Genomic DNA, 56172 nt, shown 5'->3' with positions numbered 1-56172 from the left:
GCGCCACGCCCAGCGCGATGGCGCTGATGGCGGTGATGATGGGCACGAAGCGCTTGCCGGCGAAGAAGCCCAGGTATTCGGGCAGCTTGATCCGGTAGAAGCGGTTGAACATATAGGCCGCCAGGCCGCCGGCGAGAATGCCGCCGAACACGCCGGTCTGGATGGACGGCAGGCCCATGATGGTGTCGGGCTTGACCCCCATCAGGCCGGCCATCACCCCCAGGGTGACGGTGGTGACCAGGTGGCCGATCACGGCGGCGATCGCCGCCACGCCGTCGTTTTCGGTAAAGCCCAGCGCCACGCCGACGGCGAAGATCAGCGGCAGATTGCCGAAGATCACGTCGCCGGAGTTCTTCATCAGCGACAGGATGGCCAGCGCGATGGTGTTCTGGGTGTGGAAATCGGTGGCGCCTATGCCCAGCAGCAGGCCGGCCACCGGCAGCACGGCCACCGGCAGCATCAGCGCTTTGCCGATCTTTTGCAGAAATGCGAATGATTGACTAAACATGGTGGTTCATTCCTTGCTCAACAGCGTAGGAAATAGCGGGCGGCGCATTCGCCGCCCTACATCGCTCCGGATGGCCGGAGAGTCTCGTTTATCGGGCTTGCGCGTTCAGGTGTTCGCGGACTTCGCTCGCCGTGGACAGGGCCAGCGCTTGTTGCGCCAGAGCCTCGCACTCCGCCGCGCTCCAGCGCGACAGCGTGGCCTTGACCGCGGCCAGCGCCGGCGTGCTGACCGACAGCTCGCTGACCCCCATGCCCACCAGCAGCGGCGCGGCGCGCTCGTCGGAGGCGAGGCCGCCGCAGATGCCCACCCACTTGCCGTGGGCGCGGGCGCCGTCGCAAGTCATCGCGATCATCGCCAGCACCGCCGGGTGCAGCGCGTCGGCCTGCTTGGCCAACTGCGGGTGGCCGCGGTCCATCGCCAGCACGTACTGGGTCAGGTCGTTGGTGCCGATGGAGAAGAAGTCCACTTCCGGGGCGAAGCGCGCGGCCATGACGGCGGCGGACGGCACTTCCACCATGATGCCCACCTTGACGTCATGCTGGCCGCTGGCGGCCTGCTCTTCGGCCAGTACGGCCTTGGCGGCGCGCAGTTCGTCCAGCGAGGCCACCATGGGGAACATGATGTGCAAGCGGGTCAGCGGCGCGGCTTGCAGGATGGCGCGCAACTGGGTGCGCAGCAGGTCCGGGCGCTCCAGGCTGACGCGGATGCCGCGCAGGCCGAGGAAGGGGTTGTCCTCCTTGGGCAGCGGCAGGTAGGACAGCGGCTTGTCGCCGCCCACGTCCAGGGTGCGCACCACCAGCGGGCGCTCCTTGCCCAGCGCGCGGGCCACCGCGCAGTATTCCTCCGCCTGTTCCTGCTCGCTGGGCGGGGTGTCGCGGTTGTCGAACAGAAACTCCGAACGCAGCAGGCCCACGCCCTCGGCTCCCTTGGCCACCGCTTCGCGCGCGTCGGCGGCGTTGCGGATATTGACCACCACTTCGATGCGGACGCCGTCGCTGGTGCGGGCTTCCCGCTGCGACATCGCCGCCTCGGCGGCGCGGCGCTCCGCGATCTGCGCGATCTCCGCCTCGGCGGTGGCCAGCTGTTCGGCGTTCGGCGCGATGCGCAGCGTGCCGCGGCCGCCGTCGATGATGACTTGTTCGCTATCGGGCAGGGCCAGCGCGGCCTGGGAGATGCCGCAGATCGCCGGGATGCCCAGAGAACGCGCCAGGATGGCCACATGGCTGGTGGCGCCGCCGGTGCGGGTACAGAAGCCCAGCACCTTGTTGGGGTCCAGCGCGGCGGTGTCGGACGGGGTCAGGTCTTCCGCGATCAGGATGGAGCCGGCAGGCACGTCCAGGCTGGCCTGCTTGACGCCGGCCAGCAGCGCCAGCACGCGGCGGCCCACGTCGCGGATGTCGTTGGCGCGTTCGCGCAGCAGCGCGTTGTCTTGCGCTTCCAGCCGCGCGGAGTAGGAACTGAAGGCGGCGCGCCAGGACCAGGCGGCGGATTTGCCGTCGGCCAGGCCGGCGTAGGTCTGCGCCAGCAGGTCCGGGTCTTGCAGCAGTTCCTGGTGCATGGACAGGATGGCCTGCTTGGCCTTGTCGGTCAGCTGGCTCTTGACCGCGTCGATCTGCTGAGCGGCTTCTTCGGTGGCGCGGGCGAAGTGTTGCTGTTCCAGGCTGGCGCCCTGGCCGAATTCCGGCACGTCGAATTCCTGCAGCCGGTGATGATAGACGCGGCCGATGGCCAGGCCGGGAGAGGCGCCGACGCCGACCAGCAGCTCGGCGCTTTCCTGTTGTTGGGCGACGGCGGCGATGGGCGCGGGCGCGGCCGGCGCTTCGTCTTCGGCTTCGCCGCAGCGGTCCAGCAGCAGCTGGGTCAGCTCGGCCAGCGCCTGTTCGGCGTCCGCGCCGACGGCTTCGATGCGCACCTTGTCGCCGTTGCGGGTGGACAGGCCCATCACGCCGACCACGGATTTGGCGTTGGCGGACTGCTCGTCCAGCAGCAGGTGGATGTCGGCCTGGAAGCTTTTCGCCTTGCTGGCGAAGACCGCGGCCGGCCGGGCGTGAAGGCCGGCGGGGTTGGTGATTTCTATTTCCGGGGACAGCAGCTTGGCGCCGCCGGCCGCGGGCGCGGCGGCGGCGGCCGCGCCGGCCAGCTCCAACTCCAGCACCGCGGTCTTGCCGGCTTCGGCCAAGCCGCTGGCGCGGTGCATGGCGCTGACGGTTTCGTCGCCGTTGGTGATGATGATCTGGGTCAGCAGGCTCTGCGCGTTGCGCGCCACCATGTCCAGATTGAAGTCGATCAGCGCCTGGCCGGCGCTGACGCGTTGTCCTTGTTCCACCAGCGGCTGGAAGCCCTGGCCTTTGAGCATCACGGTGTCGATGCCGATGTGCACCATCACTTCCACGCCTTCGGGCGAGGTGATGGTGAGCGCGTGGTGCGCGGAATGGAGATTGCTGACGACGCCGGACACCGGCGCGAGCAGACTGCAGGAGGTGGGGTCCAGCGAGATGCCGTCTCCCACCATCTTGCCGGCGAACACCGGATCCGGGACGGTGTCCAGGGCGACCAGCCACCCGGAGAGGGGGGCGAGGATCTTCAGTCTTGGCAAGGGTGTGCTCATATGTAACTCCTCAGATCGGGAATTTATCAGTTGTTTTATTACGAGCGTCGGCCTGCTTCTTCATGAGCGGTTCCGCGTGGCGTGCCGGATAGGGTACACCGTACGGAAAGGCCTGTCTTGATTCGATGGCGCTGCGGCATCCATCGCGCGGCAACAGTACAGACGCTTACTGTCCAGCTGGCGATATGATGCCAATATTGTAGTTTAACTACATCGAAATAACGGTGCAGCTTGATGGCAATCAAGAAATTGCGCAAGTAGGAATTCACGTATTTGCACTAGTTCGCGCGGAGACGATGGCGGAGGGACGAGGCGGGCTGCGACGGGGATGGGTTTGGCGTGGAAATGCGAGCGTCTTGGCGGCGGGGCCCGCGGCCGGGCGGCTGTTGCATTTTTGTTATGCGCGAAATGAAAAACGGCGGCCTCTCGAGAGGGCCGCCGTCTTGGAGGCGGTCAGGCGCCGTTGTTTCAGGCCTGGCGCTTGTTGTCGCCGAGGAAGAACAGGGCCAGCGATCCGGCGATCAGGAAGGCCGGGTATTCCCAGCCGCCGCCTTCGTTGGCGAACATCCAGCCGTGGGCGCCGTGCACCAGCACGATGGTGCCGAGCAGCAGCGGGGTCAGCGCCAGCGCCACCCAGCGGGCGAAGAAGCCGGACAGCAGCAGCAGGCCGCCGCCGACTTCGGCCAGGATGGCCAGGTAGCCGACGAAGCCGGGCAGGCCCAGGCTGGCGAAGTAGCCGGCGGTGCCGGCCGGTGTGAACACCAGCAGCTTGAGCAGGCCGTGGGACAGATACATCAGGCCCAGCGACAGGCGCAGGATCAGGGTGCCGAGGGCGGGGTTCTGGAAGCGGTTCATGGTGGGTTCCAATCAAGTTTGCGATGGAGTGCATTTGACCATGTAGAGAAAACTCAATAAATCCGCTATTAATAAAAATATTGTTTACCAATAGGAAATGATCATGGACCGCTTTTCGGAAATCCGCGCCTTCGTCTGCGTGGCGGAGCTGGGCAGTTTCGCCGCCGCCGCCGAGCGGCTGGAGCTGTCGCGGGCGATGGTGACCAAGCTGGTGTCCAGTCTGGAAGGGCGTCTGGGCGTGCGGCTCATGCATCGCACCACGCGGCGTTTGTCGCTGACCGAGGCGGGCGAGACCTATCTGGGGCAGGCCGGCGGCCTGCTGGCCGAGCTTGACGATCTGGACGCGCGTTTATCGCACGGCGCCAGCAGTCCGGTGGGGCGTTTGCGAGTGTCGGCGCCGGTGTCCTTCGGCATGCGTTATCTGGGGCGCGCGGTGGCGGGCTTTCATCTGCAGTACCCGCAGATCGAAGTGGAGCTGAACTTGAACGATAGGCGGGTGGACTTGGTGGAGGAGGGCTTCGATCTGGGGCTGCGGGTGTCGAATCTGTCCGACTCTTCCCTGGTGGCGCGCCGGTTGGCGCGGATACGGGATCTGGTCGTCGCCGCGCCCAGCTATCTGCAACGCTGCGGCACGCCGGCGACGCCGGCGGATCTGGCCGAGCATCAGTGTCTGCTGTACGCGCTGACCGCGCAGCCCAATCTATGGGATTTCACCGCGCCGGACGGCAGCAGCGGCCGGGTCAAGGTCAAGGGCATGCTGCGCGCCAACAACGGCGACATCCTGACGGACGCCGCCGTCCACGGCATGGGGGTGATCCTGCAGCCGCGTTTTCTGGTGGAACAGGGCCTGGCGGACGGCACGTTGGTGCCGCTGTTCAGCGATTACGACTGGCACTGCCTGGACTTGTCGGCGGTGTACCCGGCGCGGCGGCACGTGCCGGGCAAGGTCCGGGCTTTCGTCGATTACCTACAGCAGTTTTTCCAGTAGCGGCGGCGCGTAGCTGATTGGCCGTGGGCTCAAAGCCGACTCATGTCTACCGCGTAAATTTCGGCGTCCTGTGAATGAACGCCGCAGTTGTGATTGATCCGCATGCTGTCGCCCAGGAACTCAAGGCTCAGGCTGTCGCCGGTCTTCTTGAGCAGCGCCAACGCGTTGCCGACGCTGGCCAGCTCTTGCCCCAGCGGCGTCTTGTTGTAGTCAAAGTGGTGGACATGGTCGCTGTCCGCTAGATCCGGCGTTTCCCCCTTGCCGCTGTAGACCATCATCGCGTGATCGAAGTGATCGCGAAGAAAGGCGGCCAGTTCGCGGTTATTGCCGACCGGACGGTCTGGCGGAGCTTGGTCGCCGCATAGCCGTCTATGGGCGTCCACAATGGAGCGCGCGCCGTCGGTCGCCGTCTCCCATTCTCCGTCGCCGTTTTTCACGGTGCCGGCGTGATAGGCGTAAAGCATTCCTGCTTTCAGCGCGTAGACCATGGTGCAGCCGGAGAGCGCGCCGGAGTTGAACAGGCAGCAATCGCCGTCCCGTAGCGCGCCGGTGTCGAACTTCACCCCCACCGTGCCTTGCAGGCCGTTGCCGATTTCGATCAGTCGCAGCGTGTTGCCGAACTGGAATTTATTGTAATAGTTGCCGATCGGCGTGCCGGGAATCAGCTCCTTGGCTTTGGCCTGGCCGCCGTGAGAGTACTTGATGAAGTCGGAGGAGACGGCGTCGCCGCCTTTTTTATCGCCCTCCCGGTCGTGGCGGACGCAGTCGACGACGCCGGCCGGAGCGGAGGCCTGGGCGCCGCCTTCGACGGAAAGCACGCCCTTGCCGATCAGCGGAGCGACGCTGCCGGACAACACTTGCGATTTATCCCGCTCGAACAAGAGCTTTTCTTGCGGCGAGGAGGTGGTGACGGTTTTGTTTTGTCTGACGTCCTGCCTGAAGTTCGCCGTGGGATCGCCGTATTTGGCGTGGTCGTGCACGACGCGGCTTTGGCTGATCAAGGCCTTTTTGGCGTGGTAAAGATTGGCTTGCGCGTTTGGGTCCTGGCAGAGCTGCCGGACGAAGGCCTTGGCGCGTTTGGTCTGATCCGGGTGCAGCAGGCTGTGCAGCCGGCTGTTGTACACCACCAGGGCGCCGCTTTTGCTCAGGCCGAATCTCAGGTCTTGGGCTTTGCCCTGCTTGGCCGCCGGCTGTTGAAGCAATTGTTCGTAGATTGTTTTGATGGATATCGGACTCGATATTTTCATCTGCTGTTCCAGGCGGAATAGGGGATGGAGAAGGGCTTTCCCTCGCTGTGGCGCTGGGCCGGCGCGAGGGCGCTGCTTTGGTTTCGGGCCAGGGGTCTGGCCGCGCTGACCATTGCAGCGAAAAAGGCGGGGCCTGTCTTTCAAAAAACGACGACGGGGAGGGGGAGCGGAGAGGAGGAAGGCGGCCGCTTAGAGCCTGTTCAAAGTCTCGCGAGCAAGGGCGAGACAAGGCGAAAACGAGCGAAAAAGCGGAATGTGCACGTGGCACATGAGCATTTTGAGCTTGTTTTCAACGCTGTATCGCTGAAGCGCAGCAGACATTGAACAGGGTCTTAGGCCGCTGGCGGGGAAGCGCGCGCTGGGCGCGCGCTTTTTATTCGTGCATCGCCAGGAAGCCCTTGAGGCGGCTTTCGATGATGCGCGGGTTTTCGCCGTTGGCGATGGAGACCAGGCCTTCCACCACCAGCTCTTTCAAGGCGACTTCCGAGGCGATCAGGTGTTTGAGCTTGTTGGCGATGGGCAGGAACAACAGGTTGGCGGAGCCGACGCCGTAGACGGTGGCGACGAAGGCGACGGCGATGCCGGCGCCCAGCTTGGACGGGTCGGACAGGTTTTCCATCACGTGGATCAGGCCCAGCACCGCGCCCAGAATGCCCATGGTCGGCGCGTAGCCGCCGGCGGATTCCCAGATGCGCGCCGCCTGTTTGCGCGCGTGTTCGAACATGGAGATCTCCACGTCCATCACCGAGCGCAAGGTGTCAGGCTCCGCGCCGTCCACCAGCATTTGCAGCGCTTTCTTGATGAAGGGGTCTTTTTGCAGATTGATGTAGCCTTCCAGCGCCAGCAGGCCGCCCTTGCGCGCGGTCTGGCTCCAGTTGATGACTTCGCGGATCATCTTGTCGTGATCCAGCACCGGCGGCTGGAAGATCCATTTGAGCATGCGCACGCCGGCGGCGAATTGCTTGGGCGTGCTTTGCAGCATCACCGCGCTGACGGTGCCGCCGATGACGATCATGAAGGCGGTCAGCTGCATCAGGGAGCCGATGTTGCCGCCCTCCAGCGCCTGCCCCGCGATAATGGCGGTCAGGCCCATCAGAATGGCTACAATGCTTATCTTGTCCACGCGAAGTTCCGGTTTTTAATGTTATGCCGCGTCAGGGCGCGGAGGGTCAGAGCCAGTCCTTGATGCGCGCGCGCAGCCGGGCGATGGCCTGGCTGTGCAGTTGGCTGACTCGCGATTCGGAGACGCCGAGCACCGCGCCGATTTCCTTCAAGTTCAATTCCTGCTCGTAATACAGGGACATCACCAACTGGTCGCGCTCCGGCAGCAGCTTGATGCCGTCTATCAGCGCCTGGCGGAAGCCGCCGTCGGCCAGCGCGGCGAACGGGTCCGGCGAGTCGTCGTCGGCGACATTGGCCACCGCGTCGGGCAGCGCGTCGCCGTCGTCGTTGGAAAAATCTTCGAAATGCAGCAAGGTCATGCCGCGGCAATCGCCCAGCATGTCCTGGTACTGTTCCAGCTCCAGTCCCATTTGCGCGGCGATTTCCGATTCCAGCGGCGAGCGGCCCAGCTGGTGTTCCAGCTGGCGGACCGCGTCTTCGATCTGGCGCGAGTGGCGGCGCGCCTGGCGCGGCATCCAGTCTTCGCGACGCAGTTCGTCCAGCATGGCGCCGCGTACCCGCTGGCTGGCGAAGGTTTCGAACATCACGCCCTGGGCCGGGTCGAATTGGCGCGCGGCTTCGATCAGGCCGATGACGCCGACCTGGATCAGGTCGTCGATGTCGACCGAGGCCGGCAGCCGGGCGATCATCATGCCGGCCAGCTTCTTGACCAGCGGCGCGTAGGCCTCCACGTCGATCTCGGCGGGAGGCGAGGCGGCGGCGTAGCCGGTTCGGCGTAAGGACGGCAAGTTCATAGCGGTTTGACTCCATCCGCCTCGGCCCAGTCGCGTGAGGCGGCAATCAACAAATCCATGAATCCGGTGCCGCTGCGCGGCGTTTCCTGGGTGTCCCACTGCGGCAGCACCGCGGCCAGCTGCGAGAAGGCCATCGCGGCCTCGCTGTCCGGAAACGCCTCCATCAACGGCCGGCGCAGCGTCTGGCTGCGACGTACCGCGTTGTCCATCGGCACAAAGCCCACCCAGCGCAGCGATACCGACAGGAATTCGCCGGTGGCGGCGGACAGCCGGGTGAACAATTCGCGCGCTTCCTCCAGATGGCGCGCGCGGTTGATCAGTACATTGAAGCGCTGGCGGCCGTAGCTGCCGGACAACCTCTTGATATTAGCGTAGGCCGTTGTCAGCGACTCCGCCGCCGGCGTGAGCACTAATACCAAATTGTCGGCCACGCTGGCTGGCACCGGGTCGTGGGCGGGGCTGGGGGCGTCCACCAGCAGCACCGAGGCGTCGCGTTCCAGCGCGGCGAATTCGCTGCCCAGCCTCAGCCATAGCTGGGCGGAGAACAGCGCGCGCTCTTCCGGGCGCGCGTAGAGATTGATCAACTGAATGCCCTGGCGCGAACTCATCATCATCTCGTCCAGGCCGCCCAGGGTCAGCACCTGGCTTTCCAGCGTGGCGGTGGTGGGCACGCCCAGACGGCGCGCCTGCACCTGGCCCAGCGTGCAGTCCACCAGCAAGGGCCGCTGGCCGGCGTAGGCCAGGCCCAGCGCCAGTTCGGTGGCCAGGGTGCTGGCGCCGGCGCTGGCGGAGCCGATGAAGGCGAAACTAGGCGCGCGCGCGGACCGGGCGCTGAGCAGGCGGAGGCTGGCGGCTTGATCCTGCATCGCGCTTACAACCATCCGGCCTGGGCCGCGTTCATGATGGGCAGTTCGTCGGCCTGAAGGGTGAAGGGGGAATGCTGTTGCAGCGAACGCATCGCGCGGTCCACCAGGAAGCCGGCGTGGGCGGCGTGCAGGTCTTCCGGCACGCGCTGGCCGTTGGTGATGTAGAACAGGCGCAGCCGGTTGCGGATGATCACGTCCAGGCTGGGGCCCATCGCCACCGATTCGTCTATCTTGGACAGCACGCAGCCGGTGAGACCATCGCCGCGATAGCGGCGCACCACGTCTTCCAGCGTCTGGCCGTCGGCGTTGGAGGCCAGCAGCAGCAGCCTTTCTATCGGCCGGCCGGCGGTGCGGAACATTTCGATCTGCGCCAGCACGCGGGCGTCGCGCTGGCCCATGCCCACGGTGTCGATGAAGACGATGTGGCGGTTGGACAGATCGGCCAGCGTCAGCTGCAGATCGCCCTCGTTCTGGATGGAGAACACCGGGATGCCGAGAATCTTGCCGTAAATGCGCAACTGGTCCTGGGCGCCGATCCGGTAGCTGTCGGTGGTGATCAGCGCCACGTGCTGGGCGCCGAAGCGCATGGTGGCGCGCGCGGCCAGCTTGGCCACGGTGGTGGTCTTGCCGACGCCGGTGGGGCCCACCAGCGCGTAGATGCCGCCGCGGTCCATGATTTCCTTGTCGGCGTCCGCGCATTTCAGATTGTGCATCAGCGCCGAGCGCGCCCATTTGACCGCGACATCGGCCTCGTACTGGGCCGGCATCTTTTCGATCAGCTGGCGGATCAGGTGGGCGGAAAAGCCCATGGCCAGCAGGTGTTTGAACAGTTCCAGGCGATTGGGCGCCTTGCCCTCCATATCGGACCAGGCGAAGCTGGCCAGCTGGCTTTGCAGCAGGCTGCGCAGCAGCTTGATCTCGTCGCCGATCTGCTTCAGCTCCTGCGCCATCACTTCCGGCTCCTCGCCGTTGTTGGCGACCGGAGGCGCGGCGGGGCGGGGCGGCGGCGCGGTTTGCGCAGGCGGCTGCACGCGCGGGGCGGCGGGCTGGGGCGCGGCTTGCGCGTACTGCGGCGGATAGGACGGCTGGGCCGGCCGCGGCGCGGCCTGGGGCTCCGACGCGAAGGCCGGCTCGATGCGTTGACGCGGCGCTTGCGCTTCGATGCGCGGCGGCGGCGGGCTGTCCAGCGGCTCCACCGGCATGGCGTAAGTGCGGGCGATGGCGCGGTTGACCGCGGCGCCGGCCGGGGTGGGCAGCGGCGACGGCGCGCGGTTGACCACCGGCGGCGCGTTGCGCGGCGGATGCTTGCTGGAGGAAGTGGCCAGATTGGTGGCGAGGTTGGCGACGTCGGCGTCGGCCACCGCCATGATTTCCACTCCGCCGCCCATGGTGGGGCGGTTGGACAGAATCAGGGCGTCCGCGCCCAGTTCTTCTCGAACTTGTCTGAGCGCGTCACGCGTGGTTTTGCCGAAAAACTTTTTCACCACCATGTTCGATTAGCCCTTGCTTCCCCCAATTACAGCAATTATACGAATTGATTTATTGTCCGGTATCTCATTATGAGAAATAACACGCAGCTGCGGCAGCGCGCGGCGCAGGAAGCGCGCCAGCAAAGGCCGCAGTCCCGGCGCGGTCAAGAGTACCGGATTGTACCCTTGAATTTCCACTTGTTCGGTTTCCTGGGCGGCGCTGGCCAGCAGATTTTCCGCCAGGCCCGGTTCCAGGCCGCCGCCGGTCTTGGATTGCACCGCCTGCATCAGCACATTTTCCAATGTCGGCTCCAGGGTCATCAAGGGTAATTCTTGCTCGCCGGGGAATAATTGCTGGACGATGACGCGGGACAGCGCGGTGCGCACGATATTGGTCAGCTCGTCGATGTCCTGAGTGGTGGCCACGTGATCGGCCAGCGTTTCCAGTATGGTGCGGAAATCGCGGATGTGGATGCCTTCGGTCAGCAGCTGTTGCAGCACTTTTTGCAGCGTGCCTATCGGCACCACCTTGGGCACCAGGTCTTCGATCAGCTTGGGCGATTCCTTGGCCTGATGATCGATCAGCGCCTGCACTTCCTCGCGGCCCAGCAATTCCGCCGCGTGGGTCTGCAGCAGATTGGAAATATGGGTGGCCACCACGGTGCTGGCGTCCACCACGGTATAGCCCAGGCTCTGCGCTTCTTCGCGCTTGCCGGCGTCTATCCAGATCGCCGGCAGGCCGAAGGCCGGATCGGTGGTGGGGGTGCCGGCCAGTTCGCCGTTGACCCGGCCCGGATTGATGGCCAGATATTGGCCGATGAAGGCTTCGCCTAGGCCCAGCTCCACGCCCTTGAGCAGGATGCGGTAGGCGTTGGGCTTGATTTCCAGGTTGTCGCGGATATGGACCGGCGGCACCAGAAAGCCCAGCTCCTGGGCGATCTTTTTGCGGATGCCGCGGATGCGGCGCAGCAGTTCGCCGTCCTGGCTGCGGTCCACCAGCGGAATCAGCCGGTAGCCCACTTCCATGCCCAGCTGGTCCACGTGCTGGACATCGTTCCAGCTGACTTCGGTCGTGGTGTGTTCCGGCGGCGGCGCGGCCTGTTGCTGCTGCTCCGCCTGCTGCGCCTCGGCCTTCTGGCGCTTCTCCATCATGCGGCCCAGCAGGCCCAGGCTGCCGGCGATCAGCAGGAAGGAGAAGTGCGGCATATTGGGGATCAGGCCGACCATGCCGATCACCGCGGCGGTGATGTAGAGCACTTGCGGCTTGGTGAACATCTGGCCGAGGAATTGCTCGGACATGTCCTTGTCGGTGCCCACGCGGGACACCACGATGCCGGCGGCGGTGGAGATGATCAGCGCCGGAATCTGCGCCACCAGGCCGTCGCCGATTGTCAGCAGGGTATAGGTCTTGGCGGCGACGCCGGCGTCCAGGTCGTGCTGGACCATGCCCACGATCAAGCCGCCGACGATGTTGATGATGATGATCAGGATGCCGGCCATGGCGTCGCCGCGCACGAACTTGGAGGCGCCGTCCATCGCGCCGAAGAAGTTGGCTTCCTCGGCGATGGTGACGCGGCGCAGCCGGGCCTCGTCCTCGCCGATCAGGCCGGCGTTGAGGTCGGCGTCGATGGCCATCTGCTTGCCGGGCATCGCGTCCAGGGTGAAGCGGGCGCTCACTTCGGCGATGCGGCCGGCGCCCTTGGTGATCACCACGAAGTTGATGATGGTGATGATGACGAAGACCACGATGCCGATGGCGACGTTGTCGCCGATCAGGAAGTGGGCGAAGGATTCGATCACCTTGCCGGCGGCGTCCGGTCCGGAGTGGCCCTCCAGCAGGATGACCCGGCTGGAGGCGACGTTCAGCGACAGCCGCAGCAAGGTGGTGACCAGCAGCACGGTGGGGAAGGCGGAAAAGTCCAACGGCTTGCGCACATTGATCCCCACCAGCAGCACGATCACCGAAACGGCGATGTTGAAGGTGAAGAAGATGTCCAGCAGCACCGGCGGCAGCGGCAGCACCATCATCGCCAGAATCAGGATGATGAGCACGGGGCCGGCCAGCTGGGTGACTTTGAAGCGCTTCAGTATGTCTAGTATGGAGTCCATGCTGGATTTATGGCTCAAGCCGGTCGAATCGGTTCGTCGACCTTATCATTATGGTGGCGTCGCATCTTGCTGGCGTTTGCTTTGCGGGTCAAGCTCGGCGGGCACGTCCAGCTGGTCCGGGAACACCGGCGCCAGGCCGCCGTTGTCCTGATAGCTCTTGAGCTGGAACACATAGGCCAGCACCTGGGCGGCGGCGGAATAGAGCTTGGCCGGAATGTCCTCTCCCATTTCGGCGTGGAAGTACAGCGCGCGGGCGAAGCTGGGCGAGCGCATCACGATGACGTGGTGGTCCTTGCCGGTGTCGATGATTTTTTCCGCCAGCTTCAAAGACCCCTTGGCCACCACTTGCGGCGCGCGCATGCCGTCGTCGTACTTGATCGCCACCGCGTAGTGGGTAGGGTTGGTGACGATGACGTTGGCGCTGGGAATCTCCTGCATCATGCGCTTGCGCGCGGCTTCGCGCTGCATCTGACGGATGCGGCCCTTGACCTCGGGCGAGCCCTCGGCCTCCTTGTATTCCTGCTTGACCTCTTCCTTGGTCATACGCAGCTTCTTGTGATAGCTCCACAGCTGGAAGGGCACGTCGATCGCCACCAGCAGAATCATCGCCGAAGTCACCACGAAGAAGGTGGTGATGATCATATCGGTCATCTTGGCGATGCCGGTGGGCAGCGGCATGGAGATCAGGCCGATGATTTCCGCGCGCTCGCGCCAGACGAACCAGGTGGCGATGCCGCCGATCAGCACGCTCTTGAGAATGGCCTTCAGCGCTTCGGTGGCGGCGTTGACCGAGAACATGCGCTTGATGCCGGGCAAGGGGTTGAGCTTGCTGAACTTGGGCTCGACGGCCTTGAAAGTGAGGTTCCAGCCGCCCACCAGCATGGGCACGAACAGCGCCACCAGCGCCAGGCCGGCCAGGAGCGGCGCCAGGCTCCACAGCGCGTTGAAAATGGTTTCCTTGAAGCGGGTCAGCGCCGGCTCCACATTGTGCACCGTGGTCTGGTCGAAGGTGAGCAGCATGCGCATGGTCTGCGCCAGATTGGTGGCGATGTGGCCGCCCTGGGCCATCAGCAGCGCCACGCCGGCCATGGTGATGGCGAAGGTGGTCAGCTCGCGCGAGCGCGGGATATTGCCGTCTTCTCGGGCGAGGCCCAGCCGTTTCGCGGTCGCGGGTTCGGTGCGTTCTAGATCGGAATCTTCAGCCATGTCCGGTGTTTCATGCTTCTGTCTTGATTTTAAAGAGAATGGTAGCCGAAGCGGCGAGGCCGGGCCAGCTTTTCCGAGCCGGCTTCAAGTCGGGTACAATGGCCGGTATCAAAGATGGAATGAACACAATGCGACAGTATCTCGACCTGATGCGCCATGTGCTGGAACATGGCCACGACAAGTCCGACCGCACCGGCACCGGCACCCGTTCGGTATTCGGCCACCAGATGCGTTTCGACCTGCAACAGGGTTTTCCGCTGATCACCACCAAGAAGTGCCATCTGCGTTCCATCATCCATGAATTGCTGTGGTTCCTGTCCGGCGAGACCAATATCCGCTATCTGAAGGAAAACGGCGTGTCGATCTGGGACGAGTGGGCCGATGAAAACGGCGATCTGGGGCCGGTCTACGGCTACCAGTGGCGCAGCTGGCCGGCGCCGGACGGCCGCCACATCGATCAGATCGCCAATGTGGTGGCGATGATCAAGAACAACCCGGATTCGCGCCGCCTGATCGTGTCGGCCTGGAACCCGGCGCTGGTGGACGAGATGGCGCTGCCGCCCTGCCACAGCCTGTTCCAGTTCTACGTGGCCGACGGCAAGCTATCCTGCCAGCTTTATCAGCGCTCCGCCGACATCTTCCTGGGCGTGCCCTTCAATATCGCCAGCTACGCCTTGCTGACCATGATGGTGGCGCAGGTGTGCGGACTGCAGCCGGGCGATTTCGTCCACACGCTGGGAGACGCGCATCTGTACAGCAACCATCTGGAGCAGACCGAGCTGCAGCTGTCGCGCGAACCGCGCGCTTTGCCGACGATGAAGATCAATCCGCAGGTCAAGGACATCTTCGGCTTCAAGTTCGAGGATTTCGAACTGGAAGGCTACGATCCACATCCGCACATCAAAGCGGCGGTGGCGGTATGACGGCGGCCGGGAAGCCGCGCTTGACCCTGGTGGCGGCGATGGCGGCCAAGCGGGTGATTGGCATAGACAACCGCCTGCCCTGGCATTTGCCGGAGGATCTCAAGCACTTCAAGGCGGTGACGCTGGGCAAGCCGGTGATCATGGGCCGCAAGACCTGGGACTCGATAGGCCGGCCGCTGCCGGGCCGCCGCAACATCGTGGTGACGCGCCAGACGGATTGGCGCGCCGACGGCGCGGAGGCCGCGCATTCGCTGGAGCAGGCTTTGGTCCTGGCCGGCGCGGTGGAGGAGGTGTGCCTGATCGGCGGCGCCGAATTGTACCGCCAGGCGATCGCCGGCGCGGATTGCCTGCGTCTGACCGAGATCGACGGCGATTACCCGGGCGACGCCCATTTCCCCGAGGTGTCAGCCGAACTCTGGCGCGAGGACAGCCGCGAGGCGCATGTCAGCGCCGCCGGGCTGGCTTACGCCTTCGTCGATTATCTGCGGCGCTGATTAAATACCAGCCCCTGATGAAAAGCCCGCGTAGCGCGGGCTTTTTTGGTGCCGTTCGGCGGCGGCAGGAGGGGGCCCGTTTGCGCGCGCAGGCTCCGGAGCGGAGCGATATCATGGGATGAGGTCTCTGCGGTTCTGCGCAATGGTGTGCGGGTTCGCAGGGCCAAAAAAAACGCCAAGACGAGAGTCTTGGCGTTTTGTCCGGCGGAGGTTTTCCGCCATGGCTGCGCAGCGCTTAGCCGAGCACGGCGGCCAGTGCGGCGTTGAAGCTGGCGCTAGGACGCATCACCGCGCCGCACTTGGCGGCATCGGGGTGGTAGTAGCCGCCGATGTCGGCCGCTTTGCCTTGCACCGCCTTCAGTTCGGCCAGGATCTTCTGCTCGCTGTCGGCCAGGCTCTTGGCCAGCGGCGCGAAGCGGGCTTGCAGCTCCTTGTCGTCGGACTGGGCGGCCAGCGCCTGAGCCCAGTACATGGACAGGTAGAACTGGCTGCCGCGGTTGTCCAATTCGCCGGTGCGGCGCGACGGGGACTTGTCCTCGTCCAGCAGCTTGCCGGTGGCGAGGTCCAGCGTCTTGGCCAGGATCTTGGCCTTGTCGTTGCCGGTTTTGATGCCCAGTTCTTCCAGCGATACCGCCAGCGCCAGGAACTCGCCCAGGCTGTCCCAACGCAGATGGTTTTCTTCCAGCAGCTGTTGCACGTGCTTGGGCGCGGAGCCGCCGGCGCCGGTCTCGTACATGCCGCCGCCGGCCATCAGCGGCACGATGGACAGCATCTTGGCCGAGGTGCCCAGTTCCATGATGGGGAACAGATCGGTCAGGTAGTCGCGCAGAATGTTGCCGGTCACCGAGATGGTGTCCAGGCCGCGGGCCACGCGTTCCAGGGTGTAACGCATCGCGCGCACCTGGGACATGATGTGGATTTCCAGGCCGCTGGTGTCGTAATCCTTCAGGTAGGCGTGCACCTTCTTGATCAGCTCGTTCTCATGCGGGCGGTACGGGTCCAGCCAGAACACCGCCGGCATGCCGGAGTTGCGGGCGCGGGTGACGGCCAGCTTGACCCAGTCGCGGATCGGCGCGTCCTTCACCTGGCACATGCGCCAGATGTCGCCTTGCTCGACGTTCTGCGACAGCAGCACCTCGCCGGTGGCGAGGTCGACGATGTTGGCGACGCCGTCTTCCTGGATTTCATAGGTCTTGTCGTGGGAGCCGTATTCCTCGGCCTTCTGCGCCATCAGACCGACGTTGGGCACGGTGCCCATGGTCTTGGGATCGAAGTTGCCGTGCCATTTGCAGAAGTTGATCATCTCCTGGTAAATGCGGGCGAAGGTGGATTCCGGCATCACGGCCTTGGCGTCGTAAGGCTTGCCGTCGGCGCCCCACATCTTGCCGCCGGCGCGGATCATCGCCGGCATGGAGGCGTCCACGATCACGTCGTTGGGCGAGTGGAAGTTGGTGATGCCCTTGGCCGAATCCACCATGGCCAGACGCGGGCGGTGCTCCTGGCAGGCGTGCAGATCGCGGATGATTTCTTCGCGCTTGGAGGCCGGCAGGGTTTCGATCTTCTCGTACAGGGTGGCCATGCCGTTGTTGACGTTGACGCCCAGTTCCTCGAACAGCTTGCCGTGCTTTTCGAAGGCTTCCTTGTAGTAGATCTTGACGCAGTGGCCGAACACGATGGGGTGGGACACCTTCATCATGGTGGCTTTGACGTGCAGGGAGAACAGGATGCCGGATTCGCGGCAGTCTTCCATTTCACGCTCGTAGAAGTCGCACAGCGCCTTCTTGCTCATGAACATGGAGTCGATGATCTCGCCGGCCTGCAGCGCGACCTTGGGCTTGAGCACGATGGTCTGGCCGTTCTTGGTGGTCAGTTCCATCTTCACGTCGCGCGCCTTGTCCAGCGTGATCGACTTTTCGCCGTGGTAGAAGTCGCCATGGTGCATGTGGGAGACGTGGGTCTGCGACCATTGCTTCCATTCGCCCATCGAGTGCGGGTGCTTCTTGGCGTAGTTCTTCACCGCCAGCGGCGCGCGGCGGTCGGAGTTGCCCTCGCGCAGCACTGGGTTCACCGCCGAGCCCAGACACTTGGCGTAGCGGTCCTTGATCGCCTTGTCGGCGTCCGAGGCCGGGTTTTCCGGATAGTCCGGCAGCGGGTAGCCCTTGGCCTGCAGTTCCTTGACGCAGGCGATTAGCTGAGCCACCGAGGCGCTGATATTGGGCAGCTTGATGATGTTGGTGTCGGGCTGCTGGGTCAGCTTGCCCAGCTCGGCCAGGGTGTTCGGCACTTTCTGTTCGTCGGCCAGATAGTCGGGGAATTCGGCCAGGACGCGCGCCGCCAGCGAAATGTCCGCGGTGGCGATTTCAATGCCGGCGGAGCCGGCGAAGGCTTGCACGACCGGCAGGAAGGCGCTGGTCGCCAGCGCCGGCGCTTCGTCGGTCAGGGTGTAGATGATTTTGGGCTGTTCCGATGGCATTACTCTATCTCCTTTATCTTGTGACGACAGAACGATTGCGCAGGGCGCTGCCGGCGCATTGAAAGACCTTGGAAAGGCGGATGCCGGGCCCAGGCGACGCGGCCTGAACGCGGTCCGGAGACTCTCTGGCAATTTTCAAAAGCGAATTATACCTCTGTGCGCGCGCTTGGCTCGCAGCGCATTTGAACTTTTATGCTTGATAACTGCGCGGCGGCGGTTCGAATGCGAATTATAGGCCGCATCCGGCGCGTGCATGCGCCGGCTTCGCCGGCAAACTTGCGGCGCGCGGCGCGCGGCTCTTGTATCATTCGCCTCATTCTTTCTTGCCGCTCTTCACGCCATGTCCCGACTCATTCTGCTCAACAAGCCCTACGGCGTCATCTGTCAGTTTTCCGAGCATCCCAAGCATCCGACGCTCAAATCCTGCGTGCCCTTGCCGGGCGTGTATCCGGCGGGGCGGCTGGACACCGACAGCGAAGGCCTGTTGCTCTTGACCGGCGACGGGGAATTGCAGCACCGCATCGCCAATCCGCGCTGGAAACTGCCCAAGACCTATTGGGTGCAGGTGGAGGGGCTGATTCGCGAGGAGCAGCTGGAGCAGCTGCGCCGCGGCGTCGACCTGGGCGATTTCACCACCCAGCCGGCGCAGGCGCGGCGCATTGAGGCGCCCGCGCTGTGGGAGCGCACGCCGCCGGTGCGTTTTCGCAAGACGGTGCCGGACGGCTGGCTGGAGATCGTCATCAGCGAGGGCAAGAACCGCCAGGTGCGGCGCATGACCGCCAAGGTGGGGCTGCCGACGCTGCGCCTGGTGCGGGCGGCGATCGGGCCGTGGACGCTGGACGGCCTGCAGCCGGGGGACATGCGCGAGCTGGAGGTGGACCTTGCGGATTTGCCGCGGGTGTCGCAAGCTCAGCGCACCGCCAAGCCCGGCGCGCAGCCGCGCGGCGGCGGTTTTCGGCGCGGAGGCCCGCGCAAGCCTTGAACCGCACCCGAAGCGAGGCTTGCCTGGCGCCGACGGCGCAAAGAAAAACGGGGAAGCTTTCGCTTCCCCGTCCTGGGTGTCGCACGCGGCCCTGTTCTTTGGGCCTGCGCTTAGGCGCGGTGGCTGTCCTCGAAGTAGGCGATAGGCCCGGCGCTGGTTAAGCCGATGTGGAAGGTCGAGCTTTCCGGGAAGGTCTCGCCTATGCTTTCCGCGGCGCGCACGATCTCGTACAGCACTTCCACTTCCTTGAATTTTCGGGTGATGTTGTCATTGCCCAGCAACCAGGCCCGGATTTCCTCGGCATGCGGGTGGTTGTTTTCCAAGTCCAGCTGGCAGGCCGGCGTGCTGATCAGGCTGATCGCAGGCGGCATGCTGATGTCCAGTTGTTGCAATTGTTGGTTCGCCAGTTCGGCGAAGCTGGACAATTCGAGGTTGGCCCGCTCGCGGATGGAGGAAAGGGCAATGCTTCCATCGTCCGTGACCTGACTGAACAGCTGGACCAGGCCCGGGGCGGTGGCAGTGTTTTCAAGCGACATTGTTGTTGCTCCTGTCTCGGATGTTACCTTCTAGTAATATAGGAAACGTCCCCGGGTCTGGCCTGGTCATTTGGCCAGTTTCTTTAATTCATAGAGCAGAGCTTGCGCTTCCCGTGGCGAGAGATCGTCTAGATCGACCTCCAGAAGGCGTTCGACCGCGGGATTCGGTTCCGGTTCCACGTTTGCCGTCGTGGGTAAACTGATAAATAGGTCTGGCTGCACGCGGCTGGCGGAGTGGTTCTCCAGTTCGGTCAGATAGCGGCGCGCTTCCCGGATCACTTTGCCGGGCACGCCGGCCAACTGGGCCACCGCCAGGCCGTAGCTCTGGCTGGCCGGACCTTCCTCCACATGGTGGAGGAACACGATGCGGTCCTTGTGCTCCACCGCGGACAGATGGACGTTGGCGACGCTGGGATATTCGCTTTCCAGGCTGGTCAGCTCGAAATAATGGGTGGCGAACAGGGTATAGGCGCGGCTTTTCTCTATCAGCGCCTTGGCGATGGCCCAGGCCAGCGCCAGGCCGTCGAAAGTGGAGGTGCCGCGGCCCACTTCATCCATCAGCACCAGCGAGTGTTCGGTGGCGTTGTTGAGGATGTTGGCGGTTTCCGTCATTTCCACCATGAAGGTGGAGCGGCCGCCGGCCAGGTCGTCCGAGGCGCCGATGCGGGTGAAGATGCGGTCTATCGGCCCGATCACCGCGCGTTGGGCCGGCACGAAGCTGCCGACGTGAGCCATCAGGGTGATCAGCGCGTTCTGGCGCATATAGGTGGATTTACCGCCCATGTTCGGGCCGGTGATCAGCAGCAGTTTGCGGGTGTCGGACAGCCGGGTGTCGTTGGCGATGAAGCGCTCCACCTCCGCCTCCACCACCGGGTGGCGGCCTTCTATGATTTCCAGCCGCGGTTCGGCGACGAATTCCGGCTCCACGTAGTTGTTGACGCTGGCGCGCTCGGCGAAGGCGGACAGCACGTCCAGCCCGGCCACCGCCTGGGCGATCAGCTTCAGGTCGGGGATGTGCGGCGCCAGCTGGTCCAGCAGGTCTTCGTACAACTGCTTTTCCAGCGCCAGCGCGCGGTCCTGCGCCGACAGCGCCTTGTCTTCGAATTCCTTCAGTTCCGGCGTGATGTAGCGTTCGGCGTTCTTCAGCGTCTGGCGGCGGCGGTAATCGTCCGGCACCTTGTCGCCCTGGGCCTTGGTGACTTCGATGTAGAAGCCGTGCACGCGGTTGAATTCCACTTTCAGCGTGGGAATGCCGGTGCGTTCCTTCTCGCGCGCTTCCAGCGCCAGCAAGAAGGCGCCGCAGTCGGTCTGGATCGCGCGCAATTCGTCCAGCGTGGCGTTGAGGCCGTGGTTGATCACGCCGCCGTCGCGCAGGAAGGTGGAGGGCTCGGGCAGGATGGCCTGGCTGAGCATGGTTTCCACCGGGGAGTCGTCCGGCAGCAGACGCGCCAGCTCGCCCAGCAGCTCGGCGTCCAGGCCGGCGGCCAGCCGCTTGACGCCGGTCAGCGCCTTCAGCGAATCGCGCAGCGCGGCCAGATCGCGCGGGCGGGCGCTGCGCAGCGCGATGCGGGCGGTGATGCGTTCGATGTCCGCCACTTCGCGCAGCTGGGCGTGGGCGTCGTCGTAGGCCGGCAGCAGGGCGCGCACCGCTTCCAGCCGGCGCGCCAGCTTGCCGTGGCTACGGATGGGGTGATGCAGCCAATGGCGCAGCAGACGGCTGCCCATGCTGGTGGCGCAGCCGTCCAGCAAGGAGGCCAGGGTCGGCGACGGTTCGCCGCGTATGGTTTCGGTCAGTTCCAGGTTGCGGCGGGTGGCGCCGTCCATGCGGATCAGTTCGCCGGCGTCTTCCACCGCCAGATTGGCGATGTGGGCCGGGTTCACGCTCTGGGTGGTCTTGACGTATTCCAGCAGCGCGCCGGCGGCGCCCACCGCCACCGGCAGGGTGTCGGCGCCGAAGCCGGCCAGGTCGCGGGTGCCGAAGTGCCGGGTCAGCGTCATCTGCGCCGATTCGATGTCGAACTGCCACGGCGGCAGTTTTTTCTTGGGCGCGGCCACGGTTTCGAACACATTGAGGCCGGTGTCGTCCGGGATCACCAGCTCGGCCGGTTTCAAGCGTTCCAGCTCGCTGTGCAGATCGTCCACCCGGGTTTGCAGCACTTTGAATTCGCCGCTGGCGAGGGATAGCCAGGCCAGGCCCAGCACGCCCTTGACCATGTTCACCGCCAGCACCAGGTTGTCGCGCTTGTCGTCCAGCAGCGCGGCGTCGGTCAGCGTGCCGGGGGTGACGATGCGCACCACCTTGCGTTCCACCGGACCCTTGGACAGGGCCGGATCGCCGATCTGTTCGGCGATGGCGACGGATTCGCCCATCTTGACCAGGCGCGCCAGATACCCTTCCGCGGCGTGATAGGGCACGCCGGCCATCTTGATCGGATTGCCGCCGCTGGCGCCGCGTGTGGTCAGGGTGATGTCGAGCAAGCGCGCCGCCTTCTCCGCGTCCTCATAGAACAGTTCGTAGAAGTCCCCCATGCGATAGAACACCAGCTTGTCGGCGTGTTCGCGTTTGATGGCCAGGTATTGCTGCATCATCGGGGTGTGTTGGGGCGTGCTCATCGGCTATGGGCTCTTATGTTTTCAATGGACAACAGGATGCCGCGGCCGCGGCCCGCGGATCAAGGCCGCGCGGGCGCAGGGCATCCCTGATTAAAGATTTCAGCCCCGCGCGGGGCGGGGCTTTGGAGAGTCGGCGCTATTTTAGCGCAGCCCGACAGCGGCGTCAGCCGCGCCGGGCATGGGCGTCGCAATGCGGTTTGCATGAGACGGCGTCTTGTCAAGCGAGCCGCTCAACGATGGTTGTGATTGACTTGGTTTCATTGCGAATTTATGATTTATATCAAAGTTTCAGAAATTCCTGAAAATTGAGAACGTCATGAATCTATCGCCACTCGTCCAGTCTTTCGTGCTGCATTTCGGTGAAATGGGCAGCCGCTGGGGCATCAATCGCACCGTCGGGCAGATCTACGCGCTGCTATATGTATCTGAGAAGCCGCTGAACGCGGATGAAATCGCCGAAAGCCTGAGCTTCTCGCGCTCCAACGTCAGCATGGGACTCAAGGAGCTGGAGTCCTGGCGCCTGGTCCGGCTGCAGCACTTTCCCGGCGACCGCCGCGAATATTTCTCCACGCCCGACGATGTGTGGGCCATCTTCAAGACCCTGGCCGAGGAGCGCAAAAAGCGCGAGGTGGAGCCCACGCTGACCATGTTGCGCGGCGCCATCATGGAGAAGCCGGCCAGCGACGCGGAACGCCACGCGCAGCAGCGGATGAAGGAGATGCACCAGTTGATCGAACTGGTGACCACCTGGTTTTCCGACATCCAGCACATGGACGTGGAGACCTTGCAACGCTTGATGAAACTGGGCTCGCAGGTGCAGAAGATCCTGCAGTTCACCCACTCGCTTTCGAAACTGACCAGTCGCGACGGCGACAGGGAGTAGCTATGGACTTTGACCCGCTGGTATTGGCGCGCATTCAGTTCGGCGCCAATATTTCCTTCCACATCTTGTTTCCCACCATCAATATCGCGATGGGCTGGGTGCTGCTGTTCTTCAAACTGCGCTATCTCAAGACCGGCCAGCAGGGCTGGATGGACGCCTACGGCTTCTGGGTGAAGATTTTCGCGCTGTCCTTCGCGCTGGGCGTGGTCAGCGGCGTGACCATGAGCTTCCAGTTCGGCACCAACTGGCCGGGCTATATGCAGACGGTGGGCAATATCGCCGGTCCCTTGCTGGCCTACGAAATCCTGACCGCCTTCTTCCTGGAGGCCACCTTCCTCGGCGTGATGCTGTTCGGCCGTTCCAGGGTGTCGGAGCGGGTGCATACCTGGGCCACCTTCCTGGTCGCCTTCGGCAACACGGTGTCGGCGTTCTGGATCCTGGCCTTGAATTCCTGGATGCAGACCCCGGCCGGCTTCAAGATGGTGGACGGCAAGGCGGTGGTGACCAGCTGGCTAGAGGTGATCTTCAATCCTTCGCTGCCTTACCGGCTGACCCATATGCTGATCGCTTCCGGCCTGACCACGGCCTTCCTGGTGGCCGGCCTGTCCGCTTATCGCCGGCTGAAGGGCGACCGCAGCGACGGCGCCAAGATGGCCTTGAAAACCGGCGTGATCACCGCGGCCTTGCTGATTCCGCTGCAGATCTTCGTGGGCGACATGCACGGTCTGAACACCTTCAAGCATCAGCCGGCCAAGCTGGCGGCGATTGAAGGCGTCTGGCATACCGAGAAGGGCGCGCCGCTGTTGCTGTTCGCGCTGCCCAATGCGGAAACGCGGCAGAACGATATGGCGGTGGGCATTCCCAAACTGGCCAGCCTGATCATCACCCACGATCCCAACGGCGAGATCCGCGGCCTCAACGAGTTCGCCCAGCATCCGCCGGTGGGCAAGGTGTTCTGGAGCTTCCGGGTGATGGCGGGCGTCGGCGCGCTGATGCTGCTGGTGTCCTGGCTGGCCTGTTGGCAACTGCGCCGTCGCGGCCAGCTGGCGCCGCTGATGCTGCGGGCGCTGGTGGGCATGACCTTCGCCGGTTGGGTGGCGACCCTGGCCGGCTGGTACGTGACCGAGATCGGCCGTCAGCCGTGGCTGGTGGAAGGGGTGCTGACCACCGCGCAGGCGGCGGGCCCGGCGACCGGAGGCATGGTGGCGTCCACCCTGGCGATGTATCTGGGTCTATACCTGGTGTTGCTGACCGCCTATGTGTCGGTCTTGTTCTATATGGCCGGCAAGGCTGCCGGGCAGTCCGGCGGCGAAGCCGCGCATCTCGAGGAGAAACTGGCATGAGTGGCGCTGTGTATTGGTTGCCGGTGGTGTTCGCCGGCCTGATGGCCCTGGCCATGCTGATTTACGTGGTGCTGGACGGTTACGATCTGGGCGTGGGCCTGCTGCTGCCCTTCGCCGAGGACGACGAGAAGGACATGATGATCGCGTCTATCGGCCCGTTCTGGGACGCCAACGAAACCTGGCTGGTACTGGGCGTGGGCTTGTTGCTGGTGGGCTTCCCGCTGGCGCACGGCATCATCCTGGGCGAACTCTATCTGCCGGTGGCGCTGATGCTGGCCGGCTTGATCGTGCGCGGCGTGGCTTTCGATTTCCGCGTCAAGGCGCGCGAACCGCACAAGCCGTGGTGGAACGTCGCCTTCGCCTGCGGTTCCCTGTTGGCGGCGTTGACCCAGGGCGTGATGCTGGGCCGTTATCTGACTGGCTTCGCCGAAGGCTGGCTGGCCTGGGGTTTCGCCTTGCTGGCCGGCATCGGCCTGGCCGCGGCCTACACCTTGCTGGGCGCCGGCTGGCTGATCATGAAAACCAGCGGCGCCTTGCAGGCCAAGGCGGTGGCCTGGGCGCGGCGCAGCCTGGCCGGCGCCGGCCTGTCGGTGCTGCTGGTGTCGGCGGCCACGCCGCTGGCCAGCAGCCATATCGCCGCCAAGTGGTTCGCCTTGCCGGAGTTCCTGCTGTTGCTGCCGCTGCCCTTGGGTTGCATCGTGTTGTTCGCCACCTTGTGGGTGATCCTGCCGCGGCTGGCGGTGCGCCAGGCGGCAGGCAACGACAATTGGTGCTGGGCGCCGTTCGCCTGCACCGTCGGCATCGTGCTGCTGTCGTTCTGGGGCCTGACCTATAGCGTGTTCCCGGAGGTGGTGATCGGCCGGTTGAACATCTGGCAGGCGGCCAGCGACACCGCGGCGCTGTGGGTGATCTTCTGGGGCGCGGCGGTGGTGCTGCCGGTGATTCTGCTGTACACGGCCTTCGTCTATCGGGTGTTCCACGGCAAGGCCAATGCGCTGACTTACCAATAAGCTTGCGATTTCCGTCCTTGACGAAGCCGCCTTTGCCGAGCAGAGGCGGCTTTTGCCATACTGGAAGCGCGTCATCCGCCTGCAATCCGCGTCGGTGACAATGACGCCTTTTGTCCGAGGTCCGCAAGGAAGCGCCCATGTCCCAGTCCACGTCCGGCCGGCAATGGCCTTATCCCCGCTTCATCGCCCATCGCGGTGGCGGCGTCCTGGCGCCGGAGAACACCCTGGCGGGATTTCGCGAAGGCTTGCGCTACGGCTACCGCGGCGCGGAATGCGATGTGAAGCTGTCCGCGGACAATGTCTGCTTTCTGCTGCACGACGACACGGTGGAGCGCACCAGCAACGGCCGCGGCGCGGCGGCGGCGATGTGCATGGCGCAATTGGCGCGGCTGGACGCCGGCGGCTGGAAGGGCGCGGCTTTTGCCGGCGAGCCGATGCCGACGCTGGACAATGTCGCCGCTTATTGCCTTGCGCACGGCATCGCCTTGAACATCGAGATCAAACCCTGCCCGGGACGGGAGGCGGACACCGGCGCGGCGGTGGCGGCGGAAGCCGCGCGGCTGTGGGCCGGTGCCGCGCAGCCGCCCTTGCTGTCGTCTTTTTCCGACGAGGCGCTGCGCGCCGCGCGCGACGCCGCGCCGCGTCTGCCGCGCGCCTGGCTGGTGGAGCAGGCGCCGGCGGACTGGGAGGCGCGTTTGCGCGAGCTGGCTTGTATTGCGCTGCACTGTGATCACCAGAGCTTGAGCGCTGAGCTGAGCGCCGAGATCAAGCGAGCCGGCTTTCAATTGCTGTGCTACACGGTGAACCGGCCGGCCGACGCCGAGCGCTTGCTGGCCTGGGGCGTGGACAGCGTCTGCACGGATCGCTTGGATTTGCTGCGGCCTATTTCAGATTGAAAGCCTTGAAGCTCCCGTCCGCCTTCATCGTCAGGATGGCGTGGTTCAGCCGTTGCATGGCGTCGTCGCTCAACTGAGGATGGCAGGCGAAATAGATGTCCGTCTCATTCACCACCAGGGCGACGCGCGGCGTCGCCATTTTCATTTTGTCGGCCATGCCCTGTATGCCCACATCCAGCGTGGCCAGCAAGTCGATGCGCCCCAACTGCAGTTTGTGCAGGCTGGTTTCCAAGTCCGCGCTTTCGTCCAGCGCCCAGCCCTGTTGTCTTAGCCGGCTGGCCACGGCGGTGCCGCGCACGGCGCCGATGTGGAATTGCCGGGCCTGCTCCGCCTTGCCGAAGCGGCGGGTCTCGTCTTGACGCGCCAGCAGCACCAGCCGCAGGCGGATGATGGGCTCGCTCCAGCGGAACAGCGCCTCGCGTTCGGGAAAGCGGGCGGCGGTCAGGCAGGTGTCCGGGGTGTGCCGGACCAGCAGCACCGCGCGGGCGGTGGGGTAGGACGCGAACTTGAACGGCAGGCCGGCGCGTTGCGACAGCGCGCGCATCAGGTCGATGGCGGCGCCGGAGACGCGTTGCTGATCGGCTGACACTTCGATGATGGGAGGCTGAGGGCTGACCAGTATGGTCAGCCCGGCCGCCGCGGCCGGCGCCGGGGGCAGCGCCGCGATCCCCAGCCACAGCAGGCGGCGCATCGCGGCCTAGACGCTGAAGCGGCCGGCGAGCTGCCCCAGCCGCTGCGACACCGACTGCAGTTCGCCGGCGGTCTGCGCGCTGGCTTCGACGGCGCTGGCGTTGGTTTCCGACATCCGCGCCACGCTCTCCACGTTTTGCGCCAGGGACTGGCTGGCGCTGCTCTGTTCCTTCAGCCCCTGAGTGATTTGATGGATGCTGTCCAGCACCTGGTCCACGCATTGGCGGATGGAGGCGATGCTGGCGCCGGCGTTGCGGGTGTTTTCCTGGCCTTGCATGATGGCGCTCATGCCGGTTTGCATATTGGCGATGGCCTGCTGCGAGGTGCGCTGGATGTCGGAGACGATGGTGCTGATCTCGGTGGTGGATTGCGCGGTGCGTTCCGCCAGCTTGCGCACCTCGTCGGCCACCACGGCGAAGCCGCGGCCTTGTTCGCCGGCGCGGGCGGCTTCAATGGCGGCGTTCAGCGCCAGCAGATTGGTTTGGTCGGCGACATCGCGGATCACATCGACGATGCTGGCGATGGACTCCGATTGCTGGCCCAGCGCGCCTATGGTTTCCGAGGCCGAGGACACGTCGCGCACGATGCTGTCCATGCTGGCGCTGGCGTCGTGGATGATGGCGTTGCCCTCGCTGGATTGGCTGACCGCGGCGCGCGAGAGTTGATTGGCTTGTTCCGATTGCTCGGCGCTGACCATCAGGCTGGTGCTCAACTGTTCGATCGCCGCCGCCATGCTGGCCGCCGCCTGAGTTTGCTTGGTGCTGCTGTGGGACACGTTCTGGGCGCTTTGCGCCATCTGGTCGGCGGCCAAATTGACTTCGCGCGAGGTGTCCAGCAACTGGGTCACGGTGTCGCGCAATTGGTCGCGCATCTGGCCGATGGAGGCGAGCAAGCTGCTACGGTCCTGTTCGCGCAACTGGATGCGGGTGCCCAGCTGGCCGGCGGCCAATTGCTCGACCACGCTTTGAACGTAGAAAGGCTCGCCGCCCAGTTGCAGGGTGATGGACAGATAGAGCTGGTGGAACAGGAAGCTGGCCAGCAGCATGGCGGCCAGGCCGATGCCGATGTAGAAATTGCGCTGGGCCTGCATCCGTTCGATGCGGGCTTGCAGCAGCGTGTCCAGATTGTTCAGCGTCACGTCGCCGAAGCGGGTGCCGATCTCGGCGTTTTTCGCCGCCATGCCGCTCACCGCCAAGGCCGCGCCGGTTTGGCCGGCGATGGCCTTGTCTATGGCCGCGCCCTGGCCTTGATGAAACGCGGCCAAGGCCTGGGATTCGGCGTTCAGCGCGGTCTTCAGCGCCGGATTGTAGGCCAGCGCCTTGGCCAGATCGCCATTCAAGCCGTCCAGCGCGCCGTTGATCAGCGGGCGCAGTTCCACCAGGCGGTCGCGTTCCGCCGGCGTCAGCGCCTGGCCGGCTTCCGGTTTGGCGGCCCAGGCCAGCGCTTCGCCGATGTAGTTGCTCAGCGAGGGCAGCTTGGCGGTGGCGGCGTCCATCAGGTAATAGCTGTCGATGTCCGGGTCCAGCGTCAGATTGGAATTGTCGCTGGCGGCGCCGAGCAGGGCGTTGAGTTTGTCCGCTGTGCTGTCGAAGCTGGCGATCACTTGCGGCGCCGCCGCCGCGCCTATCCGCGACAGCGTGCCTCGCGCGGCGCTGGCGGTTTTCCAGGCCTCGTCGGTTTGCAGGATGGCGCCGTATTGTTCATGGGCGCTTTGCAGCCGGTTCCAGCCTTGCTCCAACTGCGCCTGAGCCGCCGGCAGCGCCGCCTTGGCGGTGGCCTCGCCCTGCGCCGCTCGCACGGCCAGATCCTGGGCTTGTTCCAGCGCGCCCAGCAGGTGATGCAGCGGCTGGATGTAGGACACGCCGACTCTTTCTTTTTGCGAAAAGTCGATATTGTCCTGATTGGTTCGATACAGACCGTACACCATATAGAGTAAGGCGACGGCAAAGACCGCGCCGATCAGCGCAAAGCGGCTGGGGTAGCTCAAGCGCTGCATCAGCCTTACCACGGGCGTTGTCATGATTTCGCTCCTGACTGTGGCGGCGACGCCCGCAATGTGAACGTCTACCGCGCCAGTTCCAGAATAGGCAATTTTCACGGACTGCGATTGCCGCATGAAATGCGATGGCTGGGCTGAAGCGCCGCGTATCAGTTCATTGAGGGCGGGAGCATGAGCTTTGCCTTGTCTGGCGTATGAAGGCAACCGGCCATAATGCTTAAGTCATCAAAAATGACTTTTGATTGTTTTGTGCTTGGATGAATAGGCCGCTCTCTGGACGGGATCAATGACAAAGGCGTGTCCGGGCGCGACGGAAAACTGGCTGGCGCGGCTTTGGCCGATGGCGTCCGGCATTGCCAGCAATCACTCTATTTTGCTAAATTCGCCGGGTTTCGCATCAAAACAGTCTGACGAAGCGGTGTCCCGAAGCTGGCGGCCTGACGGCCGCGGGGAGCTGTCTCGTCAAGACCGCAACCCTCGAGCCCGGCGCCAAGATCGGGACGGGGTCAATCTTCCAGTCTGAAATCCTTCCGGCGCGCGTCGCCCATTTCCAGATTGCCACGCTCAGAGCTTTAAGAGGATCCATGGACTTGCTTCATTCGTTTATCAATGCCGCCAATGATGTGATTTGGGGCAAGATGCTGATCGGCCTGTTGCTGGCCGTCGGCTTGTATTTCTCGTTGCGTTCCGGCCTGTTGCAGCTGAGGCTGTTCGCGCGCGGCTGGCGCGAAATGATGGGCGGACGCGGCGGCCATCGCAGCAAGGACGATATTTCGCCGTTCCAGGCTTTCGCCACCGGCCTCGCCAGCCGGGTGGGCACCGGCAATATCGCCGGCGTGGCCATCGCCATTGCCGCCGGCGGCCCCGGCGCGGTGTTCTGGATGTGGCTGACCGCCATGCTGGGCATGGCCAGCGCTTTCGCCGAATCGACTTTGGCGCAGCTGTTCAAGACCAATCACCATGACGACACCTTCCGCGGCGGCCCGGCCTACTACATCCAGAAAGGCCTGGGGCAACGCTGGCTGGGCGTGATCTTCGCCCTGTGTCTGATCCTGGCCTTCGGCCTGGTGTTCAACGCGGTGCAGGCCAACTCCATCGTGGCGGCCACCGAGGGCGCCTGGGGCTGGAACCGCTATATGGTGGGCATCGCCCTGGTGGTGATGACCGCCCCCATCATTTTTGGCGGCGTGCGCTCGGTGGCGCGGGTGGCCGAGTGGCTGGTGCCGGTGATGGCGGCCATTTATCTGCTGATGACCTTCTATGTCTTGGCGGCGCACGCGGCCGAGCTGCCGGGTTTGATCGTGCTGATCGTCAAGAGCGCCTTCGGTCTGGAGCAGGCGGCGGGCGGCTTCGCCGGCTATGCGGTGAGCCAGGCGATGATGCTGGGCATCAAGCGCGGCCTGTTCTCCAATGAGGCGGGCATGGGCTCCGCCCCCAACGCGGCGGCGACGGCGACTTCGCGTCACCCGGCGAGTCAGGGCGCGATCCAGATGTTCGGCGTCTTCATCGACACCATGGTGATCTGTACCGCCACCGCCGCCATCATTCTGCTGTCCGGCGTGTATGACCAGGGTTTGAGCGGCGTGGCGCTGACGCAGAAGGCGATCGAATCGCAGTTCGGCCCGATAGGCGCATCCTTCCTGGCGGTGGCGATGTTCCTGTTCGCCTTTTCCACCATCATCGGCAATTACGCTTACGCCGAGGGCAATGTCGAATTCATCCGCAGCAATAAGGGGATCTTGCTGGCCTTCCGTCTGATCGTGCTGGCGATGGTGATGTTCGGCGCGGTGGCCAGCCTGCCGCTGGTGTGGGATATGGCCGACTTCGCCATGGGCCTGATGGCGCTGATCAATCTGGTGGCCATCGTGCTGCTGTCGCGTTATTTCTTCATCGTGCTGAAGGATTACGAGCGTCAGCTGAAGCGGGGCGAGTCCACCCCGGTGTTCAAGGTGGCGGATTACCCGGAACTGGCCGCCAAGGTGGAAAAAGACATCTGGTAAGCCTGCGTCCGGCTCCAACGATAAACAGCCCGCGTCCAGACGCGGGCTGTTTTGTTGCTAGCCTCGTTCAAATGGTCTTGGAGTAGCGCGCCTGGGTGCGGCGCTCCCGCAGATGCCGGTCGAAGATCATCGCGATATTGCGGATCAGGAAGCGGCCCTTGGGCTCCACCATGATGAAGTCGCCGTCGAAGGACAGCAGGCCCAGTTGCTGGTATTCGCGGATCTGCGGCAGTTCTTCGGCGAAGTACTCGGCGAAGTTGATGCCGTGGATCTCTTCCAGCGCTTCCACCGACAGCGAGAAGCGACACATCAGGCCCTGGATGATGCTGCGGCGCAGGATGTCGTCATTGTCCAGCGTCAGCCCGCGCAACACCGGCAGATGGCCGCTGTCCAGCGCCGCGTAATAACTGTCCAAGTCCTTGGCGCTCTGGCTGTAACAGGGGCCGACCTTGCCGATGGAGGACACGCCAAGACCGATCATGTCGCAGTCCGCATGGGTGGAGTAGCCCTGGAAATTGCGTTGCAGCCGGCCCTGGCGCAGGGCGGAGGCCAGTTCGTCGTCCGGCTTGGCGAAGTGATCCATGCCGATGAAGACATAGCCGGCGTCGGCCAGGCGCTGCACCGAGTCCTGCAGGATGTCCAGCTTGGTTTCCGGCGAGGGCAGGTCGGCCTCGTTGATGCGCCGCTGCGGCATGAACACGGTGGGCAGGTGGGCGTAGTTGTACAGCGCCAGCCGGTCCGGCCCGATGGCGATCACCTTGTCCAGCGTGCGGCGCACCGATTCCCGGGTCTGCAGCGGCAGGCCGTAGATCAGATCGACGCTGACGGACTTGAAACCGGCGTCGCGCGCGGCCTGGATCACCTCCAGTGTTTCCTCTTCGGACTGCACCCGGTTCACCGCCTGCTGCACCGCCGGTTCAAAGTCCTGAATCCCGACGCTGATGCGGTTGAAGCCGAGTTCGGCCAGTTTGAAGATTGTCGCCGCGCTGACTTTGCGCGGGTCTATTTCTATGGAATACTCCCCCTCCTTCAAGAACTCGAAATGAGTCTTGAGCAAGGTCATCAATCGTTCCAGTTGCGCGTCGGACAAGAAAGTGGGGGTGCCGCCGCCGAAATGCAGCTGTATCACTTGCTCGCGGCGGCCCAGACAGGAGGCGATCATGCGGACCTCCTTCTCCAGGTAGTCCAGGTACAAGTCCGCTTTGCCGCTGTCCTTGGTGATGATCTTGTTGCAACCGCAGTAGTAGCAGATAGTGTTGCAAAAAGGTATATGAGCGTACAATGATAAAGGTTTCCGGTTGGCGCCGATGCTGCGCTGCCGTAGCCAGTGGATGTAGTCTCTTTCGGCAAAACCCGGCGTAAAGCGATCCGCTGTCGGGTATGACGTATATCTAGGACCTGTCCCGTCGAGGCGCTCAATCAGCGCGCGGTCGAATTCAAAATGGGCAGGAGAAAATGGGTGGGTGGTCTTCATGTCGTATTTGGATGGCAAAACCTCTGGTGGACTGGTAAATTTGCGGAAATCCTGCGAATTTCGCTTTGATAAGGGTCAAGCTTCATCGCAAGCTTGTACTAAACATGCCATGTCCGATCAGAACCATATCTCTTTGCATAACCTGAAGGTCTCCTGCTCCAACTGCAGCCTGAAGGAACTTTGTCTACCTGTGGGGCTTAACCGCGAGGAGCTGACCCAGCTCGACGCGGTGATCCGCCAAAGCCGCCGTTTGAAGCGCGGCGAGTACTTGTTCCGCAGCGGCGAAGGCTTCCGTTCGCTGTTCGCGGTGCGCACCGGCTTCTTCAAGACCAGCGTCGCCAGCCAGGACGGCCGCGAGCAGGTCACCGGCTTCCATATGTCCGGCGAACTGATGGGCCTAGACGGCATTTCCGCCAATGTGCACGGCTGCGACGCCATCGCGCTGGAGGACAGCGAGGTGTGCGAGCTGCCGTTCAGCCGCATGGAGAGCCTGGGCCGCGAAATTCCCACCCTGCAGCACCATTTCTACCGTCTGATGAGCCGCGAGATCGTTCGCGATCAGAATGTAATGTTGTTATTGGGCAACATGAAGGCGGAAGAGCGCCTGGCCGCCTTCCTGCTCAATCTGTCGCAGCGTCTGTCCACCCGCGGCTTCGCCGCCAACGACTTCATCCTGCGCATGAGCCGTGAGGAAATCGGCAGCTTCCTCGGCCTGAAGCTGGAAACCGTCAGCCGCACGCTGTCCAAGTTCCAGCAGCAAGGCTGGATCACCGTCGATCACAAGCACATCCAGCTGGTGATGGTGGACGAATTGAAGGCGCTGATTTCCGGCTGCGCTCACGCCAACGGACATTGATTCCGCCGCGCGGGCGGACAGATGGAAAACGCAAGGCAAGCCCTCGGGCTTGCCTTTTTTCATGGGGCCGGCGCGCAGTCCGCGATTTGCAGCAGCAGCCGCGACAGCGGCGCTTCCTGAGGCCAGCCCGGCGGCACGGCGAAGCCGCGGGCCACTTCATGCCAGTCGCCGTCGGGACCGGGCTGCAGTTCGGCCAGCAGCTGCGGCGCCTCGGCCTGTTCCAGGCGTACGCGTAGTTCCGCCGCGTCGGCGGTGTGTTCCCGCGAGCGGCGTGCCGGCGCCAGCCAACTGAGCCTGGGCAGCCAGGCCCAGCGCGAATCCGCGTTCAGCGCCGGCCAGTCGCCGCGCAGCGGCCAGTATTGCCCGTACAGCGGCTGGGCGCCGGGCGGCGCTTCCGGCGCGGTGTCGCGGGCATGGAACAGCCAGCCGCTGAGCCGGGCGCCGACCGCGCAGCCCTCAAAGCCCGCCGGCAGCGTCGCTTGCGCCGCCGGGTGGCGGGACAGGCGCAGCTGGGTTTGCAGTTTATGGGCTTTCAGCGCCCAGGCGTCGCGCAGGCTGGGGCCGGTCAAGGTGTCCGCGCTGCGGCCCAGTTGCAGATAGAACTTGCTGGCGGCTTCCAGATGCAGCGGTTGGCCGTCTAGGCGCAGCAGGAAGTCGAACTCGCCGACGGTGCGGCCGTCCGGCGCGCGCACCGGCAGATTGCTGGCCACCAGTTCGATGTGCGGCGCCAGCCGGAACCAGAAAGACAGCAGCCGTTCCGCGTAATGGCCCAGACGGCGGGTGGGCTGGCGCGCCAGCCAGTGCTGAAGTTCGGCAGGATCGGCGTCCAGCGTTTGCAGCAAGGCCGGGCCGTCGGCCCCCAGCAGCCGCTGCGGCGGGATGTCCGCGCCGCTGCGCCAGGGGGAGGGCGCGGAGAGCAGAAAAGCCAGATCGCGCACCGCCGGGTGCGCGTAGGGCAGGGTGAACGGCGGCTTATTCGCCATCCTGTCCGGGCGCGTCGCGGCGGACTTCGCCGTCGGCGGCGCGCTGCACCTGTTTGAGGAAGCCGCGCAGGATGTCGATTTCCTCGCGCAGCAGGCCGGCGCGGTTGAACAGGGTGCGCATCCGGCGCATCATCCGTTCGCTGTTGCGGCGGCGGAAATAGCCTATCTTGTCCATGGTCTGTTCCAGGTGGCCGCAGAAGCCCTCCACCTCGCCCAGCGCCGCCGCGTCGCTGTCTGCGCGCAGATAGTCGACGTCCACGCCGGTGTGGCTGAACAGTTCGTAAGTCATCACCTGCACCGCCATCGCCAGATTCAGCGAGAAGTAGTCCGGGTTGCCGGGGATGGTGACCAGGCGGTTGCATTGTTCGACTTCTTCAATGGACAGGCCGAAGGTCTCGTTGCCGAACACCAGGGCCACCTGTTCGCCGGCGCGGGCGCGCGCCACCAGTTCCGGCGTGGTCTGGCGCGGGGTGGACAGCGGGGTGGTTAGCTCGCGACGGCGGCTGGTCAGCGCGCAGGCGATGGTGACGTCTTGCAAGGCCTCGGCCAGGCTGGACACCACGGTGGCCTGCTCCAGAAGATCCACCGCGCCGGAGGCCAGCGTATTGGCCTCGTCGCTGGGAAACACTTTGGGTTCAACCAGATACAGCCGGCTCAGGCCCATGGTTTTCATCGCCCGGGCGGCGGAGCCGATATTGCCCGGATGGTTGGGGCGGGCCAACACGATGCGAATGTTTTTCAGAAAATCAGGTACTTGGGGTTTATTCATCAGCAGTTTCACATTAAAATAGCCGGCTTATCGAAAAGCCCGCGCGCCGTTTTGCGCGCAAGGCCAGCGTTTGCCGGATTGGGCAGGCGTGCGGCCTTGCCCGATTGCGCCGGGTTTTTCTTGTTCCTTAACCCAGATTGTTACTAGCAGACGTCGCGTCATGTGGCGGACGTCTGTCATGGTTGAAAGTGTAGAGGCCGTCAATGCATCCGATGCTCAATGTCGCGGTGAAAGCCGCTCGCCGCGCCGGCAGTGTCATCCAGCGCGCGTCGCTGAATCTCGACGCGGTGCGCGTAGAGCGCAAGAAACACAATGACTTCGTGACCGAAGTGGACCGCGCCGCGGAAGAGTCCATCATCGCTTCCATTCTGGAAGCTTATCCCAAGCACGCGATTCTAGCAGAAGAGTCCGGCGCGAAAGGCATCGGTTCGTCGGAATACGAGTGGATCATCGATCCGATCGACGGCACTACCAACTTCCTGCACGGCCACCCGCAGTACGCGATCTCCATCGCGCTGGCGCACAAGGGCCAGGTGCAGCAAGCCGTGGTCTTCGACCCCAACCGCAACGATCTGTTCACCGCCTCGCGCGGCGTCGGCGCCTTCCTCAACGATCGCCGCATCCGCGTGTCCAAACGCTTCATGATGAATGAATGCGTGATCGCCACCGGCTTCCCGGTGTCCGACCAAAGCTATATCGACCAATACCTGGGCATGCTCAAGGATGTGCTGGCCAAGACCGCCGGAGTACGCCGCGAAGGCGCGGCCTCGCTGGACCTGTGCAATGTCGCTTGCGGCCGCGTGGAAGGTTTCTGGGAGCTGAACCTCAAGCCTTGGGACATCGCCGCGGGCAGCCTGATCGTGCAGGAAGCGGGCGGCATCGTCACCGATTTGTCCGGCGAACAAGGCTGGCTGGAGTCCGGCGACATCGTCGCCGCCAACCCGAAAGTGCTGGCGCAGCTGCTGCATACGCTGGCGCCGCATATCGGCAAGTAAGCGCTGCCGGTTTGGGCCCCTTGGGGTTTGAGCGGCTAACGCGTCACGGCGTCCTCGGGGGCGCCGTTTTTGTTTGGAGCGTGATATGAAACAGTTTTTGGGTTCGGTCGCCCTGGTGGTGACGGATTACGATGAAGCCATCGCCTGGTATGTGGACAAGCTGGGCTTTGTCTTGCTGGAGGATGAGCGCCAGGGCGAGGACAAGCGCTGGGTGCGCGTGGCGCCGCCGGGAGCGAGCGAGTGCGCGGTGCTGCTGGCCAAGGCGAGCAATGCGCGGCAGCAGGCGGCGGTGGGCGGCCAGACCGGCGGCCGCGTGGGTTTCTTCCTGCATACCGACGATTTCTGGCGCGATTACCGCCGCATGGCGGCGGCGGGCGTGAGCTTCAGCGAGCAGCCGCGCGAGGAGGAATACGGCACCGTGGTGGTGTTCGAGGACTTGTACGGCAATCGCTGGGATTTGCTGCAGTTGAAGTCCGACGTTTAAACGCCGGCTGGGCCCCGTGAATAACAAAGAGCCGCGCATTGCGCGGCTCTTTGTTATTCACGTCGCCAAAAACCGCCGGCTCGTCGTCGGCAGCGGCTTGCGGCTGCGGCGGATAGGCGTCCGCTTCGTTCCAATCCAGATCCCAATCCAGATCCAGTTCGGCCAGCATGGCCTGGCGTCCGGCCTGGCGCTGTCCGGAGCGGCTTTGTCCGTGGGCGCCGCCTTTTTTCATGATGGGCGCGCAAGCGTGCGGATTGCGCGGTTTGATCGTGTGCATGGAGTGCTCCTGTGCTTGGGGCCCGCTAAGCGGGCGGAAGACGGCGGCGCGGACGCCGCCGGGTAAATCAGTTGTGCACCATCAGGCTGGCCACCTTGGTGGTGATGATGTCCACCGCCGGATCATTGGCGCCGTGCGGCAGGATCACGTCGGCGAAGCGCTTGGTGGGCTCGATGAACTGGTTGTGCATCGGGCGCACCGTGGTCAGGTATTGTTCGATCACGCTGTCGGTGGTGCGGCCGCGCTCGGTGATGTCGCGCTTTAGACGACGGATGAAGCGCACGTCGGAATCGGTGTCGACGAAGATCTTCAAGGACATCATGTCGCGCAGCGCGGCGTCGTACAGCGGGAATAGGCCTTCGATGACGATGACCGGCGCCGGCTGCACGGTGATGGTTTCCTCGGCGCGGGTGTGGTTGGCGAAGTCGTAGACCGGCATTTCGATGGCGCGGCCGTTGCGCAGGTCGTCGATGTGCTCGATCAGCAGCGGCCAGTCGAAGGCTTGCGGGTGGTCGTAGTTGGTGGCCAGCCGCTGTTCGAAGGTCAGATGGCTCTGATCGCGGTAGTAATAGTCTTGAATGATCACTGCCGCCATCTCGGAGCCAATGGTTTCCAGCACTTGATTGGTCACCGTGGTTTTACCGCTGCCGCTGCCGCCTGCAACGCCGATGATGAACGGGGTGGTCATGAAACTATCCTTCTACGCGTAAAAATGATAAAAAAACGCGCCATTCTAATGAGTTATGGCGCGTCCTTCCACTCTAATTGCGACATTATCCGCTATGAAGCGCGCTGACCTTCCGCCTGGGCGGCCTCATACCACTCCCGCATCGCCGGCAAAGCCAGCAGACGATCGATGTAAGCCTGCGATTGCTCCGGCAATTTGACGTTATAAGTGTGGAAGCGGGTGGCGATGGGCGCGAAGAAGGCGTCGGCGATGCTGAAGCCGCCGAAGATGAATTCGCCGTTGGCCTGGTGGCGCGGCAGATGCTCTTCCCACAGCGAGATGATGCGGGCGATGTCGAACTCCACCGCCGGCGTGCTCTGATAATTGATGTGGCGCAGCGTCAGATTCATCGCCAGGTGTTCGCGCAGCGCGGAGAAGCCGGAGTGGATCTCGGCGACGATGGAGCGGGCGACCGCGCGCAGCCCCGCGTCGTCCGGCCACAGCTTGGCGGCGGGAAAGCATTCGGCCAGGTATTCGCAGATGGCCAGCGAATCCCAGATCCGCAGCTTGCGGTCTATCAGCACCGGCACCTTGCCGGCCGGGTTGGCGGCCAGGATGCGGGCCTTGGTGTCGGACAGATAGAGATCGATCTGCTGCTCTTCAAACGGCTCGTCCAGCATTTTCAGCACCAGCCAGGGGCGCAGGGACCAGGAGGAGTAGTTTTTATTGCCGATGATGAGGGTGAACATCAGGGAGCTCCGTTTCGAAAGAGGAGGCTGCCGGCGGGCTGTCGCAGCCTTTGTCCGATGATACCGCCATCGGCCCGTCTTTTCCTATGCGGAGACGGCGGGTTTTGGGCCCAAGACGGCAAAAAGGCCGCATCCTGCGACGCGGCCTTGCTAAAACGGGGGGCGGGGAGGCTTATTCCACCTCGTCGATCCAGGCTTGCTGGATCGCCTCCAGCACGCGTTCGCCGCCGCGGCTGTGGTCGTCGTCAAAATCCGGCAGCTCGACGACCCAGTTGTGCAGATCAACGAAGCGCACGGTCTTGGGGTCGACTTCCGGATGGGTTTCCGCCAGTTCGATGGCGATGTCCAGCACGTCGGTCCATTTCATCTTCTTGTCTCCTGAGCGGGGAACCGCTCATAAAATCCAGCGCAGCGGCTGTAGCAAGGCGCGCCGCCGCAGACAGTACATGAGGTACGGCAAGGCGGCGCAACGCGGCTACAGGGATTTTAGGGCGTGTTCCTAGTGGTGTTCGCGGGCGTGGTTGATGGTGTACCGGGGAATGTCTATCACCAAATCCTCATCGGCGACAATGGCCTGGCAGGACAGCCGGGACTGGGCTTCCAGTCCCCAGGCCTTGTCCAGCAGGTCTTCTTCCAGCTCGTCGGCTTCGTTCAGGGAGTCGCCGCCTTCGCGGACGATGCAATGGCAGGTTGTGCAGGCACAGGACATCTCGCAAGCGTGCTCGATCTCGATATCGTGATCCAGCAGGACCTGGCAGATGTTCTGGCCGGGTTCGGCGTTGTCGATGACCAGGCCTTCCGGGCAGAGGTCGGCGTGGGGCAATACAATGATTCGCGGCATGGCGGATCCTTACAAATCGGAAATGTTGTGGCCTTTGAGCGCGCGTCGGATATTGCGATCCATGCGGCGCGAGGCGAATTCTTCGGTGGCGCGGTTGAGGCGGCCGGAGGCCTCGTTGACCTCGCGCGCGATTTGAGCGGCGGCGATGGCGGCGTCCACGGCGGCCAGCGCCTCTTCCACCGCGGCGCGTTCGTCGGCGTCCAGCAGATCGCCGTCGCTGGCGAGCGCAACGCGACAGGCCTCGCTGAGGCTGGTGGCGTCGACGACGGCTTCGCGCAGCTTACGCGCCTCGATGTCTTCATGCACATGGGTCATGGACTCGGTCAGCATGCGGCTGATTTCCTCGTCGCTCAGGCCGTAAGAGGGCTTGACCTCGATGCGCGCTTCCACGCCGCTGGTCTGTTCGCGGGCGGACACTTCCAGCAGGCCGTCGGCGTCCACCTGGAAGGTGATGCGGATGCGCGCCGCGCCGGCCACCATCGGCGGGATGCCGCTCAAGGTGAACTTGGCCAGCGAACGGCAATCGGCCACCAGCTCGCGCTCGCCTTGCAGCACGTGGATGGACATCGCGGTCTGGCCATCCTTGAAGGTGGTGAAGTCCTGAGCGCGGGCCACAGGGATGGTGCTGTTGCGCGGAATGATCTTCTCGGTCAGGCCGCCCATGGTCTCGATGCCCAGCGACAGCGGGATCACGTCCAGCAGCAGCCACTCGTCGTCGCCCTTGTTGCCGGCCAGCACATTGGCCTGGATCGCCGCGCCCAAGGCGACGACCTTGTCCGGGTCCAGATTGGTCAGCGGCTCCTGGCGGAAGAAATCGCCGACGGCTTTTTGCACCTGGGGCATGCGGGTGGCGCCGCCCACCATCACCACGCCATGGACCTCGTCCGCGGCGACGCCGGCGTCGCGCAGCGCCTTGCGCACCGGCAGCAGAGTCTTGTCCACCAGGTTCTTGGTGATGCCGCGGAAGGTGTCCTGATCCAGCGTCAGGTTCAGGGCCTGGCCGTCGGACAGCAGCGCGGTGATCTGAGTCTCCGCGTGCTCGGTCAGCGCTTCCTTGGCCTCGCGGGCGCGGGTCAGCAGCAAGCGGGTATCCTGGGCGCCTAGCCCGGACAGGCCGGCTTGTTCCAGCATCCAGCAGTAGACGCGATGGTCGAAGTCGTCGCCGCCCAGCGCGGAGTCGCCGCTGGTGGCCAGCACTTCGAACACGCCGCGGCTGAGTTTGAGAATGGAGACGTCGAAGGTGCCGCCGCCCAGATCGTAGACGACGTATATGCCTTCGCTGCCGTTGTCCAGCCCGTAGGCGATGGCGGCGGCGGTGGGTTCGTTCAGCAGGCGCAGCACGTTCAGGCCGGCCAGGCGCGCGGCGTCCTTGGTGGCCTGACGCTGGGCGTCGTCGAAATAGGCCGGCACGGTGATGACCGCGCCGGTCAGATCGCCGCCCAGGCTGGCTTCGGCGCGCTGTTTCAGGGTGCGCAGAATGTCGGCGGAGATTTCCACCGGGCTTTTGATGCCGCCGCGGGTCACCAGTTGCAGCATGCCGGGCGCGTCGACGAAGCGATAGGGCAGGTTGCGGACGTCCGGCAGATCGGCCAGGCCGCGGCCCATGAAGCGCTTCACCGAGACGATGGTGTTGTGCGGGTCCTTGTTCTGCTCTTTCTGGGCGTCGTAGCCCACGCTGACGCCGCCTTCTTCGGCGTAGCGCACCACCGAGGGCAGCAGGCTGCGGCCGTGCTCGTCCTTGAGTACGGCGGCGGATCCGCTGCGCACCGAGGCCACCAGGGAATTGGTGGTGCCCAGATCGATGCCGATCGCCAAGCGGTGTTGGTGAGGGGCGGCGGAGAGGCCGGGTTCGGCGATTTGCAGTAAGGCCATATTCAGTTCAAATCAGTTCGAGGTAAGCCGCCTGCTGCTGCGGAGGCGGATGGAGAGGATGGGCCGGAGCGCGATCCCCACGACGGGGAAGGGCCGGCGGCCGAGGGCTCAGTCAAGCAGCGCCTCGATGGCATCGCCGATTTCCTGGTCCAGTTTTTCCAAAAACCGCAATTTTCTCACTAGAAGCGCGGCGGCGTCCAAGTCGGCGCGCTGGTCCAGCGCCAGCGCCAGCTCGGCCTGATGCGAGCGGCTCTCGTCCCGCAACTGGCGCGACAAGGCTTCCAGGCGTTCGAGTTCGCCGCCGGCGCGGGCGTCTTCGATGTTTTCGCGCCATTCCATCTGCGCCATCAGGAAGGCGGCCGGCATCTGAGTGTTGGTGTCTTCCTGGGTGTCCACACCGGCGAGCGTCAGCAGGTAGCGGGCGCGGTTCAGCGGCGACTTCAGCGTTTGGTAGGCTTCGTTGACCCGGGTGGCCTGCATTAGCGCGCTGCGTTTTTCGGCGTCGGAGCTGCTGGCGTAGCGGTCGGGATGGACCTGGGCCGCGGCGGTGCGCCAGGCGTGCTCCAGTGCTTGGCCGTCGATGGCGAAACGGCGCGGCAGATTGAACAGGGAGAAGAAGTCTTGGCTGAAATCGGTGCTCATAGGGACGGGGCCGGAAAACCTAGCGTACAGTTGGACGACGAGCGGGCCGCGCCGAAGCGCGCCCGCCTGCCGGGGTCAGACGTTGAAGCTTTCGCCGCAGCCGCACTCGTTTTTGACGTTGGGGTTGTTGAACTGAAACCCCTCGTTCAAGCCTTCCTTGGCGTAATCCAGCTCGGTGCCGTCGAGATAGGCCAGGCTCTTGGCATCGGTGAACACGGTGACGCCATGGCTTTCAAAGGTCACGTCTTCGTCGCTGGCCGTGTCGACGAACTCCAGCTTGTAGGCCATGCCGGAGCAGCCGGAGGTCTTGACGCCCAGACGGATGCCCAAGCCCTTGCCGCGTTTGGCGATGAAGGCGCTGACGTGAGCGGCGGCGCGTTCGGAAAGGGTGATAGCCATGATGTGTCCCCGCTGATTATTTGCCGTGCTTTTGCTTGTAGTCGTTGACCGCGGCCTTGATCGCGTCTTCGGCCAGGATGGAGCAGTGAATCTTTACCGGCGGCAAGGCCAGTTCTTCGGCGATGGCGGTGTTCTTGATATCCAGCGCCTCGTCCAGCGATTTGCCCTTGACCCATTCGGTCACCAGCGAGGAGGAGGCGATGGCGGAGCCGCAGCCGTAAGTCTTGAACTTGGCGTCCTGAATCACGCCGTCCTCGCCCACCTTGATTTGCAGCTTCATCACGTCGCCACAGGCCGGCGCGCCCACCATGCCGGTGCCCACGCTGTCGTCGCCTTTTTCGAAAGAGCCCACGTTGCGCGGGTTTTCGTAGTGATCCATTACCTTGTCGCTGTATGCCATGATTGTCTCCTTCAGCGCCGCTCCGGCCTGGCCGGCTCGGCGCTGGATATTGCTGTCGCCCTTAGTGGGCGGCCCATTGAACCGAATTCAGATCCACGCCGTCTTTGAACATTTCCCACAAGGGGGACAGTTCGCGCAGCTTGCCGATCTTTTGGTTTAGCAGATTCACCGCGAAGTCGATTTCCTCCTCGGTGGTGAAGCGGCCCAGCGTGAAGCGGATCGAGCTGTGGGCCATTTCGTCGTTGCGGCCCAGCGCGCGCAGCACGTAGGACGGCTCCAGCGAAGCCGAGGTACAAGCCGAACCGCTGGATACGGCCAGCTCCTTGATCGCCATGATCAGGCTTTCGCCTTCGACGAAGTTGAAGCTGACATTGAGGTTGTGCGGCACGCGTTGGTCGATGTCGCCGTTGATGTAGACCTCTTCCATGTTCTTGATGCCGTTCCACAGGCGGTCGCGCAGCATGCGGATGCGTTCGCGCTCGCTGTCCATCTCTTCGCGGGCGATGCGGAAGGCTTCGCCCATGCCCACGATCTGGTGGGTGGCCAGGGTGCCGGAGCGGAAGCCGCGCTCATGGCCGCCGCCGTGCATCTGCGCTTCCAGGCGCACGCGCGGCTTGCGGCGCACGTACAGGGCGCCGATGCCTTTGGGGCCGTACACTTTGTGGGCGGACAGGCTGAGCAGGTCCACTTTCTGCTTTTCCATGTCGATGATCACCTTGCCCGGGGCCTGGGTGGCATCGACATGGAAGATCACGCCCTTGGCGCGGCAGATTTCGCCCAGCTGTTCGATGTCCTGCACCACGCCGATTTCATTGTTGACGAACATCACCGAGGCGACGATGGTGTCCGGGCGAATGGCGGCCTTGAATTCTTCAATGTCCAGCAGGCCGTTGTCCTGCACGCCCAGATAGGTCACTTCAAAGCCCTGGCGCTCCAGCTCGCGCATGGTGTCCAGCACCGCCTTGTGTTCGGTCTTGACGGTGATCAGGTGCTTGCCCTTGCTCTTGTAGAAGTGGGCGGCGCCCTTGATCGCCAGGTTGTCGGACTCGGTGGCGCCGGAGGTCCAGACGATTTCTTTGGAGTCGGCGTTGATCAGCTTGGCCACTTCAGCGCGCGCGTTCTCCACCGCTTCCTCCGCGTCCCAGCCGAAGCTGTGGCTGCGGGAGGCCGGGTTGCCGAACTTTTCGTAAAGATAGGGAATCATCTTGTCGGCAACGCGCGGGTCTACCGGCGTGGTGGCCGAGTAGTCGAGGTAGATCGGATGCTTGAGCTGGCTCATTTATATTCTCTCCACAGAAGATGGGTCCGCGCCTCACAGGGCGCCGGAGGCGGCAGAAGCGTGAACCACGCTGCATTCGCGCTTATCCTGCAATACAGTGTTTTCCTTGGTCTTTTGCTGCTCAACCAGGCTGGCGAGGCTGACCTTGGACAGGTAGTCGAAAATGGTGACGTTCAGATTGGTCCACAAATCGTGGGTCATGCAGCGCTGATTGCCGCGACAGTTCTCGCGGCCGCCGCACTGGGTGGCGTCCACCGGCTCGTCCACGGCGGTGATGATGTCGGCCACGGAGATGTCGATCGGGGTCTTGGCCAGGGTGTAGCCGCCGCCGGGGCCGCGCACGCTGTCCACCAGTTCGGCGCGCCGCAGCTTGCCGAAGAGTTGTTCCAAGTAGGAGAGCGAGATGCCTTGACGCTCGCTGATGCCGGCCAGCGTGACCGGGCCGCCGCTCTCGCGCAATGCCAGATCCAGCATCGCGGTGACGGCAAAACGCCCTTTAGTGGTTAAACGCATGTCTCTGGTCTCCAAGAGTGGGTATTTGGAGGAGGATGAATTCCTGATGCAGACGATTATACCTAATATCCGACTGTTTTAGTCAACTATTATCGGCGGAGGCTAATGAGGATGCGGCTGCGCAAAGCCGATCATTTTACTCGGTTTTTAGTTCGAGGGGTAGTTTTGCCTACGGGATCCGCGGCAGGCCGCAGGCCGGAATCGGGCGTCGGCAAGGCGGCGCGAGCCGGCCGCGCAGAGGCGGGAAGGGCCGCGAGCCGCGCCGCGGCGGCGTTTGCGGTTTTATTACTTTCAGATGAAGGGCTTGGTGTAGAATCCGGCGACGGATAAGGATCGTCCGCGGACGGGCCGAAACGGGGCGGGCATTTCCGCTCGGGCGGCGCAGCGAGGACTGTCGTCGCCGCAACAAAAATCTACACTTACCCGGGTCACGGGGGGCTAAAAGGACAATTCATGCACAAGGTCGTCATTAGCGGAACCGGCTTGTTCACGCCGCCGCACGCGGTCAGCAACCAGGAACTGGTCGCGGCTTTCAATGCCTTTGTACACGCTCACAATCAGCAGCACGCGGACCGGATCGCCGCCGGAGAAATGGAAGCGCTGGCCGAGTCCAGTTCCGAATTCATCGAGAAGGCCTCCGGCATCAAGCAACGTTTCCTGATGGACAAGAGCGGGGTGCTGGATCCGGCCAGAATGGCGCCGCATTTGCCGGAGCGCGGCAACGACGAGTTGTCGGTGCAGGCGGAGATGGCGGTGGCCGCGGCGCGCCAGGCGCTGGAACGCGCCGGCCGCAGCGCCGCGGACATCGACATGGTCATCGTCGCCTGCTCCAATATGCAGCGTCCGTACCCGGCGGTGTCCATCGAAGTGCAGCAGGCGCTCGGCATCCAGGGCTACGCCTTCGATATGAACGTGGCCTGCTCGTCCGCCACCGTCGGCATTCAGACCGCGGTCAACGCCGTCGCCTGCGGCCAGGCGCGCGCGGTGCTGATGGTGAATCCGGAAATCTGTTCCGCCCATTTGAACTTCCGCGACCGCGACAGCCACTTCATCTTTGGCGACGCTTGCACCGCGGTGGTGCTGGAGCGCGCCGAGGCGGCGAGCTCGGCGCAGCGTTACGAGGTGCTGGGCAGCAAGCTGGCCACGGTGTTCTCCAATAATATCCGCAACAACTTCGGCTTCCTCAATCGTTGCGACGAGGCGGGGATAGGCCAGCCGGACAAGCTTTTCGTCCAGCAAGGCCGCAAGGTGTTCAAGGAAGTCTGCCCGATGGTGGGCGATCATATCGCCGCGCATCTGGAAGGCCTGGGCATCGCGCCGGCCGAGGTGGCGCGCTTCTGGCTACACCAGGCCAATCTGGCGATGAACCAGCTGATCTCCCGGCGCGTGCTGGGCCGCGAGGCCGGCGATCAAGAGGCGCCGGTGATTCTGGACCGTTACGCCAACACCAGTTCCGCCGGCTCCGTGATTGCATTCCATCTGCATTCGGATGACCTGCGGAGCGGGGATGTCGGCGTCATTTCATCTTTTGGCGCGGGCTATTCGGTGGGCAGCGTTGTGCTGAGGAAAATCTGATAAGCCGGAAAAAATAGTCCTAGCGCGAAGGGCCCTTGGCAGAAAAAAGCAGAGGACGCTTGTCAAAAGCGTCCTCTCTGCATAATGTATCCCCCCATGGCGGGCTTGGATCCCGCTGACAAGAAAGACCGATGAGTCTGTACAAGGGAAAGGAAATAAAGATGCAAACTGTCAAGAAAGCGCTGTTGGCAGCCGGCCTGATCGCCGGGACTGTGATGGCCGCCCAGGCCGCCGGCACCCTGGTGTACTGCTCCGAAGGCAGCCCGGCGGGTTTCGACCCAGGTCAATACACTACCGGCACCGATTTCGACGCTTCCGCCGAAACCGTGTTCAACCGCCTGGTGCAGTTCCAACGCGGCGGCACCAAGGTGGTGCCGGCGCTGGCAGAGAAATGGGATGTGGCCGCCGACGGCCTGAGCTACACCTTCCATCTGCGCAAGGGCGTGAAGTTCCAGACCACCGACTACTTCAAGCCGACCCGCGAATTCAACGCCGACGATGTGGTGTTCACCTTCAGCCGCATGGTCGACAAAAACCATCCGTTCCGCAAAGCCTATCCGACCGAATTCCCGTATTTCACCGATATGGGTTTGGACACCAATATCGTCAAGGTCGAGAAAATTGACGCCAACACCGTCAAGTTCACTCTGAAGAGCCTGGACGCGGCCTTCCTGCAGAACCTGGCGATGAGCTTCGCCTCGGTGCAGTCCGCCGAGTACGCGGACAAGCTGCTCAAGGCCGGCAAGCCGCAGCTGATCAATCAGCAGCCGGTGGGCACCGGCCCGTTCATCTTCAAGCGTTACCAGAAAGACGCGCAGATCCGCTTCGCCGCCAACAAGGAATACTGGAACAAGGCCGACGGCCCGAAAGTGGACAATCTGGTGTTCGCCATCACCACCGACGCTTCCGTGCGCTACCAGAAGCTGAAAGCCGGCGAGTGCCAGATCACCGTCAACCCGCGTCCGACCGATTTGGCCGCGATGAAGGCCGATTCCAAGCTGTCGGTGACCGCGCAGCCGGGCTTCAACCTGGGCTACCTGGCTTACAACGTCAAGCACAAGCCGCTGGAAAAGCTGGAAGTGCGTCAGGCGCTGGACATGGCGATCAATAAGAAAGCCATCATCGACGCGGTGTACCAGGGCGCCGGCCAGCCGGCCACCAATCCGATGCCGCCGACCCAGTGGTCCTACAACAAGAGCCTGAAAGACGCGCCTTACGATGTGGCCAAGGCCAAGGCGCTGCTGGCCAAGGCCGGCTACCCCAACGGCTTTGAACTGAGCTTGTGGGCGATGCCGGTGCAGCGTCCGTACAACCCCAACGCCAAACTGATGGCGGAAATGGTGCAGTCGGACTGGGCCAAGATCGGCGTCAAGGCCAAGATCACTTCCTACGAATGGGGCGAGTACATCAAGCGCGCCAAGGCCGGCGAGCATGACACCATGTTGATCGGCTGGACCGGCGACAACGGCGATCCGGACAACTGGCTGGGCGTGCTGTTCGGCTGCGACGCGATGAACGGCAACAACTTCTCCAAGTGGTGCTACAAGCCGTTTGAAGACCTGATCCAGAAGGGCAAGCGCACCGCCAACGTGGCCGAGCGCACCAAGCTGTACATGAAGGCTCAGGAAATCGTCAAACAGCAAGTGCCGATGACCACCATCGCCCACTCCACCGTCAATCAGCCGATGCTGAAATCGGTGCAGGGCTTCAAGGTCAGCCCCTTCGGCCTGAACTCCTTCTACGGCGTCAGCGTCAAGTAAGCCTGAAATAATAAAAACACGGCGACATCGGGGGCCTGGCCCCCGATGTTTTGGCTAAGTTCGGCGAATGGCGCTGCTGATGCCGGCCTGTCCGCGTTGCGGCCGGGACCGACGCTGAAGCGGAGCGCTATTGGCCACTACAAGCCTTGGGTTTCCAGTCGCACGCAGAGGCGGCGGGCCCGATGGCGGCGGAACGTCTACTGGGTGGTTTTCAGAGGGTAGTCAGTCACAGCGTGGAGAGGCTGTGCGTCCGGCTTGACCTGGGTCAAGCTCGTCTGCGGCGAGGGGTGCTATCTTGCACTTGCCGTGGCGGTGGCGCAGCTGATGTGGGTGGGTGGTTCAGTTGCATGCCATCGCTTCGGCGCTCTTCTTGCTGTTTTCCTTGCTTCTTCTCCGTCCGATTCCGGTAACGTCTCCCCAAAACGCAATAGAGCCGTCGTTCGCCGTTTGCCATGCAAGGCGTCGTCGCTCTGGGTCTCATTTGAGTATTGCGCCCAGTCGCCCAGCGGGGCCGGCGCAAGGGAGAAGTCCTCATGTTTTCCTTTATTCTGCGAAGGTTGGGTTTATTGGTGCCAACCTTCTTCGGCATCACGCTGCTGACCTTCGGCCTGATCCGCATGATTCCGGGCGATCCGGTGGAGGTGATGGTGGGCGAGCGCGCGCTCGATCCGCAAATGCACGCCGAAGCCTTGCATCGCCTGGGTCTGGACAAGCCGCTGTACGCTCAGTATTTCGACTACGTGGTCAATCTGCTGCATGGCGACCTGGGCGAGTCCCTGGTGACCAAGACCGGGGTGTGGACCGAGTTCAAAACCCTGTTCCCCGCCACGCTGGAATTGGCGATCTCCGCCTTGATCTTCGCCACCGTGCTGGGTCTGCTGGCCGGCGTCATCGCCGCCATCAAGCGCGGCTCGCTGTTCGACCACGGCGTGATGGGCATCTCGCTGACCGGCTTCTCCATGCCCATCTTCTGGTGGGGTCTGATCCTGATCATGTTCTTCTCGGTCAAGCTGGGCTGGACCCCGGTGTCCGGCCGCGTCGACCTGACCTTCGACATCGCGCCGCATACCGGCTTCATGCTGATCGACTCCTGGATGGCGGAGGTCGCGGATCCGGAAGTGAACGCAGGCGCCTTCAAGAACGCTTTGATGCACCTGATCCTGCCCGCCATCGTGCTGGGCACCATTCCGCTGGCGGTGATCGCGCGGATGACGCGCTCGTCGATGCTGGAAGTGCTGCGCGAAGACTATGTGCGCACCGCGCGCGCCAAGGGCCTGTCGCCGGCGCGAGTGATCTTCATCCACACCCTGCGCAACGCGCTGATCCCGGTGTTGACCGTGATCGGCCTGCAAGTGGGCACGCTGATGGGCGGCGCGGTGCTGACCGAAACCATCTTCTCCTGGCCGGGCATAGGCAAATGGCTGATCGACGCCATCAGCCGCCGCGATTATCCGGTGGTGCAGAACGGCATCCTGATGGTGGCGACGCTGGTGATCGTCACCAACTTCATCGTCGACATCCTGTACGGCATCGCCAATCCGCGCATCCGTCACGCCAAGTAACAGCCAGTAGGTGGACTTATGACTCAGACTACGCAAGTCAACGCCGGGCCGGACCTGGCGCTGGCCTATCCCTCGCCGCTGAAGGAGTTCTGGCAGGGCTTTTCCCACAACAAGGGCGCGGTGGCCGGCCTGATCTTCATGCTGATCGTCACCTCCTGTGCGCTGTTGGCGCCGCTGGTGGCGCCCTACAGCCCCATCGAGCAGTACCGCGATCATTTGCTGACCCCGCCGGCCTGGGTGGACGGCGGTTCGGCGCAGTTCCTGTTCGGCACCGACGAATTGGGGCGCGACATCCTGTCGCGGCTGATTCACGGCGCGCGGCTGTCGCTGTTCATCGGCCTGTGCTCGGTGCTGATGGCCTTGCTGCCGGGCGTGGTGCTCGGCCTGTTGGCCGCCTTCTTTCCCAAGGCCCTCGGCGGCGCGATCATGCGGCTGATGGACATCATGATGGCCTTGCCCTCGCTGTTGCTGGCGGTGGCCATCATGGCCATTCTCGGACCGGGGCTGATGAACGCGATGATCGCCATCGCCACCGTGTCCTTGCCCGCCTATGTGCGCCTGACCCGCGCGTCGGCGATGACCGAGCTGAACCGCGACTACGTCACCGCCTCGCGCGTGGCCGGCGCGGGCCTGCCGCGGCTGATGTTCGTCACCGTGCTGCCCAACTGCATGGCGCCCTTGATCGTGCACGCGACCATGAGTTTTTCCTCGGCCATTCTGGAAATCGCCGCGCTGGGCTTCCTCGGCCTGGGCGTGCAGCCGCCCACCCCGGAGTGGGGCACCATGCTGGCCTCGGCCCGCGATTACATTGAAAGCGCCTGGTGGGTGGTGACGCTGCCCGGCCTGACCATTTTGCTGTCGGTGCTCGCCATCAACTTGATGGGCGACGGCCTGCGCGACGCGCTGGACCCGAAACTGAAGCGCGCCGCTTGAGGGGATGGACATGAGTTTGTTGCAAATCAAGAACCTCTCGGTGGAGTTTGGTTCGGAAAAAAATCCCTTCCGCGCGGTGGAAGGGCTGGACCTAGAGGTCAATCAGGGCGAGATCGTCGGCATCGTCGGCGAATCCGGCTCCGGCAAGTCGGTGACCATGATGGCGATGATGGGGCTGTTGGAAGGCCAGGGCCGCATCGTGGCCGACGAACTGAGCTTCGACGGCAAGAACCTGCTGACCATCTCCGCGCGCGAGCGCCGCAAGATCGTCGGCAAGGACATCGCGATGATCTTCCAGGACCCGATGACCTCGCTGAACCCCAGCTACACCGTCGGTTACCAGATCATGGAAGTGCTGAAGCTGCATCAGGGTCTGCGTGGAGCGGCGCTGAAGCGGCGCGCGCTGGAACTGATGGAACTGGTGGAGATTCCGGCGCCGGCCTCGCGGCTCAACGCCTATCCGCACCAGCTGTCCGGCGGCATGAGCCAGCGCGTGGTGATCGCGATGGCCATCGCCTGTAATCCCAAGCTCTTGATCGCCGACGAGCCGACCACGGCGCTGGACGTGACCATTCAGGCGCAGATCATGGAGTTGCTGGTCAGCCTGCAGAAAAGCCAGAACATGGCGCTGATCATGATTACTCACGATCTGGCGGTGGTGGCCGAGGTGGCCCACCGGCTGGCGGTGATGTACGCCGGCCAGGTGGCGGAGATGGGCGCGGTGCCCGGCGTGTTCAACCACCCGACCCACCCGTACACCGAGGCGCTGCTGTCGTCGATTCCGGAGCACAGCAAAGGCGCGCATCGGCTGAACACCTTGCCGGGCATCGTGCCGGGGCAGTACGACCGTCCCAGCGGCTGCCTGTTGTCGCCGCGTTGCCCCTATGTCAAGGACAACTGCCGGACCCAGCGTCCGGGGCTGACCCCGGTGGAGGGCGGCGCCGTGCGCTGCCACTACCCGTTGCTGGACAAGGAGGCGAAATGAGCACCGTATTGCAAGCGCGGGATCTGACCCGCTATTACGACGTGTCCCAGGGCTTCCTCAAGCCCTCGGCGCAGGTCAAGGCGCTCAACGGCGTCTCCTTCGAACTGCAGGCCGGCAAGACGCTGGCGGTGGTGGGCGAATCCGGCTGCGGCAAGAGCACGCTGGCCCGGCAACTGACGCTGATCGAAGCGCCGACCTCCGGTTCTTTGCTGCTGGACGGCAAGGACGCGGCCCAGGCCGGCAAGGCCGACTTGAAAGCCATGCGCACCAAGGTGCAGATGGTGTTCCAAAACCCGTACGCGTCCTTGAATCCGCGTCAGAAAATCGGTAGCCAGCTGGCCGAGCCGCTGCTGATCAATACCTCGCTGAACGCCAAGGAGCGCGAAGACAAGGTGCGCGGCATGATGCAGCGGGTCGGTCTGAGGCCGGAGCACTTCTTCCGCTATCCGCACATGTTCTCCGGCGGCCAGCGTCAGCGCATCGCCATCGCGCGCGCAATGATGCTGAACCCCAAGATCGTGGTGGCGGACGAGCCCACCTCGGCGCTGGACGTGTCCATCCAGGCCCAGGTGCTCAATCTGTTCATGGATTTGCAGGACGAGTTCAAGACCGCCTATGTGTTTATCTCCCACAATCTGTCGGTGGTTGAGCATGTGGCCGACGACCTGATGGTGATGTACCTGGGGCGCGCGGTGGAGGTGGGGGAAAAGAACCGCGTTTACGAACGGCCGCTGCACCCCTACACCCAGGCCTTGTTGTCGGCGACGCCGTCCATCCATCCTGAGCAGCGCCGCATCAAGATCAAGATCGAGGGCGAACTGCCCAGCCCCTTGAAGCCGCCGTCGGGCTGCGCCTTCCACAAGCGCTGCCCGCATGCGAACCAGCGTTGCGGGGAAGAAGTGCCGGAATTGCGCGAGCTGGATCAGCGCATGATCGCCTGCCATCGCGCGGAAGACATCAACGTCTGAGCGCGTATAGTCCTATCGTCAGCGGGGCCGCCATGCGCGGCCCGCTTTTTTTTGGCCGCGCTTTGTCGATAATGAGGAAAATGGACAGATTCTGCTGCGGATAGTCCAGCTGGAAGCGAAACATTTTGCGCAATGCACAAAAATTGCTTTACCCGCCCCCAACGACCACGATACATTCGCCATGGCACACACAGTCAAAGGAAAACGAGAATTGAAGCGAGCCGTGTACGCGGGCAGCTTCGACCCGGTGACCAACGGTCACCTATGGATGATTCGCGAAGCGGTGGAACTGTTTGACGAATTGATCGTAGCGGTCGGAGTGAACCCGGAAAAACACTGTACCTTCAGTGTCGAGGAACGAGTGGCTTTGCTGCGCGCCGTCACCGGCGGCTTCAGCAAGTTGCGGGTGGATGTGTTCGAGAACCAGTTCCTGGTCAATTACGCGCAAAGCATAGGCGCCAACTACATCATCCGCGGCATCCGCACCGCCAGCGACTATGAGTACGAGCGCACCATGCGCTACATCAACTCCGATTTGCACCCGGACATCACCACCATCTTCCTGCTGCCGCCGCGCGAATACGCCGAGGTGTCGTCGACGATGGTCAAAGGCCTGGTGGGGCCGCGCGGCTGGGAAAGCGTGATTCGCCAATATCTGCCGGAGCCGGTCTACCGCAAGCTGATCGAGATGTATTCGTCCGAATAGCCGCGGCTGTAATAGAATTGGATATCCGTTCACGCGCCGCCTGCAGTCAGCGGCGCGTTTGTTTTGTGTTTTGCCCATCGCCCATATCGAGGACTCATGCTGGACGTCAGCCCATTCGCCAATCGCCTGGCCAAGAATTTCAAGCACCACGCCAAATGGGCGCGCCGCCAGGGGCTGGACGCCTGGCGCGTTTACGACAAGGACGTGCCGCAGTTCCCGTTCGCGGTGGACCTGTACGGCGAGCGCGTCCATCTGCAGGAGTACGACACCGGTTGGGAGATGGAGGACGAGGCCTATCGCGACTGGATCAACGCGGTGGTGGACAGCCTGTGCGCGGTCACCGGCCTTGCGCCCGGCGCGGTGACGCTGAAGAACCGCCGCCGTCAAAAGGGCGTCAGCCAGTACGAGAAAGTGGGACAGTCGGGCGACGACTTCATCATCGATGAGTTCGGCCAGCGTTTCATCGTCAATCTGGACGCCTACCTGGACACCGGCCTGTTCCTGGACCACCGCAACACCCGCAAGCGTGTGAGGGAAGAGGCCGCCGGCAAGCGTTTCCTCAATCTGTTCGCCTATACCGGCAGCTTCACCGTCTATGCCGGCTGCGGCGGGGCGATCAGTTCCGAAACCGTGGACATGTCCAATACCTATCAGGATTGGTCGCGCCGCAATTTCGAGCTCAACGGCCTGGATCTGGCCCGGCATCAGCTGGTGAGGGCCGACGTGTTCCAGTATCTGGAAGAGGCGGTGGACGGCGGCAAGCAGTTCGACCTGATCGTGATGGACCCGCCCACCTTCTCCAACTCCAAGAAAATGCGCGACATCCTGGACGTGCAGCGCGATCACGTCTGGCTGATCGACTACGCGATGGCGCTGCTGGCGCCGGGCGGCACCTTGTACTTCTCCAATAATCTGCGCAGTTTCAAGCTGGACGAGAGACTGGCCGAGGATTACGTCATCCGCGACATCAGCGCGCAATCGGTGCCGGAAGACTTTCGCAACCGAGCCATCCATCAGTGCTGGCAGATACGCCGCGACTAGCGGTTTGAGTCTTCTATATAAGGTTCCGGTTAATTAGAGGCCGAACTTTATCGCCGGGTTTCCTATCGTATTGCATGGCGCGACAACATTCCGACAGCTGCTAGTCTGAATCATGCGCGCCTTCGCTCATCACAATAAGGAGACTCGATGATTCAACTCGATTTCTACGGCACCCTGGTGGCCGCGTCGCTGGTTTTGCTGCTCGGGCGCAAACTGGTGGCGCATGTCGGCGCGCTGCGCACCTACAACATCCCCGAGCCGGTGGTCGGCGGCTTGCTGATCGCCGCCTTGCTGCTGCTGTTCCGCCAAGTCACCGGCAGCGAAGTCCGCTTTGACGCTTCGCTGCAAACCCCGCTGATGCTGGCCTTCTTCGCTTCCATCGGCCTCAACGCCAATTTGAAAAGCCTGAAACAGGGCGGCAAGACCGTCGGCGTCTTCCTGGCCGTGGTGGTCGGCCTGCTGCTGGTGCAGAACACCTTGGGCATCGCCTTGGCCAGCCTGCTGGGCCTGGACCCATTGATGGGCTTGCTGGCCGGCTCCATCACCTTGTCCGGCGGTCACGGCACCGGCGCCGCCTGGGGCGGCACCTTCGCCTCCAAATACGGATTGGCCTCTGCGTCGGAACTGGCGCTGGCCTGCGCCACCTTCGGCCTGGTGCTGGGCGGCCTGATCGGCGGCCCGGTGGCGCGCTTCCTGGTCAAGAAAGTCAAAACCCCGGGCGCCGAGCACAATGCCGACGATCCGCCGCTGGCCTTCGAACAACCGGACGCCCAGCGTCTGATCACGCCGCACTCCTTCATCGAGACCCTGGCGCTGATCGCCGTCTGCTTGCTGGGCGGCACCTTTCTCGGCGGCCTGCTCAAAGGCACGCCGCTGGAGCTGCCCACCTTTGTCTGCGTATTGTTCGTCGGCGTGCTGATCAGCAACGGCTTGGCGGCTTTGGGTTGGTATCAGATCTTCGAGCGCGAAGTGTCGGTGCTCGGCAACGTCAGCCTGTCGCTGTTTCTGGCCCTGGCGCTGATGTCGCTGCGCTTGTGGGATTTGGCGGCGTTGGCGCTGCCCATCTTCGTGCTGCTGCTGGCGCAAACCGCGGCGATGGCGATGTACGCGATTTTCATCACCTTCCGGGTGATGGGCCGCAATTACGACGCGGCGGTGCTGGCCGCCGGCCATTGCGGCTTCGGCCTGGGCGCCACCCCCACCGCCATCGCCAATATGCAGGCGGTGACCGAGCGCTTCGGCCCTTCGCATCTGGCCTTTCTGGTGGTGCCCATGGTGGGCGCCTTCTTCATCGACATCGTCAACGCCATCGTAATCAAGCTCTACCTGGCGCTGCCCTTCATCGGCTAAGCCTTGCGGCAGCGGAGGCTATCGCCCGGATTGATAAATTCAACCAGGCGATAGCCTTGCAATGCCGTGGCCGCGTACCTATCTTTGCTGCAACAGCCCGCCGCTGGCGGGCGCTTCAGACAGCGAAAGACATCCCCATGGCTTACATCAATCTCAATGCCGACAACTTCAACACCCATATGAAAGAGGAAGGCCTGGTCATCCTCGACTTCTGGGCGCCGTGGTGCGGTCCGTGCAAAATGTTCGGCCCCACTTTCGAAGCCGCGTCGGAAAAACACGCCGACATCGTGTTCGGCAAGATCAATACCGAAGACGAACGCGACCTGGCCGCTCACTTCAATATCCGCTCCATTCCGACGCTGATCGCCATCAAAGACGGCATCATGGTGTTCAACCAGGCCGGCGCGATGATGGCGGCGCAATTCGAACAACTGATCCAGGGGCTGCGCGAACTGGACATGGACAAGGTGCGGGCCGACATCGCCAGCCAGCAGGAATGACAGCTGGCGCCGAGGCGCGGCGCTCAGGACAATAGATAAGGCAATGCTTCGGGCATTGCCTTATTATTTTGTCTGCCATCTATATAGGTATGGCGCAGCGAGGAGACGAGAATGAAACGATGGGGCGCAATGCTGATTTTTTGCAGTCAGGCGGTGATGGCGGCTTGCCCGGCTTTATTGAACTACACGGTGCCGGGTCTGATGGGCGGTCAGATCAATCTATGTCAGTACGCGGACCGGCCGCTGCTGGTGGTCAATACCGCGAGCCACTGCGGCTTCACGCCGCAGTTCAAGCAACTGCAATCGCTGTATCAGACCTATGGACAGCGGGGTCTGATGGTGGTCGGCTTTCCCAGCAACGATTTCTTTCAGGAACTGGAGAGCGATAAGGAGATCGGCGCCTTCTGCGAAGCCAATTACGGCGTGACCTTCCCGATGGCCGGAAAAGGGCATGTGCGCGGCGCCGATGCGCAGCCGTTCTTCAAAGCCTTGATCAAGGCCACCGACGACGCTCCGGTATGGAACTTCCACAAATACCTGATCCTGCCCGGCGCCAGCAAGGTGGTCAGCATAGGCACGCGCACCAAGCCGGACGATCCGGAAGTCGTCAACGCCTTCCTGCCTTATCTGAAGCCGGCGGAGAGCGTGAAAAACTAGAAGATTTGCGCGCATCCCACAACGGGCCGGCGCTTCGCCGGCCCGTTTTTCATGGTTCGGCGGGGCGGTTGAGGCGTGCCGGCAAATACCCTTTCAGGATATTGCTTGCCGCATCAAGGGTTTGGCCTGCGGGACCCGCTTTTGTTGAGGTTTTTCTCGCAAAAGGTGTTGACGGGTTTAGGGGCCTGACGTATAGTTCGCCTCCTCAGCAGACAACGCAGCGGCGGAAACGAAGCGCAGCGACCTGCACCGATCTTTAACAGAACGAATAACCGATAGGTGTAAGTGCTCGGTCGATGACCAAACACTTGCACTGCAAGA

General features: G+C 63.6%; 52 protein-coding genes and 1 pseudogene (1 of these 53 only partly in view). 25 read left to right on the top strand and 28 right to left on the bottom strand.

What is annotated here, in order from left to right:
- The 3 genes from ptsG to NK214_RS11540 all read right to left on the bottom strand — a co-directional run.
- Nucleotides 1-508 carry the 5' end (the start) of a PTS glucose transporter subunit IIBC gene (gene ptsG / locus NK214_RS11550; RefSeq protein ID WP_253314537.1) on the bottom strand. 1256 nt of this gene lie to the left of the window's left edge, so the window shows 508 of its 1764 coding nt (coding positions 1-508); the start codon lies at nt 506-508; its stop codon lies beyond the left edge, outside the window.
- 88 nt (nt 509-596) lie between these two features.
- Nucleotides 597-3116 (bottom strand): phosphoenolpyruvate--protein phosphotransferase, encoded by a 2520-nt coding sequence (ptsP, locus tag NK214_RS11545; RefSeq protein ID WP_235087020.1) that lies wholly within the window; start codon nt 3114-3116, stop codon nt 597-599.
- A 468-nt stretch (nt 3117-3584) separates the two neighbouring features.
- Nucleotides 3585-3971 carry a DoxX family protein gene (locus tag NK214_RS11540; protein WP_019103721.1) on the bottom strand — a complete coding sequence of 129 codons (387 nt, stop codon included), beginning with the start codon at nt 3969-3971 and terminating at the stop codon, nt 3585-3587.
- 103 nt (nt 3972-4074) lie between these two features.
- Here NK214_RS11540 and NK214_RS11535 point away from each other — a divergent pair, with 103 nt between their 5' ends.
- A complete protein-coding gene (locus tag NK214_RS11535) occupies nt 4075-4959 on the top strand; it encodes a LysR family transcriptional regulator (protein ID WP_253314536.1) in 885 nt (294 codons plus the stop codon).
- Between the two features lie 29 nt (nt 4960-4988).
- Here the strand turns inward: NK214_RS11535 and NK214_RS11530 are convergent, their stop codons facing one another.
- The gene (locus tag NK214_RS11530; RefSeq protein ID WP_253314535.1) at nt 4989-6206 is read right to left on the bottom strand and encodes a cytotoxic necrotizing factor Rho-activating domain-containing protein; all 1218 of its coding nucleotides are present in this window, start codon (nt 6204-6206) and stop codon (nt 4989-4991) included.
- A 24-nt stretch (nt 6207-6230) separates the two neighbouring features.
- Between NK214_RS11530 and NK214_RS11525 the strand changes: the two genes are divergently transcribed.
- Nucleotides 6231-6530 (top strand): hypothetical protein, encoded by a 300-nt coding sequence (locus NK214_RS11525; RefSeq protein ID WP_253314534.1) that lies wholly within the window; start codon nt 6231-6233, stop codon nt 6528-6530.
- Nucleotides 6531-6579: 49 nt separating this feature from the next.
- On the opposite strand, the gene NK214_RS11520 is transcribed toward NK214_RS11525, so the two are convergent.
- The 6 genes from NK214_RS11520 to flhB are packed head-to-tail and all read right to left on the bottom strand — an operon-like array spanning nt 6580 to nt 13772.
- The gene (locus NK214_RS11520) at nt 6580-7329 is read right to left on the bottom strand and encodes a flagellar motor protein (protein WP_081545394.1); all 750 of its coding nucleotides are present in this window, start codon (nt 7327-7329) and stop codon (nt 6580-6582) included.
- Between the two features lie 46 nt (nt 7330-7375).
- A complete protein-coding gene (locus NK214_RS11515) occupies nt 7376-8122 on the bottom strand; it encodes an RNA polymerase sigma factor FliA (protein WP_253314533.1) in 747 nt (248 codons plus the stop codon).
- A complete protein-coding gene (locus NK214_RS11510; protein WP_107800372.1) occupies nt 8119-8988 on the bottom strand; it encodes a flagellar synthesis regulator FleN in 870 nt (289 codons plus the stop codon). Before NK214_RS11510 ends, NK214_RS11515 begins: the two co-directional genes overlap by 4 nt.
- 5 nt (nt 8989-8993) lie before the next feature.
- Nucleotides 8994-10478, bottom strand: a complete 1485-nt coding sequence (flhF, locus tag NK214_RS11505; RefSeq protein WP_253314532.1) for a flagellar biosynthesis protein FlhF — start codon at nt 10476-10478, stop codon at nt 8994-8996.
- A gap of 6 nt (nt 10479-10484) precedes the next feature.
- Nucleotides 10485-12566, bottom strand: coding sequence for a flagellar biosynthesis protein FlhA (gene flhA / locus NK214_RS11500; protein WP_107801935.1), 2082 nt, complete (start codon nt 12564-12566; stop codon nt 10485-10487).
- 48 nt (nt 12567-12614) lie between these two features.
- Nucleotides 12615-13772: a flagellar biosynthesis protein FlhB gene (flhB, locus tag NK214_RS11495; RefSeq protein WP_227104720.1), complete on the bottom strand. Its 1158-nt coding sequence runs from the start codon at nt 13770-13772 to the stop codon at nt 12615-12617.
- Nucleotides 13773-13900: 128 nt separating this feature from the next.
- Here flhB and NK214_RS11490 point away from each other — a divergent pair, with 128 nt between their 5' ends.
- Together NK214_RS11490 and NK214_RS11485 are read left to right on the top strand one after the other, a co-directional pair.
- On the top strand, nt 13901-14695 hold the full coding sequence (locus NK214_RS11490) for a thymidylate synthase (RefSeq protein ID WP_107800369.1): 795 nt from the start codon (nt 13901-13903) through the stop codon (nt 14693-14695).
- On the top strand, nt 14692-15189 hold the full coding sequence (locus tag NK214_RS11485; RefSeq protein WP_253314531.1) for a dihydrofolate reductase: 498 nt from the start codon (nt 14692-14694) through the stop codon (nt 15187-15189). Before NK214_RS11490 ends, NK214_RS11485 begins: the two co-directional genes overlap by 4 nt.
- Nucleotides 15190-15424: 235 nt before the next feature.
- Here NK214_RS11485 and NK214_RS11480 read toward each other — a convergent pair whose 3' ends face one another.
- Nucleotides 15425-17662 carry an NADP-dependent isocitrate dehydrogenase gene (locus NK214_RS11480; protein WP_227104716.1) on the bottom strand — a complete coding sequence of 746 codons (2238 nt, stop codon included), beginning with the start codon at nt 17660-17662 and terminating at the stop codon, nt 15425-15427.
- 340 nt (nt 17663-18002) lie between these two features.
- Here NK214_RS11480 and NK214_RS11475 point away from each other — a divergent pair.
- Nucleotides 18003-18539: pseudogene (locus NK214_RS11475) on the top strand (pseudouridine synthase); the annotation flags it as partial.
- Nucleotides 18540-18754: 215 nt separating this feature from the next.
- Here NK214_RS11475 and NK214_RS11470 read toward each other — a convergent pair.
- On the bottom strand, nt 18755-19180 hold the full coding sequence (locus tag NK214_RS11470) for a hypothetical protein (protein WP_107800364.1): 426 nt from the start codon (nt 19178-19180) through the stop codon (nt 18755-18757).
- Between the two features lie 66 nt (nt 19181-19246).
- Nucleotides 19247-21793: a DNA mismatch repair protein MutS gene (gene mutS / locus NK214_RS11465; RefSeq protein WP_253314529.1), complete on the bottom strand. Its 2547-nt coding sequence runs from the start codon at nt 21791-21793 to the stop codon at nt 19247-19249.
- Nucleotides 21794-22109: 316 nt separating this feature from the next.
- Between mutS and NK214_RS11460 the strand changes: the two genes are divergently transcribed.
- The 4 genes from NK214_RS11460 (at nt 22110) to ugpQ (ending at nt 25925) form a co-directional block, all read left to right on the top strand.
- Nucleotides 22110-22676, top strand: coding sequence for a GbsR/MarR family transcriptional regulator (locus NK214_RS11460; protein WP_107800362.1), 567 nt, complete (start codon nt 22110-22112; stop codon nt 22674-22676).
- A gap of 2 nt (nt 22677-22678) precedes the next feature.
- The gene (locus tag NK214_RS11455; protein WP_227104710.1) at nt 22679-24019 is read left to right on the top strand and encodes a cytochrome ubiquinol oxidase subunit I; all 1341 of its coding nucleotides are present in this window, start codon (nt 22679-22681) and stop codon (nt 24017-24019) included.
- Nucleotides 24016-25029, top strand: a complete 1014-nt coding sequence (locus NK214_RS11450; RefSeq protein ID WP_019100876.1) for a cytochrome d ubiquinol oxidase subunit II — start codon at nt 24016-24018, stop codon at nt 25027-25029. Before NK214_RS11455 ends, NK214_RS11450 begins: the two co-directional genes overlap by 4 nt.
- 137 nt (nt 25030-25166) lie before the next feature.
- Nucleotides 25167-25925 (top strand): glycerophosphodiester phosphodiesterase, encoded by a 759-nt coding sequence (gene ugpQ / locus NK214_RS11445; RefSeq protein WP_253314528.1) that lies wholly within the window; start codon nt 25167-25169, stop codon nt 25923-25925.
- Here the strand turns inward: ugpQ and NK214_RS11440 are convergent.
- Together NK214_RS11440 and NK214_RS11435 are read right to left on the bottom strand one after the other, a co-directional pair.
- On the bottom strand, nt 25912-26616 hold the full coding sequence (locus NK214_RS11440) for an ABC transporter substrate-binding protein (RefSeq protein ID WP_253314527.1): 705 nt from the start codon (nt 26614-26616) through the stop codon (nt 25912-25914). The two genes, ugpQ and NK214_RS11440, sit on opposite strands and share 14 nt — an antisense overlap.
- A gap of 6 nt (nt 26617-26622) precedes the next feature.
- Entirely contained in the window at nt 26623-28635 is a 2013-nt protein-coding gene (locus NK214_RS11435) for a methyl-accepting chemotaxis protein (protein ID WP_253314526.1), read from the bottom strand.
- A 563-nt stretch (nt 28636-29198) separates the two neighbouring features.
- Between NK214_RS11435 and NK214_RS11430 the strand changes: the two genes are divergently transcribed.
- Nucleotides 29199-30614 carry a sodium:alanine symporter family protein gene (locus NK214_RS11430; RefSeq protein WP_107800357.1) on the top strand — a complete coding sequence of 472 codons (1416 nt, stop codon included), beginning with the start codon at nt 29199-29201 and terminating at the stop codon, nt 30612-30614.
- 67 nt (nt 30615-30681) lie between these two features.
- Here NK214_RS11430 and hemN read toward each other — a convergent pair whose 3' ends face one another.
- The gene (hemN, locus tag NK214_RS11425; protein WP_107800356.1) at nt 30682-32088 is read right to left on the bottom strand and encodes an oxygen-independent coproporphyrinogen III oxidase; all 1407 of its coding nucleotides are present in this window, start codon (nt 32086-32088) and stop codon (nt 30682-30684) included.
- 109 nt (nt 32089-32197) lie between these two features.
- Here hemN and fnr point away from each other — a divergent pair, with 109 nt between their 5' ends.
- Nucleotides 32198-32944 (top strand): fumarate/nitrate reduction transcriptional regulator Fnr, encoded by a 747-nt coding sequence (fnr, locus tag NK214_RS11420; protein WP_043590811.1) that lies wholly within the window; start codon nt 32198-32200, stop codon nt 32942-32944.
- Between the two features lie 59 nt (nt 32945-33003).
- Here the strand turns inward: fnr and NK214_RS11415 are convergent, their stop codons facing one another.
- Together NK214_RS11415 and NK214_RS11410 are read right to left on the bottom strand one after the other, a co-directional pair.
- Entirely contained in the window at nt 33004-33927 is a 924-nt protein-coding gene (locus tag NK214_RS11415; RefSeq protein ID WP_253314525.1) for a DUF1853 family protein, read from the bottom strand.
- Nucleotides 33917-34696 carry an RNA methyltransferase gene (locus tag NK214_RS11410; protein WP_107800354.1) on the bottom strand — a complete coding sequence of 260 codons (780 nt, stop codon included), beginning with the start codon at nt 34694-34696 and terminating at the stop codon, nt 33917-33919. The genes NK214_RS11415 and NK214_RS11410 overlap by 11 nt, the downstream gene beginning before the upstream one ends.
- Before the next feature lie 203 nt (nt 34697-34899).
- Here NK214_RS11410 and NK214_RS11405 point away from each other — a divergent pair, with 203 nt between their 5' ends.
- From NK214_RS11405 to NK214_RS11395, 3 genes are all read left to right on the top strand, one after another.
- Nucleotides 34900-35691 (top strand): inositol monophosphatase family protein, encoded by a 792-nt coding sequence (locus NK214_RS11405; protein WP_048411783.1) that lies wholly within the window; start codon nt 34900-34902, stop codon nt 35689-35691.
- 85 nt (nt 35692-35776) lie between these two features.
- Nucleotides 35777-36175 carry a VOC family protein gene (locus tag NK214_RS11400; RefSeq protein WP_253314524.1) on the top strand — a complete coding sequence of 133 codons (399 nt, stop codon included), beginning with the start codon at nt 35777-35779 and terminating at the stop codon, nt 36173-36175.
- Between the two features lie 16 nt (nt 36176-36191).
- Nucleotides 36192-36518: a hypothetical protein gene (locus NK214_RS11395; RefSeq protein WP_253314523.1), complete on the top strand. Its 327-nt coding sequence runs from the start codon at nt 36192-36194 to the stop codon at nt 36516-36518.
- 1 nt (nt 36519) lies between these two features.
- Here NK214_RS11395 and udk read toward each other — a convergent pair whose 3' ends face one another.
- The 10 genes from udk to iscR all read right to left on the bottom strand — a co-directional run bounded on the left by udk (nt 36520) and on the right by iscR (nt 43814).
- Complete coding sequence (gene udk / locus NK214_RS11390; protein WP_048413454.1) at nt 36520-37140, bottom strand: uridine kinase; 621 nt, start codon at nt 37138-37140, stop codon at nt 36520-36522.
- A gap of 92 nt (nt 37141-37232) precedes the next feature.
- Nucleotides 37233-37868 carry a glutathione S-transferase family protein gene (locus NK214_RS11385; RefSeq protein ID WP_253314522.1) on the bottom strand — a complete coding sequence of 212 codons (636 nt, stop codon included), beginning with the start codon at nt 37866-37868 and terminating at the stop codon, nt 37233-37235.
- A 172-nt stretch (nt 37869-38040) separates the two neighbouring features.
- Nucleotides 38041-38235, bottom strand: a complete 195-nt coding sequence (iscX, locus tag NK214_RS11380; RefSeq protein WP_107800351.1) for a Fe-S cluster assembly protein IscX — start codon at nt 38233-38235, stop codon at nt 38041-38043.
- 132 nt (nt 38236-38367) lie between these two features.
- Nucleotides 38368-38709, bottom strand: coding sequence for an ISC system 2Fe-2S type ferredoxin (gene fdx / locus NK214_RS11375; RefSeq protein WP_107800350.1), 342 nt, complete (start codon nt 38707-38709; stop codon nt 38368-38370).
- A 9-nt stretch (nt 38710-38718) separates the two neighbouring features.
- Nucleotides 38719-40581: a Fe-S protein assembly chaperone HscA gene (hscA, locus tag NK214_RS11370; RefSeq protein ID WP_227104694.1), complete on the bottom strand. Its 1863-nt coding sequence runs from the start codon at nt 40579-40581 to the stop codon at nt 38719-38721.
- Between the two features lie 108 nt (nt 40582-40689).
- Nucleotides 40690-41223: a Fe-S protein assembly co-chaperone HscB gene (gene hscB / locus NK214_RS11365; protein WP_253314521.1), complete on the bottom strand. Its 534-nt coding sequence runs from the start codon at nt 41221-41223 to the stop codon at nt 40690-40692.
- A gap of 75 nt (nt 41224-41298) precedes the next feature.
- Nucleotides 41299-41622: an iron-sulfur cluster assembly protein IscA gene (iscA, locus tag NK214_RS11360; protein ID WP_253314520.1), complete on the bottom strand. Its 324-nt coding sequence runs from the start codon at nt 41620-41622 to the stop codon at nt 41299-41301.
- Between the two features lie 16 nt (nt 41623-41638).
- On the bottom strand, nt 41639-42022 hold the full coding sequence (gene iscU / locus NK214_RS11355) for a Fe-S cluster assembly scaffold IscU (RefSeq protein WP_048411946.1): 384 nt from the start codon (nt 42020-42022) through the stop codon (nt 41639-41641).
- A gap of 61 nt (nt 42023-42083) precedes the next feature.
- Nucleotides 42084-43301 carry an IscS subfamily cysteine desulfurase gene (locus NK214_RS11350; RefSeq protein ID WP_107800346.1) on the bottom strand — a complete coding sequence of 406 codons (1218 nt, stop codon included), beginning with the start codon at nt 43299-43301 and terminating at the stop codon, nt 42084-42086.
- A 33-nt stretch (nt 43302-43334) separates the two neighbouring features.
- On the bottom strand, nt 43335-43814 hold the full coding sequence (gene iscR, locus NK214_RS11345; RefSeq protein WP_107800345.1) for a Fe-S cluster assembly transcriptional regulator IscR: 480 nt from the start codon (nt 43812-43814) through the stop codon (nt 43335-43337).
- Nucleotides 43815-44267: 453 nt separating this feature from the next.
- Between iscR and NK214_RS11340 the strand changes: the two genes are divergently transcribed.
- The 11 genes from NK214_RS11340 (at nt 44268) to NK214_RS11290 (ending at nt 55851) form a co-directional block, all read left to right on the top strand.
- Complete coding sequence (locus NK214_RS11340) at nt 44268-45389, top strand: beta-ketoacyl-ACP synthase III (RefSeq protein ID WP_253314519.1); 1122 nt, start codon at nt 44268-44270, stop codon at nt 45387-45389.
- A gap of 161 nt (nt 45390-45550) precedes the next feature.
- Nucleotides 45551-47149 (top strand): ABC transporter substrate-binding protein, encoded by a 1599-nt coding sequence (locus NK214_RS11335; RefSeq protein ID WP_253314518.1) that lies wholly within the window; start codon nt 45551-45553, stop codon nt 47147-47149.
- Nucleotides 47150-47682: 533 nt separating this feature from the next.
- Nucleotides 47683-48711: an ABC transporter permease subunit gene (locus tag NK214_RS11330; protein WP_107800342.1), complete on the top strand. Its 1029-nt coding sequence runs from the start codon at nt 47683-47685 to the stop codon at nt 48709-48711.
- 18 nt (nt 48712-48729) lie between these two features.
- Nucleotides 48730-49644, top strand: a complete 915-nt coding sequence (locus NK214_RS11325) for an ABC transporter permease subunit (protein ID WP_107800341.1) — start codon at nt 48730-48732, stop codon at nt 49642-49644.
- Nucleotides 49645-49654: 10 nt separating this feature from the next.
- Nucleotides 49655-50629, top strand: a complete 975-nt coding sequence (locus NK214_RS11320; RefSeq protein WP_253314517.1) for an ABC transporter ATP-binding protein — start codon at nt 49655-49657, stop codon at nt 50627-50629.
- Nucleotides 50626-51597, top strand: a complete 972-nt coding sequence (locus NK214_RS11315; RefSeq protein WP_227104687.1) for a peptide ABC transporter ATP-binding protein — start codon at nt 50626-50628, stop codon at nt 51595-51597. Before NK214_RS11320 ends, NK214_RS11315 begins: the two co-directional genes overlap by 4 nt.
- Nucleotides 51598-51778: 181 nt before the next feature.
- Nucleotides 51779-52303: a pantetheine-phosphate adenylyltransferase gene (gene coaD, locus NK214_RS11310; protein WP_107800339.1), complete on the top strand. Its 525-nt coding sequence runs from the start codon at nt 51779-51781 to the stop codon at nt 52301-52303.
- A 96-nt stretch (nt 52304-52399) separates the two neighbouring features.
- Complete coding sequence (locus NK214_RS11305; protein WP_107800338.1) at nt 52400-53344, top strand: class I SAM-dependent methyltransferase; 945 nt, start codon at nt 52400-52402, stop codon at nt 53342-53344.
- Between the two features lie 147 nt (nt 53345-53491).
- The gene (gltS, locus tag NK214_RS11300) at nt 53492-54694 is read left to right on the top strand and encodes a sodium/glutamate symporter (RefSeq protein WP_253314516.1); all 1203 of its coding nucleotides are present in this window, start codon (nt 53492-53494) and stop codon (nt 54692-54694) included.
- A 137-nt stretch (nt 54695-54831) separates the two neighbouring features.
- Nucleotides 54832-55194: a thioredoxin gene (gene trxA / locus NK214_RS11295; RefSeq protein WP_107800336.1), complete on the top strand. Its 363-nt coding sequence runs from the start codon at nt 54832-54834 to the stop codon at nt 55192-55194.
- Nucleotides 55195-55305: 111 nt separating this feature from the next.
- Nucleotides 55306-55851 carry a glutathione peroxidase gene (locus tag NK214_RS11290; RefSeq protein WP_107800335.1) on the top strand — a complete coding sequence of 182 codons (546 nt, stop codon included), beginning with the start codon at nt 55306-55308 and terminating at the stop codon, nt 55849-55851.
- Nucleotides 55852-56172 lie beyond the last annotated feature (321 nt).

The organism is Chromobacterium sp. S0633 (genome assembly GCF_024158805.1).
Taxonomy (GTDB): Bacteria; Pseudomonadota; Gammaproteobacteria; order Burkholderiales; family Chromobacteriaceae; genus Chromobacterium.
This window is presented reverse-complemented; position numbering and strand designations above follow the sequence as displayed.

Excerpts from the sequence above, each read along its gene's own strand:
- NK214_RS11305 (WP_107800338.1), top strand. The coding sequence starts at position 52,400 with ATGCTGGACGTCAGCCCATTCGCCAATCGCCTGGCCAAGAATTTCAAG.
- flhF (WP_253314532.1), bottom strand. The coding sequence starts at position 10,478 with ATGGTGGTGAAAAAGTTTTTCGGCAAAACCACGCGTGACGCGCTCAGA.
- coaD (WP_107800339.1), top strand. The coding sequence starts at position 51,779 with ATGGCACACACAGTCAAAGGAAAACGAGAATTGAAGCGAGCCGTGTAC.
- ugpQ (WP_253314528.1), top strand. The coding sequence starts at position 25,167 with ATGTCCCAGTCCACGTCCGGCCGGCAATGGCCTTATCCCCGCTTCATC.
- fnr (WP_043590811.1), top strand. The coding sequence starts at position 32,198 with ATGTCCGATCAGAACCATATCTCTTTGCATAACCTGAAGGTCTCCTGC.
- NK214_RS11385 (WP_253314522.1), bottom strand. The coding sequence starts at position 37,868 with ATGTTCACCCTCATCATCGGCAATAAAAACTACTCCTCCTGGTCCCTG.
- NK214_RS11490 (WP_107800369.1), top strand. The coding sequence starts at position 13,901 with ATGCGACAGTATCTCGACCTGATGCGCCATGTGCTGGAACATGGCCAC.
- mutS (WP_253314529.1), bottom strand. The coding sequence starts at position 21,793 with ATGAGCACGCCCCAACACACCCCGATGATGCAGCAATACCTGGCCATC.
- trxA (WP_107800336.1), top strand. The coding sequence starts at position 54,832 with ATGGCTTACATCAATCTCAATGCCGACAACTTCAACACCCATATGAAA.
- NK214_RS11510 (WP_107800372.1), bottom strand. The coding sequence starts at position 8,988 with ATGCAGGATCAAGCCGCCAGCCTCCGCCTGCTCAGCGCCCGGTCCGCG.
- NK214_RS11525 (WP_253314534.1), top strand. The coding sequence starts at position 6,231 with ATGGAGAAGGGCTTTCCCTCGCTGTGGCGCTGGGCCGGCGCGAGGGCG.
- NK214_RS11405 (WP_048411783.1), top strand. The coding sequence starts at position 34,900 with ATGCATCCGATGCTCAATGTCGCGGTGAAAGCCGCTCGCCGCGCCGGC.
- NK214_RS11470 (WP_107800364.1), bottom strand. The coding sequence starts at position 19,180 with ATGTCGCTTGAAAACACTGCCACCGCCCCGGGCCTGGTCCAGCTGTTC.
- NK214_RS11485 (WP_253314531.1), top strand. The coding sequence starts at position 14,692 with ATGACGGCGGCCGGGAAGCCGCGCTTGACCCTGGTGGCGGCGATGGCG.
- NK214_RS11290 (WP_107800335.1), top strand. The coding sequence starts at position 55,306 with ATGAAACGATGGGGCGCAATGCTGATTTTTTGCAGTCAGGCGGTGATG.
- NK214_RS11535 (WP_253314536.1), top strand. The coding sequence starts at position 4,075 with ATGGACCGCTTTTCGGAAATCCGCGCCTTCGTCTGCGTGGCGGAGCTG.
- iscA (WP_253314520.1), bottom strand. The coding sequence starts at position 41,622 with ATGGCTATCACCCTTTCCGAACGCGCCGCCGCTCACGTCAGCGCCTTC.
- NK214_RS11480 (WP_227104716.1), bottom strand. The coding sequence starts at position 17,662 with ATGCCATCGGAACAGCCCAAAATCATCTACACCCTGACCGACGAAGCG.
- gltS (WP_253314516.1), top strand. The coding sequence starts at position 53,492 with ATGATTCAACTCGATTTCTACGGCACCCTGGTGGCCGCGTCGCTGGTT.
- flhB (WP_227104720.1), bottom strand. The coding sequence starts at position 13,772 with ATGGCTGAAGATTCCGATCTAGAACGCACCGAACCCGCGACCGCGAAA.
- iscR (WP_107800345.1), bottom strand. The coding sequence starts at position 43,814 with ATGCGTTTAACCACTAAAGGGCGTTTTGCCGTCACCGCGATGCTGGAT.
- NK214_RS11515 (WP_253314533.1), bottom strand. The coding sequence starts at position 8,122 with ATGAACTTGCCGTCCTTACGCCGAACCGGCTACGCCGCCGCCTCGCCT.
- NK214_RS11415 (WP_253314525.1), bottom strand. The coding sequence starts at position 33,927 with ATGGCGAATAAGCCGCCGTTCACCCTGCCCTACGCGCACCCGGCGGTG.
- NK214_RS11315 (WP_227104687.1), top strand. The coding sequence starts at position 50,626 with ATGAGCACCGTATTGCAAGCGCGGGATCTGACCCGCTATTACGACGTG.
- hscA (WP_227104694.1), bottom strand. The coding sequence starts at position 40,581 with ATGGCCTTACTGCAAATCGCCGAACCCGGCCTCTCCGCCGCCCCTCAC.
- NK214_RS11350 (WP_107800346.1), bottom strand. The coding sequence starts at position 43,301 with ATGAGCCAGCTCAAGCATCCGATCTACCTCGACTACTCGGCCACCACG.
- NK214_RS11400 (WP_253314524.1), top strand. The coding sequence starts at position 35,777 with ATGAAACAGTTTTTGGGTTCGGTCGCCCTGGTGGTGACGGATTACGAT.
- iscX (WP_107800351.1), bottom strand. The coding sequence starts at position 38,235 with ATGAAATGGACCGACGTGCTGGACATCGCCATCGAACTGGCGGAAACC.
- NK214_RS11320 (WP_253314517.1), top strand. The coding sequence starts at position 49,655 with ATGAGTTTGTTGCAAATCAAGAACCTCTCGGTGGAGTTTGGTTCGGAA.
- udk (WP_048413454.1), bottom strand. The coding sequence starts at position 37,140 with ATGACCACCCCGTTCATCATCGGCGTTGCAGGCGGCAGCGGCAGCGGT.
- fdx (WP_107800350.1), bottom strand. The coding sequence starts at position 38,709 with ATGCCGCGAATCATTGTATTGCCCCACGCCGACCTCTGCCCGGAAGGC.
- NK214_RS11410 (WP_107800354.1), bottom strand. The coding sequence starts at position 34,696 with ATGAATAAACCCCAAGTACCTGATTTTCTGAAAAACATTCGCATCGTG.
- hemN (WP_107800356.1), bottom strand. The coding sequence starts at position 32,088 with ATGAAGACCACCCACCCATTTTCTCCTGCCCATTTTGAATTCGACCGC.
- hscB (WP_253314521.1), bottom strand. The coding sequence starts at position 41,223 with ATGAGCACCGATTTCAGCCAAGACTTCTTCTCCCTGTTCAATCTGCCG.
- NK214_RS11435 (WP_253314526.1), bottom strand. The coding sequence starts at position 28,635 with ATGACAACGCCCGTGGTAAGGCTGATGCAGCGCTTGAGCTACCCCAGC.
- ptsP (WP_235087020.1), bottom strand. The coding sequence starts at position 3,116 with ATGAGCACACCCTTGCCAAGACTGAAGATCCTCGCCCCCCTCTCCGGG.
- NK214_RS11430 (WP_107800357.1), top strand. The coding sequence starts at position 29,199 with ATGGACTTGCTTCATTCGTTTATCAATGCCGCCAATGATGTGATTTGG.
- NK214_RS11450 (WP_019100876.1), top strand. The coding sequence starts at position 24,016 with ATGAGTGGCGCTGTGTATTGGTTGCCGGTGGTGTTCGCCGGCCTGATG.
- flhA (WP_107801935.1), bottom strand. The coding sequence starts at position 12,566 with ATGGACTCCATACTAGACATACTGAAGCGCTTCAAAGTCACCCAGCTG.
- NK214_RS11325 (WP_107800341.1), top strand. The coding sequence starts at position 48,730 with ATGACTCAGACTACGCAAGTCAACGCCGGGCCGGACCTGGCGCTGGCC.
- iscU (WP_048411946.1), bottom strand. The coding sequence starts at position 42,022 with ATGGCATACAGCGACAAGGTAATGGATCACTACGAAAACCCGCGCAAC.
- NK214_RS11460 (WP_107800362.1), top strand. The coding sequence starts at position 22,110 with ATGAATCTATCGCCACTCGTCCAGTCTTTCGTGCTGCATTTCGGTGAA.
- NK214_RS11530 (WP_253314535.1), bottom strand. The coding sequence starts at position 6,206 with ATGAAAATATCGAGTCCGATATCCATCAAAACAATCTACGAACAATTG.
- NK214_RS11540 (WP_019103721.1), bottom strand. The coding sequence starts at position 3,971 with ATGAACCGCTTCCAGAACCCCGCCCTCGGCACCCTGATCCTGCGCCTG.
- NK214_RS11340 (WP_253314519.1), top strand. The coding sequence starts at position 44,268 with ATGCACAAGGTCGTCATTAGCGGAACCGGCTTGTTCACGCCGCCGCAC.
- NK214_RS11455 (WP_227104710.1), top strand. The coding sequence starts at position 22,679 with ATGGACTTTGACCCGCTGGTATTGGCGCGCATTCAGTTCGGCGCCAAT.
- NK214_RS11330 (WP_107800342.1), top strand. The coding sequence starts at position 47,683 with ATGTTTTCCTTTATTCTGCGAAGGTTGGGTTTATTGGTGCCAACCTTC.
- NK214_RS11335 (WP_253314518.1), top strand. The coding sequence starts at position 45,551 with ATGCAAACTGTCAAGAAAGCGCTGTTGGCAGCCGGCCTGATCGCCGGG.
- NK214_RS11440 (WP_253314527.1), bottom strand. The coding sequence starts at position 26,616 with ATGCGCCGCCTGCTGTGGCTGGGGATCGCGGCGCTGCCCCCGGCGCCG.